At 37.7% G+C, this 57,671-nt stretch carries 53 protein-coding genes and 16 tRNA genes (2 of these 69 running past the window's edge); 28 read left to right on the top strand and 41 right to left on the bottom strand.

Annotated elements, in window-relative coordinates:
• A protein-coding gene (locus EL259_RS07595; RefSeq protein WP_126600442.1) for an excalibur calcium-binding domain-containing protein crosses the window boundary here: on the top strand, positions 1-269 show its 3' portion. Its footprint begins 28 nt before the window's first position; the window shows 269 of its 297 coding nt (coding positions 29-297); the start codon falls outside the window, past its left edge; the stop codon is at positions 267-269.
• A 62-nt stretch (positions 270-331) separates the two neighbouring features.
• Here EL259_RS07595 and EL259_RS07590 read toward each other — a convergent pair whose 3' ends face one another.
• The 28 genes from EL259_RS07590 to fabZ all read right to left on the bottom strand — a co-directional run bounded on the left by EL259_RS07590 (position 332) and on the right by fabZ (position 23,434).
• On the bottom strand, positions 332-1,990 hold the full coding sequence (locus tag EL259_RS07590) for a putative transporter (RefSeq protein ID WP_126600440.1): 1,659 nt from the start codon (positions 1,988-1,990) through the stop codon (positions 332-334).
• Between the two features lie 244 nt (positions 1,991-2,234).
• Complete coding sequence (locus EL259_RS07585; RefSeq protein ID WP_126600438.1) at positions 2,235-3,485, bottom strand: beta-ketoacyl-ACP synthase; 1,251 nt, start codon at positions 3,483-3,485, stop codon at positions 2,235-2,237.
• Positions 3,486-3,512: 27 nt separating this feature from the next.
• Positions 3,513-4,241, bottom strand: coding sequence for a 3-oxoacyl-ACP reductase FabG (gene fabG, locus EL259_RS07580; protein WP_126600436.1), 729 nt, complete (start codon positions 4,239-4,241; stop codon positions 3,513-3,515).
• Positions 4,234-4,698, bottom strand: a complete 465-nt coding sequence (locus EL259_RS07575) for an ApeP family dehydratase (RefSeq protein WP_126600435.1) — start codon at positions 4,696-4,698, stop codon at positions 4,234-4,236. The genes fabG and EL259_RS07575 overlap by 8 nt, the downstream gene beginning before the upstream one ends.
• Positions 4,698-5,909 (bottom strand): beta-ketoacyl-ACP synthase, encoded by a 1,212-nt coding sequence (locus tag EL259_RS07570; RefSeq protein ID WP_126600433.1) that lies wholly within the window; start codon positions 5,907-5,909, stop codon positions 4,698-4,700. The genes EL259_RS07575 and EL259_RS07570 overlap by 1 nt, the downstream gene beginning before the upstream one ends.
• 5 nt (positions 5,910-5,914) lie before the next feature.
• Entirely contained in the window at positions 5,915-6,409 is a 495-nt protein-coding gene (locus tag EL259_RS07565) for a hypothetical protein (protein WP_232019037.1), read from the bottom strand.
• A gap of 6 nt (positions 6,410-6,415) precedes the next feature.
• Positions 6,416-8,695 (bottom strand): MMPL family transporter, encoded by a 2,280-nt coding sequence (locus EL259_RS07560; protein WP_126600431.1) that lies wholly within the window; start codon positions 8,693-8,695, stop codon positions 6,416-6,418.
• A gap of 1 nt (position 8,696) precedes the next feature.
• Positions 8,697-9,296: a LolA family protein gene (locus tag EL259_RS07555; RefSeq protein ID WP_126600429.1), complete on the bottom strand. Its 600-nt coding sequence runs from the start codon at positions 9,294-9,296 to the stop codon at positions 8,697-8,699.
• Positions 9,289-9,738, bottom strand: a complete 450-nt coding sequence (locus tag EL259_RS07550) for an acyl-CoA thioesterase (protein WP_126600427.1) — start codon at positions 9,736-9,738, stop codon at positions 9,289-9,291. Before EL259_RS07550 ends, EL259_RS07555 begins: the two co-directional genes overlap by 8 nt.
• Positions 9,731-10,654, bottom strand: coding sequence for an LpxL/LpxP family acyltransferase (locus EL259_RS07545; protein WP_126600425.1), 924 nt, complete (start codon positions 10,652-10,654; stop codon positions 9,731-9,733). Before EL259_RS07545 ends, EL259_RS07550 begins: the two co-directional genes overlap by 8 nt.
• A complete protein-coding gene (locus EL259_RS07540) occupies positions 10,654-11,379 on the bottom strand; it encodes a glycosyltransferase family 2 protein (protein WP_126600423.1) in 726 nt (241 codons plus the stop codon). Before EL259_RS07540 ends, EL259_RS07545 begins: the two co-directional genes overlap by 1 nt.
• On the bottom strand, positions 11,376-12,671 hold the full coding sequence (locus tag EL259_RS07535; protein ID WP_232019036.1) for an AMP-binding protein: 1,296 nt from the start codon (positions 12,669-12,671) through the stop codon (positions 11,376-11,378). The genes EL259_RS07540 and EL259_RS07535 overlap by 4 nt, the downstream gene beginning before the upstream one ends.
• 1 nt (position 12,672) lies before the next feature.
• Complete coding sequence (locus EL259_RS07530) at positions 12,673-13,224, bottom strand: COG4648 family protein (RefSeq protein ID WP_126600419.1); 552 nt, start codon at positions 13,222-13,224, stop codon at positions 12,673-12,675.
• Positions 13,218-13,580, bottom strand: coding sequence for an ApeI family dehydratase (locus tag EL259_RS07525; protein WP_126600417.1), 363 nt, complete (start codon positions 13,578-13,580; stop codon positions 13,218-13,220). Before EL259_RS07525 ends, EL259_RS07530 begins: the two co-directional genes overlap by 7 nt.
• Entirely contained in the window at positions 13,567-13,830 is a 264-nt protein-coding gene (locus EL259_RS07520) for an acyl carrier protein (RefSeq protein ID WP_126600415.1), read from the bottom strand. The genes EL259_RS07525 and EL259_RS07520 overlap by 14 nt, the downstream gene beginning before the upstream one ends.
• Positions 13,831-13,833: 3 nt before the next feature.
• Positions 13,834-14,088 (bottom strand): phosphopantetheine-binding protein, encoded by a 255-nt coding sequence (locus EL259_RS07515; RefSeq protein WP_126600413.1) that lies wholly within the window; start codon positions 14,086-14,088, stop codon positions 13,834-13,836.
• 12 nt (positions 14,089-14,100) lie between these two features.
• Entirely contained in the window at positions 14,101-14,850 is a 750-nt protein-coding gene (locus tag EL259_RS07510) for a lysophospholipid acyltransferase family protein (protein WP_126600411.1), read from the bottom strand.
• Positions 14,835-15,581, bottom strand: coding sequence for a beta-ketoacyl synthase chain length factor (locus EL259_RS07505; RefSeq protein ID WP_126600409.1), 747 nt, complete (start codon positions 15,579-15,581; stop codon positions 14,835-14,837). The genes EL259_RS07510 and EL259_RS07505 overlap by 16 nt, the downstream gene beginning before the upstream one ends.
• A gap of 163 nt (positions 15,582-15,744) precedes the next feature.
• Positions 15,745-15,830 (bottom strand) — tRNA-Leu (locus EL259_RS07500).
• Between the two features lie 114 nt (positions 15,831-15,944).
• Positions 15,945-16,913, bottom strand: a complete 969-nt coding sequence (gene hemH, locus EL259_RS07495) for a ferrochelatase (protein ID WP_126600407.1) — start codon at positions 16,911-16,913, stop codon at positions 15,945-15,947.
• A complete protein-coding gene (locus EL259_RS07490) occupies positions 16,910-17,332 on the bottom strand; it encodes a hotdog fold thioesterase (protein WP_126600406.1) in 423 nt (140 codons plus the stop codon). The genes hemH and EL259_RS07490 overlap by 4 nt, the downstream gene beginning before the upstream one ends.
• Before the next feature lie 187 nt (positions 17,333-17,519).
• A complete protein-coding gene (locus tag EL259_RS07485) occupies positions 17,520-17,861 on the bottom strand; it encodes a P-II family nitrogen regulator (protein ID WP_126600404.1) in 342 nt (113 codons plus the stop codon).
• A 10-nt stretch (positions 17,862-17,871) separates the two neighbouring features.
• On the bottom strand, positions 17,872-18,453 hold the full coding sequence (gene mog / locus EL259_RS07480) for a molybdopterin adenylyltransferase (RefSeq protein WP_126600402.1): 582 nt from the start codon (positions 18,451-18,453) through the stop codon (positions 17,872-17,874).
• A gap of 9 nt (positions 18,454-18,462) precedes the next feature.
• On the bottom strand, positions 18,463-20,313 hold the full coding sequence (locus EL259_RS07475; RefSeq protein ID WP_126600399.1) for an SLC13 family permease: 1,851 nt from the start codon (positions 20,311-20,313) through the stop codon (positions 18,463-18,465).
• Positions 20,314-20,339: 26 nt separating this feature from the next.
• A complete protein-coding gene (gene rnhB, locus EL259_RS07470; protein ID WP_126600397.1) occupies positions 20,340-20,927 on the bottom strand; it encodes a ribonuclease HII in 588 nt (195 codons plus the stop codon).
• A gap of 3 nt (positions 20,928-20,930) precedes the next feature.
• A complete protein-coding gene (lpxB, locus tag EL259_RS07465; RefSeq protein ID WP_126600395.1) occupies positions 20,931-22,094 on the bottom strand; it encodes a lipid-A-disaccharide synthase in 1,164 nt (387 codons plus the stop codon).
• 74 nt (positions 22,095-22,168) lie between these two features.
• A complete protein-coding gene (lpxA, locus tag EL259_RS07460) occupies positions 22,169-22,963 on the bottom strand; it encodes an acyl-ACP--UDP-N-acetylglucosamine O-acyltransferase (RefSeq protein ID WP_126600393.1) in 795 nt (264 codons plus the stop codon).
• 9 nt (positions 22,964-22,972) lie between these two features.
• Positions 22,973-23,434: a 3-hydroxyacyl-ACP dehydratase FabZ gene (gene fabZ, locus EL259_RS07455; protein ID WP_126600391.1), complete on the bottom strand. Its 462-nt coding sequence runs from the start codon at positions 23,432-23,434 to the stop codon at positions 22,973-22,975.
• Positions 23,435-23,639: 205 nt separating this feature from the next.
• Between fabZ and EL259_RS07450 the strand changes: the two genes are divergently transcribed.
• The 9 genes from EL259_RS07450 (at position 23,640) to dcuC (ending at position 27,693) form a co-directional block, all read left to right on the top strand.
• Positions 23,640-25,109 carry a DASS family sodium-coupled anion symporter gene (locus tag EL259_RS07450; protein ID WP_126600389.1) on the top strand — a complete coding sequence of 490 codons (1,470 nt, stop codon included), beginning with the start codon at positions 23,640-23,642 and terminating at the stop codon, positions 25,107-25,109.
• Between the two features lie 256 nt (positions 25,110-25,365).
• Positions 25,366-25,442: transfer RNA gene (locus tag EL259_RS07445), tRNA-Met, on the top strand.
• A 4-nt stretch (positions 25,443-25,446) separates the two neighbouring features.
• A tRNA-Leu gene (locus EL259_RS07440) sits at positions 25,447-25,531 on the top strand.
• Positions 25,532-25,563: 32 nt separating this feature from the next.
• Positions 25,564-25,638, top strand: a tRNA-Gln gene (locus tag EL259_RS07435).
• Between the two features lie 29 nt (positions 25,639-25,667).
• Positions 25,668-25,742, top strand: a tRNA-Gln gene (locus tag EL259_RS07430).
• Positions 25,743-25,762: 20 nt separating this feature from the next.
• Positions 25,763-25,839: transfer RNA gene (locus EL259_RS07425), tRNA-Met, on the top strand.
• 3 nt (positions 25,840-25,842) lie between these two features.
• Positions 25,843-25,927, top strand: a tRNA-Leu gene (locus tag EL259_RS07420).
• A gap of 22 nt (positions 25,928-25,949) precedes the next feature.
• Positions 25,950-26,024 (top strand) — tRNA-Gln (locus tag EL259_RS07415).
• Positions 26,025-26,340: 316 nt separating this feature from the next.
• Positions 26,341-27,693, top strand: coding sequence for an anaerobic C4-dicarboxylate transporter DcuC (gene dcuC, locus EL259_RS07410; protein ID WP_126600387.1), 1,353 nt, complete (start codon positions 26,341-26,343; stop codon positions 27,691-27,693).
• 40 nt (positions 27,694-27,733) lie between these two features.
• Here dcuC and rnd read toward each other — a convergent pair whose 3' ends face one another.
• The 8 genes from rnd to EL259_RS07370 all read right to left on the bottom strand — a co-directional run bounded on the left by rnd (position 27,734) and on the right by EL259_RS07370 (position 39,842).
• On the bottom strand, positions 27,734-28,882 hold the full coding sequence (rnd, locus tag EL259_RS07405) for a ribonuclease D (RefSeq protein ID WP_126600385.1): 1,149 nt from the start codon (positions 28,880-28,882) through the stop codon (positions 27,734-27,736).
• Positions 28,883-28,976: 94 nt separating this feature from the next.
• Positions 28,977-30,716, bottom strand: a complete 1,740-nt coding sequence (gene fadD / locus EL259_RS07400; protein ID WP_126600383.1) for a long-chain-fatty-acid--CoA ligase FadD — start codon at positions 30,714-30,716, stop codon at positions 28,977-28,979.
• Positions 30,717-30,743: 27 nt separating this feature from the next.
• Entirely contained in the window at positions 30,744-31,484 is a 741-nt protein-coding gene (gene tsaB / locus EL259_RS07395; RefSeq protein WP_172594251.1) for a tRNA (adenosine(37)-N6)-threonylcarbamoyltransferase complex dimerization subunit type 1 TsaB, read from the bottom strand.
• Positions 31,485-31,490: 6 nt separating this feature from the next.
• Entirely contained in the window at positions 31,491-33,419 is a 1,929-nt protein-coding gene (locus EL259_RS07390; protein ID WP_408608228.1) for an ATP-dependent DNA helicase, read from the bottom strand.
• Positions 33,420-33,586: 167 nt separating this feature from the next.
• Positions 33,587-34,768, bottom strand: coding sequence for a 2-oxoglutarate dehydrogenase complex dihydrolipoyllysine-residue succinyltransferase (odhB, locus tag EL259_RS07385; protein WP_126600377.1), 1,182 nt, complete (start codon positions 34,766-34,768; stop codon positions 33,587-33,589).
• A gap of 70 nt (positions 34,769-34,838) precedes the next feature.
• A complete protein-coding gene (locus tag EL259_RS07380) occupies positions 34,839-37,613 on the bottom strand; it encodes a 2-oxoglutarate dehydrogenase E1 component (RefSeq protein ID WP_126600375.1) in 2,775 nt (924 codons plus the stop codon).
• Between the two features lie 135 nt (positions 37,614-37,748).
• A complete protein-coding gene (locus EL259_RS07375) occupies positions 37,749-38,378 on the bottom strand; it encodes an MBL fold metallo-hydrolase (RefSeq protein ID WP_126600373.1) in 630 nt (209 codons plus the stop codon).
• 72 nt (positions 38,379-38,450) lie between these two features.
• Positions 38,451-39,842 (bottom strand): MATE family efflux transporter, encoded by a 1,392-nt coding sequence (locus tag EL259_RS07370; RefSeq protein ID WP_126600371.1) that lies wholly within the window; start codon positions 39,840-39,842, stop codon positions 38,451-38,453.
• Between the two features lie 65 nt (positions 39,843-39,907).
• On the opposite strand from EL259_RS07370, the gene EL259_RS07365 reads away from it, so the two are divergent.
• Positions 39,908-40,522 (top strand): riboflavin synthase subunit alpha, encoded by a 615-nt coding sequence (locus EL259_RS07365; RefSeq protein WP_126600369.1) that lies wholly within the window; start codon positions 39,908-39,910, stop codon positions 40,520-40,522.
• A 64-nt stretch (positions 40,523-40,586) separates the two neighbouring features.
• Here EL259_RS07365 and prmA read toward each other — a convergent pair whose 3' ends face one another.
• The 3 genes from prmA to EL259_RS07350 all read right to left on the bottom strand — a co-directional run bounded on the left by prmA (position 40,587) and on the right by EL259_RS07350 (position 44,225).
• Entirely contained in the window at positions 40,587-41,465 is an 879-nt protein-coding gene (gene prmA / locus EL259_RS07360) for a 50S ribosomal protein L11 methyltransferase (RefSeq protein WP_126600367.1), read from the bottom strand.
• Between the two features lie 85 nt (positions 41,466-41,550).
• A complete protein-coding gene (gene recN / locus EL259_RS07355; protein WP_126600365.1) occupies positions 41,551-43,227 on the bottom strand; it encodes a DNA repair protein RecN in 1,677 nt (558 codons plus the stop codon).
• A gap of 77 nt (positions 43,228-43,304) precedes the next feature.
• The gene (locus tag EL259_RS07350) at positions 43,305-44,225 is read right to left on the bottom strand and encodes an NAD(+) kinase (RefSeq protein WP_126600362.1); all 921 of its coding nucleotides are present in this window, start codon (positions 44,223-44,225) and stop codon (positions 43,305-43,307) included.
• A 130-nt stretch (positions 44,226-44,355) separates the two neighbouring features.
• Between EL259_RS07350 and grpE the strand changes: the two genes are divergently transcribed.
• The 3 genes from grpE (at position 44,356) to EL259_RS07335 (ending at position 45,992) form a co-directional block, all read left to right on the top strand.
• Entirely contained in the window at positions 44,356-44,946 is a 591-nt protein-coding gene (gene grpE, locus EL259_RS07345) for a nucleotide exchange factor GrpE (protein ID WP_232019035.1), read from the top strand.
• Between the two features lie 118 nt (positions 44,947-45,064).
• On the top strand, positions 45,065-45,451 hold the full coding sequence (locus tag EL259_RS07340) for a methyltransferase family protein (protein WP_172594237.1): 387 nt from the start codon (positions 45,065-45,067) through the stop codon (positions 45,449-45,451).
• Between the two features lie 139 nt (positions 45,452-45,590).
• The gene (locus EL259_RS07335) at positions 45,591-45,992 is read left to right on the top strand and encodes an H-NS family histone-like protein (RefSeq protein WP_126600357.1); all 402 of its coding nucleotides are present in this window, start codon (positions 45,591-45,593) and stop codon (positions 45,990-45,992) included.
• A gap of 114 nt (positions 45,993-46,106) precedes the next feature.
• Here the strand turns inward: EL259_RS07335 and EL259_RS07330 are convergent.
• Positions 46,107-46,197 (bottom strand) — tRNA-Ser (locus tag EL259_RS07330).
• Between the two features lie 210 nt (positions 46,198-46,407).
• Here EL259_RS07330 and EL259_RS07325 point away from each other — a divergent pair.
• Both EL259_RS07325 and EL259_RS07320 read left to right on the top strand, forming a co-directional pair.
• Positions 46,408-47,085: a Bax inhibitor-1/YccA family protein gene (locus EL259_RS07325; protein ID WP_408608227.1), complete on the top strand. Its 678-nt coding sequence runs from the start codon at positions 46,408-46,410 to the stop codon at positions 47,083-47,085.
• A gap of 68 nt (positions 47,086-47,153) precedes the next feature.
• On the top strand, positions 47,154-47,483 hold the full coding sequence (locus EL259_RS07320; protein ID WP_126600356.1) for a TusE/DsrC/DsvC family sulfur relay protein: 330 nt from the start codon (positions 47,154-47,156) through the stop codon (positions 47,481-47,483).
• Positions 47,484-47,548: 65 nt separating this feature from the next.
• Here EL259_RS07320 and EL259_RS07315 read toward each other — a convergent pair whose 3' ends face one another.
• Complete coding sequence (locus EL259_RS07315; protein WP_126600354.1) at positions 47,549-47,821, bottom strand: acylphosphatase; 273 nt, start codon at positions 47,819-47,821, stop codon at positions 47,549-47,551.
• A 131-nt stretch (positions 47,822-47,952) separates the two neighbouring features.
• Here EL259_RS07315 and EL259_RS07310 point away from each other — a divergent pair, with 131 nt between their 5' ends.
• The 12 genes from EL259_RS07310 to EL259_RS07255 all read left to right on the top strand — a co-directional run.
• Positions 47,953-48,642 (top strand): curli polymerization inhibitor CsgI-related protein, encoded by a 690-nt coding sequence (locus EL259_RS07310; RefSeq protein ID WP_126600352.1) that lies wholly within the window; start codon positions 47,953-47,955, stop codon positions 48,640-48,642.
• A gap of 226 nt (positions 48,643-48,868) precedes the next feature.
• A tRNA-Gly gene (locus EL259_RS07305) sits at positions 48,869-48,944 on the top strand.
• A gap of 3 nt (positions 48,945-48,947) precedes the next feature.
• Positions 48,948-49,034 (top strand) — tRNA-Leu (locus EL259_RS07300).
• A 15-nt stretch (positions 49,035-49,049) separates the two neighbouring features.
• Positions 49,050-49,125 (top strand) — tRNA-Gly (locus EL259_RS07295).
• A 3-nt stretch (positions 49,126-49,128) separates the two neighbouring features.
• Positions 49,129-49,215: transfer RNA gene (locus EL259_RS07290), tRNA-Leu, on the top strand.
• Between the two features lie 11 nt (positions 49,216-49,226).
• Positions 49,227-49,302: transfer RNA gene (locus EL259_RS07285), tRNA-Gly, on the top strand.
• Positions 49,303-49,304: 2 nt separating this feature from the next.
• A tRNA-Cys gene (locus tag EL259_RS07280) sits at positions 49,305-49,378 on the top strand.
• Positions 49,379-49,381: 3 nt separating this feature from the next.
• Positions 49,382-49,468: transfer RNA gene (locus EL259_RS07275), tRNA-Leu, on the top strand.
• A gap of 383 nt (positions 49,469-49,851) precedes the next feature.
• Complete coding sequence (locus tag EL259_RS07270; RefSeq protein ID WP_232019034.1) at positions 49,852-53,106, top strand: helicase-related protein; 3,255 nt, start codon at positions 49,852-49,854, stop codon at positions 53,104-53,106.
• Between the two features lie 16 nt (positions 53,107-53,122).
• Positions 53,123-53,788, top strand: coding sequence for a DUF4391 domain-containing protein (locus EL259_RS07265; protein ID WP_126600350.1), 666 nt, complete (start codon positions 53,123-53,125; stop codon positions 53,786-53,788).
• Between the two features lie 38 nt (positions 53,789-53,826).
• On the top strand, positions 53,827-55,848 hold the full coding sequence (locus EL259_RS07260) for a site-specific DNA-methyltransferase (RefSeq protein ID WP_408608226.1): 2,022 nt from the start codon (positions 53,827-53,829) through the stop codon (positions 55,846-55,848).
• 9 nt (positions 55,849-55,857) lie between these two features.
• Positions 55,858-57,671, top strand: partial view of a type III restriction-modification system endonuclease gene (locus EL259_RS07255; RefSeq protein WP_232019033.1) — the 5' portion only. 1,435 nt of this gene lie beyond the right edge of the window; only the first 1,814 of its 3,249 coding nucleotides appear in the window; the start codon lies at positions 55,858-55,860; its stop codon lies off the right edge, out of view.

Here is a 57,671-nt window from a genome sequence, read left to right as displayed (position 1 = left end):
TCCTCACGGTGTCCAATAGTGCGTTTAGTTTTTCATGCGATGTTAGAAAAACATGTTCGCGCATGAGTTCTTGCGAAGAAGCTTATTACCACTTACAAATTTGCCACAATACTCGCCTAGATCGTGATAAAGATGGCATTCCTTGTGAAAAAATTTGCGGAAACGGAAAACGTTTCGCATCTAAACACCACTCTACCTATCATTCACCTAAAACTCACTGGCAAAAAAATACTAATCAATCACAAAGTGTTGCAAATGGGTTTGAATAGCCCTCGAATGTTGCAATAAAAAACGCCAACAATATTTGGCGTTTTTCGTTTTATCTACTTTTCTATAAAAATGACCACAGCAAAATTGCCAGTAATTGCGGTGAAATAATGCGTAGGAACATAACGAGGGGATAGACGGTTGCATAAGAAAGTGCGGCGGCACCACTATCCTCTTTAATTGCATTTGCGAAGGCAAGGGCAGGTGGATCGGTCATCGACCCTGCGAGTAATCCACAAATGGATAAATAATTCATGCGTAAATACCAACGAGCCAAAATACCAACAGAAAGCAATGGGATGGCGGTAATCATTAAACCATAAACCATCCATTCTAGTCCTGAACCATTAACTAACGTATCAACAAAATTTCCGCCAGATTTAAGTCCTACCACCGCAAGAAACAGCACAATCCCAATTTCTCGCAAAGCCAAGTTGGCACTAGGTGGCATAAACCAGTATAGCTTTCCAAAGCTACCAATTCTTGACAAAATTAAGGCGACAATTAATGGTCCCCCAGCTAAGCCTAGTTTCAATGCAACGGGAAATCCTGGAATGTGGAATGGAATCGATCCAAGTAACACCCCTAAGCCAATACCGATAAACACAGGAAGCATTTGGACTTGCTGTAATTTTTGGTGGGCATTCCCCAATAAGGCAGCCACTTTATTGATAGCTTCATCTTGCCCAACAATATGGAGTACATCACCAAATTGTAAAACACTGTTTGAACTTGGCACTAGCTCAACCCCAGCACGGTTTAGACGAGAAATCACGACACCGTATTTTTCATGAAGATTAAGACTGCGAATTTTTTTACCTAATACTTTTTCATTTGTCACCACAATGCGTTCCGCGCGTAAATATCCTGTAAATTGTTTTTGAGGCACGTCCACGACTTCCCCAATAATCAATTGCATTTTCTTTAAATCAGCACCTTCTCCAACTAAATGTAAAACATCGCCAAGTTGAATTTGCGTATCCGCTTTTGGAATCATAATGTCATCGCCACGTTTTAAGCGGGAGCATACGACTTCATCGCCAGACAAATCTGGAATGTCGCCAAGATTAATGCCATTTAAATTATGGTTGGTTACCAACAGATTGATGACATCAAGCGTAGATTTATCCTGCCCACTGCTCTTTTTAAAACGACTTGCCTCATCATCAACTTTAATACGGAAGAAAAGACGAATCAGCCACATTGAAAGCAAAATGCCACAAATCCCGAAAGGATAAGCCATTGCGTAAGCCATCCCCATGGTACCTGTTACCCCAGGAAGACCTAATTCGCTTAAAATCTGTTGTCCTGCACCTAAAGACGGTGTATTCGTCACGGCACCAGAATAAATACCAAGGATGATTTCTAGAGGAATATTAAGGAGTTTATTAAAGAAGATCACAATGATAGCACCAATTAAAACAATAAGTGCAGCAAGTAAATTAAGTTTTAACCCTGATTCACGTAATGATGAAAAGAAACCAGGTCCGACTTGGATACCAATCGTATATACGAAAAGAATTAGCCCGAATTCTTGGATAAAATGCATAGTATGGACATCCAAATGAATTTGATATTGATTAGTGAAATGCGCAACAATAATTCCGCCAAACAATACGCCACCAATGCCTAACCCCACCCCTTTTATTTTCCAACTTCCGAGCCATAACCCAACAATTGCGGCTAAAGCAAGTAAGCTGACCGTAATCCCAACCTCACTCATAATAACCTCACTTTTTTAATTAGTATTTTGAGTATAGCAAAGTGAAGCATAATCATGCTAAAAATGCCGATAGATCCAGCTTGATTTGTTACAAGTTATGGAGAAATATAAATAAGGTGTAACAAAGAACGAGTGAAGTTTTTAACAAATTTAAATAGGAAAAATACCCACTTATTAAAAATAAAAATCACGCCCCAAAAATCATAATTTTTTTTTGATTTTTGAGGCGTGATTTCAGAAAAGTTTATTGATTTTGCCAACGTTTAAAGATTAAAGATGTATTCACTCCGCCAAAGGCAAAATTATTATTCATCACGTAATCGGTATAAAATTCTCGTCCTGTATGCTGAATATAATCTAATTCACCACAACGGGGATCGATATTTTGTAAATTCAGGGTTGGCACGAACCATTGATCACGCATCATTTCAATAGCGAACCATGACTCTAACGCACCACATGCGCCAAGCGTATGCCCGAGATAACTTTTTTGTGAACTAAATGGGACTTTACCAAAAAGTGCAGCGGTCGCTAACGTTTCTGCGATATCTCCCTGTTCGGTTGCTGTGCCGTGTCCATCAACATAACCAATCTGCTGAGGTTCTAGATGCGCATCATTTAACGCAAGTTGCATACATTGTTGCATGGTTTCTTTTTGTGGGCGAGTGATATGTGCGCCATCACTATTTGAACCGAACCCCACAATTTCAGCAATAATATTTGCCCCACGGGCTTTCGCATACTCCAATTCTTCTAAAACGAAAATACACGCACCTTCTCCGATGACTAACCCATCACGATCTTTATCATAAGGTCGTGGCGTATTTTCAGGATGCTCATTATCTCGGCTGGCGGCGTAAAGTGAGTCGAATACATGCACTTCAGAAAAACAAAACTCCTCGCCACCACCAGCAAGCATGGTTGGAATTAAACCATATTTAATTGATTCATACGCATAGCCAATCGCTTGCGAGGCAGAAGAACAAGCACTGGAGGTAGGAATAATACGCCCTGTTAAGCCAAAGAAAATACCAATATTCGCTGCGGTGGTATGCGGCATCATGCGCACATAAGTATTGGCACCAAAATCTTTACTTTCTCCGCTTAAAATGAGTTTTCCCATATCACTCACATCTTTAGGGCTGCCCACAGAAGATCCCGATGCCACGCCCATTATCCCAGTTTGTAAAATAGGATTGATCACCCCGTTTTCATCTAACCAGCCTGCTTGAGAAAGCGCTCTTTCCGCTGCATCGGTACAAAGCATTGCCACCTTACCCATGCTACGTTTTTGTTTCCGTGTCCAATGTTGTGGCGGTTCATAATCCGTAATAGGCGCACCTAAGTAAGATTCTAATTCAGGAAAACGTTCCGCAATATCGAAATACTGAACGGCATTTTTTTGTTGTTTGAAGTTTGCTTTAATCGTCTGCCAATCACGCCCGAATGCGGTAATACCACCGATCCCTGTAACCACGACTCGTTTTGTTTGCATATTATTTTAATCCTTCTCATTATTGATTTAGCAAAGTCCACCATTTACGGCGATAACTTGGCGAGTAATGTATCCTGCCTTTTCATCCATTAAAAAATTGACCGTATGGGCAATGTCGTCAACTTGCCCCATTCTGCCTGCAGGAATCATTTTTAAAATTTGTTCTACGGGTACGTTTTCATCGAGCATTTCGGTTTCAATTAAACCAGGCGCAACGCAATTTACAGTGATATGACGTTTAGCTAACTCTACACTCAATGCTTTTGCTGCTCCAATAAGTCCTGCTTTAGACGCACTATAATTTACCTGCCCACGGTTCCCAATCAAACCAGAAACGGATGTAATACAAACGATACGCCCTGGTTTACGGCAGCGGATCATTGGCATCATGATAGGGTGTAACACGTTATAAAATCCATCTAAATTAGTGCGTAATACCATATCCCAATCTTCACCAGTTAACCCAGGAAATGCATTATCACGTGTTAATCCTGCATTTAACACCACACCGTAATAAGCGCCATATTGTTCCACATCTTGCGTTAAAATTTCTGCAACTTGCTCTCTTTGGCTAACATCAAATTGCAAAATTCTCACTTGTCGCCCTAAATTTTGAATTTCCAACGCGACTTTTTCCGCTTCCTCACGGCGCGCACGGCAATGTAACACAATGTCATAACCTGCCTGTGCTAAATTTAAAGCAATCGCTTTTCCAATACCTCGACTTGACCCTGTCACTAAAACGGTTTTATTCATTTTCTTTCCCTTCTTCTTTTTTAGGGCTATACACGCTCAATGCAGCACTAGCGAGCATCGCCCCGTTACCTTTATCTTTAATACAACAATCAAATACGCTAAAACCCGATTGATCTTGAATGGATAATTTTGTTTCTACGATTAACTGCGTCCCAATCGCTATCGTTTGGCTAAATAAATTTAAGCAACGTGTCCCTAATAAAAACCCTAATCCTATTGGCTCTCCTCGAGAGGTATGCATACACCCCGCCCACGCACCAACTGCTTGTGCCATAATTTCAATTGAGGAAAATGTATCAAATTGCCCATGACGTAATAGCAAATTATCTGCCTTAATCATCGTTTCCGCAGTTAATCCTTTTTCGTCCCAATCAATAATCTTATCTAGGAAAACCATCGCTCCCGTATGAGGTAATAAAGGTTCAATGTCTATAATCGGGCATGTTAAATCGTGCATTATTCTTTTTCTCCTAGAATTAAAACTGCATTATTTCCACCAAATGCAAACGAACTACTTGCAACAATGCGTTTACCTTGTTGCCAATGGCTATTCTCATCCGTTATCTTAATGTGAGGAAGATTTTCATCATGGTGTTTATCCCAAAATTGTGGGGGTAATCGCCCATTCGGATTATAATGACGATGAATCATTCCCCAACTGAGTGCTGCCTCTACCGCACCTGCTGCACCTAACGTATGTCCTGTATAAGGTTTTGTACTCGTTACGGGCGTTTCAGTGCCAAAAACTTCCGCGATGGCAATACTTTCCATCGCATCATTATGTTGCGTCCCCGTACCATGTGCATTAATCCAGCCAATCGCTTCTGATGAGCATTGCGCTTGGTTTAAAGCCTGTAAAAAAGCATTTTTTGCCCCCGTACCTGTTGGATCAGGTGAAGACATATGATACGCATCACTACTCGCCCCACCACCTAAATATTCAACACAATCAGTTAGCGGCTCTCGTGTCATGACAAAGACTCCCACCCCTTCTCCAATATTGATCCCAGCACGAGATTGAGAAAATGCTTGCGTTTGTCCTTCATTTAAGACAGAAAGCGAGCCAAAACCGCTTACCGTCAGTGGCGATAAGCAATCCACACCACCACAAATCACTGCATCACAAAAATTCGCTCTTAATAAACGTGCAGCGGACATAATGGCACGTGCACCCGAGGTGCAGGCAGTTGAAATTCCATAAGCCACATTTTTTAATTGATATTGTTCCGCAATAAAATCAGCAGGTGCATTGAAAGACTGTTGCTCATAGTTAAATTCCATTTTGGAGGGCTGATTCAAAAATAACGACTGTAAAAATGGAATATTTTCATCCACGCCCGTAGTAGAGGTTCCCATCACTACGGCAATACGTGCCGTTCCAAATTGTTGAATCACTAGCTGAATTTGATCTTCAATCTGCGCTAAAGCGTGCCAAAGTAACTGATTGTTACGGCTTCGATGTTTTTCATCTAATCCTTCTGGAAATGCACGCAATGGGCAATCAACGCCCGCAAGGTATTGGGCTTTTCCAGAAATATTTCGGCTAGTATATAGTTTATTTTGACATTGGATCGCTGGCGCCGAGCCTTGCAGTAGTTGTGCCACATGTTGTTCTATGCCTTCGCCAAGTGCGGTCAAAATAGCGGGTTTATTAAGATAAATTTTCATACGACCTATTCCTCTAATTCAGTTATTTGCCACTGACTACTATCGGCTAGCTGAATTTTCCAACCGTTTGCTATTTTTTGAGTTTGCCACCACGCCCCTGTTTTCGGGAAAAATTTTGTACTTTGTGGCATTTTTTCAATTCGTTTAAATAAGAAAATCATTTGTTGTGGCTGTAACGCAGTTGCGACCGCCGAAAATAATTGTACCGCTTGCGGATTTGGCATAATAAAACCATCATTGTGCCACCCTTGTGCATTAAGCTGAACCCGTGCAAGCGGTGCGCCGAGTGCATTCACTTCCACCCAGCGCCATTTGTCTGGCATCATTTGAATCGAAAGAATATTTTCGCTCATAATTTGTTGCTGTGAATTTAATTTCACCACTTTAAATAGGCGCACTTGTTGGCGAATTTCTGGGAAATGCACGACTTGTGGCGCACTTGTACACCCCGCCAACCATAACGAAATCATACCCAATAAAAAATACGCTATTTTTTTCATTCTCGCCTACTTATGCACCAAAAACGTTAAAATGACACTCACAATCGTCCCGATACTGACGCTAAAACCAAAATCTGCGACCGCAGGCGTTGAACTTAACCCTAATAATACAAATGAAATCAAGGTTGTGGTCGCTGCAAGTTGAATCGTAAAATAACGCCCCGTGGTTTTGTCTGGCACACTAAAGACATACGCAGCATAATCAATGCCAATTGCGGAAACTAGCAACAACCCAAAGAGCGAAAATAGGCTAATCGGAATGGCTAACCACCCTAATAATCCAATCGTAATTATGATTGCAGCGAAAGGGATACTCAAAATTTTTGCCGTATCACGCACGCCAAAAAATTTAAATAAAAGCAATGCAGCGAGCAAAAAGGATAATAATTTTAAGCCTAAGGCCTGATCGCGAGTTTGTTGGAAAGTTTGATTAAGCGCCTGCCGCTTATCTTGCCAAGTCACGCCCACAATCTTTTGGGCAAAATGTTGCATAAGTGCGGAATTTGTCGCCCCTGAAACGGGAATAATGCTCACATAGATTTTGGGTAACACTTCGCCTAAATATAAGCGTTGTTTCGCTTGCGCTAATGGTAATTTTAGCGCATTTTCTAAATCTAAAATTGGTGTTTGCGATAAGCTTTGCGCTTGCTTTTGTAAATACTCCGCTGGAATCCCGATTTCAACAAGGGGCGCATAAACGGAAGGCGGTAACTGTTGGAATTTATGAATAAACTCACGTTGTTGTTCTGCCGTATTCAACCATTCGCCTAACGATTGAAAATGACCAATTGCCCCACTTTTTTGCTGTGTTTGTAACCATGCAGAAACTTGCTGATCTTTTCGCAATAACGTTTGCGGATTATCGGCCTGCACGAGAAAATATTGTTGGCTGAGATCAATTTTAGTGATATCACGGATCGCCATACTTTGTTGCAATAAGGCTTTCGGTAAATTCACCCACTGGCGGATATCATCATGCCATTGGTTGCGAAAAATCCCCACCACCACAAAAATAATAAACGCATATCCCCCCATCGTCTTAACTTTTTTCGGGACTTTAAAATGCACACGCCCCGAAAATCGGAAAATTTTTTGTAATTTGTAACCTTTAAACAAAATAGGCATAAAAAGCCAAGTTGCTAACATTACACAAATTAATGCGGTTGCCGAAAACAAGGCGGTCTGTTGCAAAATGGGTAAATGCGTAAATACCAACAAGCCATAGCCGATTAACGTGACCAATAAACTAATAAAAAAGGTTTTTTGTAATTGCTTCATTACAATAGGCGATGCAGTTTGTGCTTTTCCACATGCCGACACTAACCAGTGCAATGGAAAATCGATCAGTACGCCGACTAGACTTGTTCCTATCACAATAGTTAAGACATGGATTTGCCCAAAGTACAAAATAACACTTGTCATTCCGCAAATAAGCCCTATTCCAATAGGAATAAATAAATAAAAAACTCGCCACGTTCTGAATACAAAAAGTAACAATGCTAAGGTTAAGCTAATCCCTAAAATACTCATCACCGTCATTTCTTTTTGCGCTTGTTGTTTTGCATAGCTTGAAAACAACGCACTACCTGTCATTAAAATTTGATTGCCTGTCGCAGCTACTTGCGATTTTAGTTGCTGGATCTGGGCTAAAAATTGAGAATTATCTTGCAGAAAATCCGCATTTTTTAAGCGTAACGGTAATAATACCCAGTAAGTTTGTTGGTACTTGGTCCATAGCATTCCGCTTTGACTATCCCACTGTATCGGTGAATCGCCCTGAAGTTGGGGTAAAACAAAGCGCCCAAAACCAAAACTGTCTTGTGCAAAACTTAATAAATTTTGTTGATTAAAAGGATTAACGATTTGTTGTGCTAATTTCTGAAAGTAGGACTGCGGTTCGCTCAAAATAGTGCGTTGTACGCTTTGCGGTAACGTAGCAATTTTAAGCTGATTAATTTCTGCTTTTAAGGTATCAAGATTAGGCTGTTGCTTTAAATTTATCGGTGCGAATAAATGCGTGTTTCCAAGAAACTCTGCAGCTTGCTGCGCAACATTTTCTGCCTGTTGCTTATTTTTATTCCCGATCAACACAATCATTTGTTCTGCGAATTGTCGCTCTTGAATCGCATCTACTTGTCGTTGTAATGCAGTGAGATGTTGCTCTTTCGGCAATAAGGTTTGCAAATCGGTTTCAACAGCCGTCCCTTTTTGCAATGCGATACCTAAAAGTGCTGTCATTGCCAGCACTAATAGTAAGAATCCAGTACGCACAATCCGCATCGACATTTTATTGAAAAGCCTTCTTGATCGTTAGAGGCAACGGTTGGTTAACCTTGAGTTGCGTAAAGTCAATTTGCGTTTTATCGCCTTGCGTTTCTTGCAAAACAATTTGACGCACTGCTTTATCGCCTTTCAGTGTAATTTGCGTAAAAATTTGTTTAAGCAAAAGCGTATCTGGGATAAGGCTTAATTGCCAATGATTAGCTTGACCAGAAAGTGTGATTTTAAATTCTTTTTCTAAAGCTGACATATTGCCCGATAATAAACCTAGGAACAAGGCAATTTGTTGGTTCTGTGTCGGATTTTGGCTCGCTTGCCATTGGTTATTTGCCCACTGCGCGATGCCCGTTGGGGTTACGCGTAACGTCGTTGCAAACGGTTTTTGCATTTGCCAAAGTAAACCTTTTTGCAAAGCAAACGCAAAAGTCCCCGTACTTTTAATCGGAACTGGTAGCGCTTGTAAAAAACGGGTTTGAGTAAAATCGCCCTGTACCGTTTCTGCTTTTTGTAATTGTTGCATAAGTTGTTGCTGAGTTAAGGCGAATACACTTTGCGAAAAGAGAACACCACTCATCAACGTTAATAATAAAATAATCTTATTACGCATGACTTTCCTTAAATCCTTTTGCCGTTCTGATCGCCATTTGGAATGTCTGAGGAGTCGGAATTAACATTTTCTCAGTTGCGATCTCCACAGCGGCTTGGGTTGTGCTACCCTCGGTTAATTTCGCTTGTGTTACCTTATCGCGAATAATGTAATCCAGTCTAAAACAAGTTTCAAATTCAATAACTTGTACTTCAATTTCAATCTTCTGACGAAAACGGGCGGGACGCACATATTTTAAATTTAATTGCACGATCGGCCAGACGAAACCTTGCTCTCGCATGATCTCATAATGGTAATTAATGGTTTCTAAAAATGCGCAACGTGCCATTTCTAAATACTTCACATAATAGCCGTGCCAAACCACATTCATTGAATCCACATCAAAAAATGGAATTTCATATTCACTGATATGACTTAAAAATACATGTTTTTTCTTACGCATGATTGTTTTGCCAAAATGGATAAAAATTAAACCAATTTAATGGATAAGCATAACATTCCTTCGCTAATAAATTGGCGTAGTGCTGGGCGGCAAGTTGAATATTTTGTTCCCGTTGCGGACCTCGCCCAGTAATCGGATCGCAAATTTTTTGAAATTTTATCCGATAATGATCATGTTCTTTAATACAAAAAATACTGTTTACTGGCGCTTTCAATAAACTTGATAAAAGCCAAACGCCTTGCGGTAAACTGGCTTTTTCTCCAAGAAAATCAACCAAACAGGTTTTATCACCTTTTAGTGGCACCCTATCAGCAGCGATCGCAATATATTCCCCTTGTTCAATTTTACTCGCAAGTTTTAGCATAATATTCATGTCTAATTGATCTACAGGAATTAAAGATAAGGTTTCAGCCCCCATCTCTTTCAAAACTTGGTTAAACTTTTCGGCATTCTTATGATGGACTAACACATTTAATTTTAATTGTTTGACCTGCATTTCAGCCAATGCACGGCAAACTTCTACGTTCCCAAAATGAGCAATCGCTAAAATTTGCCCGCGTTCAGTTTTACCAAATTGTTGTTGCAAATTCTCTGGATCGTCTAATACTATATTTTGTGCATTAATTTTATTTTGCCAAACGGCAAAGCGATCGGTAATGCTTTCGCCAAAGGCAAGAAATTGACGAAATACAGAAAAACGACCCAATTTGATATCAGGAAAAGTTTTCTTTAGATTCTGCTGATAATGGTAAATACTTTGGCGTGCTTGTTTACCCGTTAAATAAAAATAACTCACAACGAAAAAAGTGATCCCACGCATAATCCATAATGGAAAATAGCGCACTAAGAAAGCCGTTAATTTTAAGAAAAATAGGCTCCCACGCTCCTGTTCTTTCGCCCAGTGTTTTTGTGCCATTATACGGACTTTCCTTGTAATTTTCGCCAACACATCTGTAAAAATAAGCGGGCATGCATTTTACTAATAAGCCAATTATCCTCTAAGCCACGAAAATGAGAGATACCGTTCGGATTGTACCTCACTGGAGTTTCAATCCATTGCATCGGAATTTGATACCAATGTGCTTTGACTAAAATTTCCGTATCAAAATCCATACGCTCACCTATGCTTTCGTGACGAATCAAATCTACGCAACTTTTCAAAGGATAAAGCCTAAAACCACACATTCCGTCTTTAATATCGAATGATAAGGTATTAATCATATTCCAAAAATCAGTAATTTTTCGACCATATAAGCGTGCTTTAGGTGCCGTTTCATCATAAATAGGTTTACCACAAATGAAGCTTTCTGGATATTGTTGCGAACAAGCTAAAAATTTAGGCAAATCTTCCAAATGATGTTGTCCATCCGCATCCACTTGAATAGCGTGTGTATAACCCAATTTTTTAGCTTCAATAAACGCTTCCTTAACTGCTCCGCCTTTGCCACGATTTTCAGACAAATAAAAAATATGAACGTTCTCATCGGCAAACTGAGCAAGTCTTTGTCGTTCTGCTAATGCAGAACCGTCATCCATAATTAATATCGGCAAATCATAGAGCTTGAGTGCAGAGATGACTCCCCCTATAAGTTTTGAATGATTATAATGCGGAATAATGACAATCGTTTTTGGTGCAATCATTGCGTTGTTTCATCCTGTTGGCTAAAAATGGCATCGAAATCCTTTTTAAGGATTTTCGATTGGCTATTACGTGGCAATTTTTCGCAGAATCGCCAAAATCGTGGGATCGCAAATTTCTCCTCACGCTGGTTTAAATAATTTTGTAACACCACTACCACCGCTTTTTTACCTTGCTGTTGTAATAAGGCTTGTCCTTCCGCAGACAATGCTACCCATGCTGCAGGGCGCGCTTTAACGGGATGTTGAGCGACATAACAATCGCTCACTAATGAATGGGCAAATAAATGATTTTCAATTTTCGCAAGTGAAACACGTTTATCGCCTAATTTAACAATACGATCAATACGCCCCATTAATGCAAAGCCGTCCTCATAAAACTCAACAGCATCCGCGGTTTGTTGGCGCCCCGTCATCCAATCCCCTTCTACCCATAAAGCATCTTGGTTAAGCCCTAATTTTATGGAAGGTAATGGTTGCCAATGTTGTTTAGGTAACCGCATAGCAATCGCGCCCGTTTCCGTACTGCCATAAATTTCAATAATCGGACAAGTAAGATGTGAACTCAGATAAGTCGCCGTCGTTTCTGGAAGAACACCCGCAGCCGAAATGATCCCTTTGATCGTTGTGAGTGCGGGAGAATGCTCAGGAATCTGCCAATGCGTTAATAATGCAGGGCTACTAATCCATAATGTACGCTGATATTTTTCACTTTCTGCTAATAAAAATTCTGGATAAGGTAACTGGCTACGCCCAATTTGCCAACCCATCACCAGCGGATACATTATGCGAAAGCTTAATCCGTAACAATGTTGTGGTGAAACACTACCTAAAACCATTAAATTGTCTTCAGCTCGCAGAGGTAAACTTTGTTGTAAAGCGAATCCTTCGGCCCACATTTGCGCCACATTTTTCGTAATAATTTTTGCATTTCCACTACTGCCAGATGTTTTTAGCCATACTTCACTTTGGCTTTGGTAAGGGAAATCTAAAGAGGGATGCTCGATTTTATGAGAAATACCAAAGGTCGTGAAATCTTTATCGGTGAATAAATACGCACTATTTTCATCTAACCATTGTTTATTTTCAGCTAATAAATTAGGAGGCAGTAAGACAGTTACGTTAGCACGAAAACAAGCAAGTAACGCACAAGCGAGCAATGCAGCATCGTTAAAATAAAAACCGCATTTTTGGATATTGCGATTTTTAAGTTCCATCGCAATTTGATCAATCCGATATAAAAAGTCCTGCTTTGTCCATGCAGGATCTTGCGTAATTAATTGAGAAGAAGACATTTTAGCGTTCATCGTTATCTATCATTCGCTGGCGGATCAGCCATTCGCCAACAAATAGTATCCCCATTATTAGATAGGCAATTCCACCACTGTAAATTGCCCACCACCTATAAGCATGTATCCAAATTAATACCGTTAAAAAAAGAATATTAAATAGAAAGAAAATACACCATACCTGGGTCACGCAGCGTGTATAACGAACCGCAACTTCAGGAAGATGAGGTGTTTTTAAACGAGCTAACCGCTCAATAAAGGATTGCGATGTCCAAAGAGTTGTGCCAAAAAGTATTAACATAAACCCATTAATGATGACAGGGTACCAATACATGGTATGTAAATTTTTGGCAAATCCAATACAAAGTAAAAATACCGCAAAGCCAATATATCCTACTTTGAACTTTTTCTCTGGGCTTCTTAGCCCCTTAATTCCCCATAAAAAAGCGAAAATATACGGGAAATACAGTAAGATAGATTGTTGGCTATCCACCCACCATGCGATGGGATACGCAATCGTAAAAAGCGTAAGCGTAACGCTAATCAGCACATTTAGCATAATACGTTGACTTTAATCGTACCAGAAGCGCAATTTTCATCTACCGTTTTTAATTCAAAAAGTACCTGTTGCTTTTCTGGTAACCATTTTAATTTTAAAATAAAACGATCGTTTGGGCGTAAAAACTTCTGATATTTTAATTTTTGAATTTTTTCAATCTCAACGGACTCACAGCCAATAAGGCGAGGGATAAAATCCACCGCCCACTGTAACTCTACGACGCCTGGCACGAGAGGAAACTCAGCAAAGTGATCTTTCAAATAAACTAAGTCTTCAGGTACGACACCTTCCAATAAACCTTCATTTTGTTGAAAATGTTCGCTCTGCCATAAAGGGAATTTTTTATTGTGCTGCATCTTGAATTTTCATAATTGCCGCAATGACATCCTGTACTTTACGTACATTACGGAAATCATCTGCTGAAAGTTTATATCCTGTTTCACGTTTAATATGATCAAGTAAATCAATAGCATCAATACTATCGATATCTAAATCATCATACAGATCAGTATCCAATTGAATTTCTTTTGGATCTATTTCAAATAAGGTTTCAAGTGTACTAAATAAAAGTTCTTTAATTTGATCTTGTGTGAGTTTTGGTGTCATGCATTATTCCTTATCACGAATAAATTTTGCTAATGTTGCAACACTTTGAAAATGTTGACGTAAATTTTGTTGTTCACTTTCCAACTGTAAATTAAAGGCTTTTTGAACAGCTAAACCGAGTTCTAATGCATCAATGCTATCTAACCCTAAACCTTCATCGCCAAAAAGAGGGGCATCGGTATCAATTTCCTCAATTTGCATATCCTCTAAATTCAAACTATCAATAATCAATTGTTTAATTTGATTTTCAAGCTCCATACTATTTCCTTATTAAGAATTAAAATACTGTTCTAAAAAAGCCGTTAAACGACGTGATGCAATAGGTAATGGTTTTTCTGCTAACCAAGTTTGCGGATCAATGTCATCACCCACGGTTAATTTATATTTTATCCGTGTGCTTGGCATTTTATACCATGGTTGATTCTTCTTGAAATTCAACGGTGACATTTCAATTTTTATAGGCGTAATTACCTTAGCACTACGTAACCCTATAGAAACTGCGCCACGGTTAAGTTTTACAATACCATCCCACCCTGTTCTCGTTCCTTCGGCAAACAAAAGTAAAGGCTGTGTTTTTAACACATCATCACATTCATGCAATAGTTCTTCTGACTGAGTATTTGGTAAAAATCCGCAAGATAATATCTGCGTTCTCATTGAAGGATTATTTAAAAGATCCTGCTTTACCACCACATTAAATTTCGCATTTTGACTAAAAATTAGGACTACATCTAGCAGCGAAGGATGATTTGCAATAACAAGTTGTCCTGCACGTCCCAATTTTTCAAATCCAATATATTCCACCTCTAGTACGCCTGCGAAAGTGAGATATTTTACAAAAAACCGCCAACATTTATTGACAATTAATCGTGCTTTTTGTTGCTCTACTAAACTATGATGTGGATAATTTTTTGCATATTTATACAAAACAATTTTTGATAAAAAACCTACTACGCCAAAAATTACAAATCCAAATGTCGTACCTAAAAAACGGCGTAAAAAATCTAATTTCGCTGCCACTCCCAGCATCCTCCGTTGCTTGCTTCACTCCGCCAATCCATACAACCTTTTGCCATTTTATTTACCCACAATATTGCATTATCTAGTTGGGTTTGATCTGCTGGCAAAATTGGGGAAGTGTGCCGTGTTAATTTAAATTTATCTCCTGCTTCAATTAATAGGCATAATGCATAATCAAACGGTAAGCGTTTAATCGCCACAGGAAATCTGTTTTCTAAAAATGATTCACAAACAGCGACTAAAACTTGTGAATGCCCCTCTGAAAGTAATAAATACGCTTCCAATAATGCTAATTCAAAACTGTCTTTTTGCGCTGAAATAGCCGTCATCTCCTGTGTGACTTTTCGTGCTTCTGACCATTGTCCAATCATCGCATTATGTACTGATAAACTAAATGAAGTCGGCGAAACTTCACCACTTTTCAAAAGCGTTTCCCAAAGTTCAAAACTGCGATTAATTTCACTGTTTAATGAAGCATACACTACTGGAACATTGGGATTATCACTAACTAAATCCCACGCGGCTTGAAAAAATAAACGACTTGTAGGATTTAAGCGACGACGTTTTAATGGTGGAAGAAAAGTTAACGCAGGCATAAAACTATCTCGTTTATCAACCATAGACAAAAATGCCGTTTCGTCTAATTGCCAATCACTTTGTGATAAATTTTTGGAGGTGACAATTTGATAATCTTTTACTGAAAAACAAAATGTTAAACTATTTTTACCCATATATTCGTCATTTTTATTATTTTTAAGATAATGGCGCACGATTATAGGTAAATCGCAAAACACACGCAAGCCTTACACGATGAAAGGAAAGTACAACTTAGTACTACGCTTAATACAAAGTTTTATCTATTCTATTGATTTTAAAGGGAATTTTTTACTTGAATGGTGCCTAGGGTCGGACTCGAACCGACACGGTTATTCACCGGCGGATTTTGAATCCGCTGCGTCTACCAATTTCGCCACCCAGGCATAGGAGGTGTTTGATGTGGGCTATTATACGAAGTTATTTATGCCTTGCAACAAAAAAATAATACTTAACATCTGTTTGCTATAAAATTCAGCAAGTTATCTTAAAAGCGAGGACTATGCCTCGCATTTTTTTAGAATGATATTACCTAATGCGGTAATATGTGCAGGTTGGGTATTAAGTGCAGGAATGTATTGAAAATCTTCTCCGCCATGATGTAGAAAATATTGGCGATTTTCTTGCGCAATTTCTTCAACTGTTTCTAAGCAATCTGCCGAAAACCCTGGACATACTACCGCAATTTTACGAATCCCCTCTTTAGGTGCTGTTTTCATAAATTCATCGGTATAAGGCGAAAGCCATTCCTCACGCCCGAAACGAGATTGAAACGTCATGCCCCATTGTTTCGACTCTAACCCTAACGTTTCGATCACTTTTTGAGTAGTTAACTCACATTGTTGACGATAATTATCCCCTTCTTGTTCATAACGCAAAGGAATACCGTGATAAGAAAATAAAAGGAAAGTATCCTCTTTTAAATAGCGACGAATAGTTTGAGCAAGTGCCTGAATATAATCAGGATTATCTGCATAATTATGAATAAATTCAAATGGCGGTAAATCACGACGATTTTGCCAAATATTAACGAAAGCATCAAAAACCGCAGCCGTAGTTGTGCTACTATATTGTGGAAAAAGCGGTAAAACGATAAGTTTTTCTATTTTCTTCCGCATTAAATTATCCACTGCTGTCGTTAAATTAGGTTGACCATAAGTCATGGCTAATTCAACTTCGGCATCAATGCCTTTTTCGCGTAAATATCGTTGCACTAACTTTTGTTGTTGACGAGAAACAGCAATCAACAAAGAACCTTGTGCAGTCCATGAATGTTGATAAAGTTCTGCAACACGTTTAGCCCGATGTGGCAAAATAATGGCTTTTAAAAGTGGCCACCATTTCCATGCGGGGAGATCCACCACTCGTTTATCTCGCAAAAACTGCCACAAATAATCAGATACCGCTTTAGGCGTTGCCTCTGCAGGCGAGCCTAAATTCACTAAGATGACACCAATTTTTTTACTCATGACTCAATCACCGATAAAGTTAAACGTGAGCGACAGCAAAGTTTATTTTCAGAATTTAGTATATCTATCTGCCAAACGTGTAATTTATTGCCCAATTTAAGAGGTGTAGCGACTGCTCGTGCTATATCCCCTTTTTTCATTGGGCGAAGGTGACTTGCATTAATTTCAGCCCCTACGGTTACATACGGTTCTTCAACACAATAAAATCCTGCGGCAGAGCCAACGGTTTCTGCTAACGCACAAGAGATACCACCATGCAACCAGCCCATTGGTTGCGTTGTTTTTTCTGTAATAGGCATTTTTGCCTCTAACCAATCATCCCCATAGTTCGTAAAACGAATACCTAAGTGAGAAACTGCACAATCTGCACAACTTTGGTTTAATTCATCTAAGTTAATTTCTTTTTTCCAAATTCCCATACAGTGCCTCAAAATTTAATCCAAATGGATCCTTATAAATATGGTTGCTTTAACTGCGTGGCTATTTTGCCATTTAGATAAATAATATCCTTGATTTTGCACAAGTTAAATAAGATTAATTTTCATTAAAAATAATGACGCCCCAATTTTCATAAATTTTTTTGAAATTTAGGGCGTATATAACATTTTAGACGAGTGCGTCTTCGTTCTCTTCTAAAGTACGAATGCGTACTGCTCTTAAAACATCATAAACAAAAATCTTACCATCACCTATTTTGCCTGTTTGTGCGACTTCAACAATGGTGTCAATACAATCTTCTACCATCTCATCAGATACTACAATCTCAATTTTGACTTTAGGTAAAAAATCAATTGCGTACTCTGCTCCACGATATAATTCAGTATGCCCTTTCTGGCGCCCGAAACCTCGTACATCCGTTACAGTCATCCCATTAATACCTAGTTCAGATAAACTTTCACGAACATCATCTAATTTAAATGGTTTAATAATGGCCTCGATTTTTTTCATACCTTTTTCCCTAGTCACGACGTGCTGATTTCGGACGGAAGCTTTTTATCACTTCAGGTTTGGTATCAATATAAATACCATTAATTAATTGTAAGCAGTATGGCACAGCAGCGAAGATCCCTTTTACAATCACGTTCCCTTCACTGTCTTTCACCCCTTCTAGTGTTTCCGCAATGGCTTTTGGTTGTCCTGGTAAATTTAAAATAAGGCTTTCTTTACGGATAACCCCAACTTGGCGAGAAAGAATCGCAGTTGGCACAAAGTGCAAACTGACTTGACGCATTTGTTCGCCAAATCCTGGCATTTCACGATCCGCTACGGCAAGCGTCGCATCAGGTGTAACATCACGTTTGGCCGGTCCTGTTCCCCCTGTGGTTAAAACAAGGTGACAATGTTGTTCATCAACCAATTCTTTTAAAGTCTGTTCGATAAGCGGTTGTTCATCTGGAATTAATCGTGTTTCTACAAGAAATGGTTCTGTTAAGGCATTTTCTAACCAAGTTTGTAATGATGGAATCCCTTGATCTTGATAAACCCCACTAGATGCACGATCTGAAATAGAAACTAACCCAATTTTTAACATTGTCATAATATCTCCTAATCAAAATGGAAATAAAACAGGCACAAGCAGTACCGTAACTAGCATTACAAGTACGGTAAAAGGCACACCTATTTTCATAAAATCACTAAATTTATAATTACCTAACCCCATTACCATCGTATTTACAGGCGATGAAATAGGCGTCATAAATGCGCTTGATGCGGCAATGGCTACCACCATCACAAAAGGAACAGGAGAAACATGTAAATGAATTGCCATTTCTACGGCTATAGGGGAAATTAAAATCGCCGTTGCCGTATTTGAAATAAAAAGCCCCACCAATGCACAGGTGACAAATAATATCACTAAAAGCGCATGCATATGCCAATCGCTGGCAAAAATAAGTAATTTATCAACAATAAAAGCGATACCTCCTGTTTTTTGCAAAGCAATCGCAAAAGGCATCATGCCAATAATAAGAATTAAACTCGACCATTGTAAAGATTGATAGGCTGATTTTGCATCAATACAACCAAATTTTGCGAGCATTAAACAACAAATTAAAGCGGCTATCACGTTGGGTACGATACCAAAAACCATTAAACAGACCATAACCGCAATGGAGAATAAAGCATAAGGTGCCTGGCTTAGAGCAGGTGCAGCTTGTTCAATTTCTTCTGGAAAATCAAGCATAAAGAAATTTTTAGTATTTTGACGCATTTTTTCAATCAATTTCCATGCACCAACAACTAGTAGAATATCCTCTGTTTGTAAAGGTTCTTGCATGAGTTCAGTTTCAATTATGGCGCCATTTCGCTTAATTCCAATGATATTCACACCATAACGTGAGCGTAAGTGCAATTCGCTGATAGGCTGTCCTAAATAAGGCGTATCGGGTACGGGCGTAATTTCAACCATGCCCAACAAGCGACTTTGTTGATTAAAATGAACGGCAGATAGTTCTGCTGGTACAAGATCATGGGTTTGACAAAAAGACGTAAAATCTAGATCGGGGTGGCTAATATCGACAAGTAAAATATCTTTTGTATGAATTTCCATTTTACCAATCCCTTCAACATGTAAGGTAGAACGTAATCTTTTCCAACGTTCTATTGCAATAACATTAATCCCGAACAAGGATCGTAGTCCTAATTCTTCTATCGGATGACCTATAAAATCTGAATTTTCTCGCACCACAACCCGTCGCATTTGGTCCGTAATATGGTATTCCGCAATTAGATCATGAATAGAAAAATGTGAATTACCTTCTTCTTGAGATAACTCATCACCAAGATAACGTCTTGCGAAAAGCATATAAAAAATACCAAGCAGTAAAATGACAATTCCGATGGGAGTAAAGGAAAAAAAGGAAAGACGTTGATGAGTAAGGCGTAGTAGCTCCGCATTTACAATAAGATTTGGCGGCGTGGCAATGAGAGTCAGCATGCCACTAATTAAAGCGGCCATGCTAAGTGGCATCATTAATCTACGTGGGGAAATGTGCATTTTTCGACAAATTAGTAAGACAACGGGGATAAATATTGCGACAACCCCCGTAGAACTCATAAATGCCCCAAGCCCAGCCACGGCAAGCATAAGCAAAATTAGTACTCGTGTTTCACTATTTTTAGCACGCCGTAATAACCATTCACTGACAGAATAAGCGACTCCTGTCCGAATAAGCCCCTCACCTACCACGAATAATAATGCGATAAGAATAATATTGGCATCACTAAAGCCAGCAAAAACCTCAGGTAAAGTTAAAATACCAGAAACACTGAAAGCCAACATGACCAACAATGCGACAACATCCATGCGAATTTTATTTTGCAAAAATAAAAAAATGGCAATAACAAGGAATATTAACGTTAAAATGAGTGAATAATTCCAACCTTGTAACATGGCGAGCATAGATTGCCTCCCAGTGTTTTATCAAGTTATTCTACGTATTTTTTGACAGGTCCAAAACTCTTTCTATGCTCTGGTAAAATGCCATATTCTGCAAGCTTTTCAAAGTGTAATTTTGTCGGATAGCCTTTGTGTTTAGCAAAACCGTATTCTGGATGTTTTTCATCTAATGCGTACATCTCTGCATCACGTGCCACTTTGGCTAAAATAGAAGCCGCACTAATTTCTGAAACTCGATCATCTCCTTTTACAACTGCTTGCGCAGGCATTGGTAATTCAGGAACACGGTTACCATCGACAAACACAAATTCAGGTGTGATTTTTAGTCCTTGTACGGCACGTTGCATGGCTAACATCGTAGCATGCAGAATATTAAGTTCATCAATTTCTTCTGGCGTAGCATAACCAATACTCCACGCTAACGCTTTTTGTTTGATTTCTTCCGCTAACGCATCACGTTTTTTTTCACTTAATTTTTTACTGTCTTTAAGTCCTTCTATCGGATTGGTCGGATCTAAAATAACGGCTGCTGTTACCACATTCCCAACAAGCGGACCACGTCCGACTTCATCGACACCTGCAATATATTGCACATTTGGGTAAATAATTTCTTCCACGTTTTATTCTCTTTCTAGTAATTGTTTTACCGCCATTGCGGCTTGTTTATCCGCATCGCAACGGATGTAATCGTGTAACTCAGTAAACTGAGTCACCAGCTTCTCACGCTTTTCAATCGCTTCTGTCGCATCACTTAAATAAACTGATAATGCATTCGCAAGTTTTTGAGATTCACAATCGTGTTGGATTAATTCTGGCACAATCGGTGCATTTGCCAATAAATTAGGTAAGGAAATATATGGTGTTTTAACCAATTTTTTTGCCAACCAATAGGTTAATGGTTTCATTTTGTACCCCACCACCATTGGTGATTTACATAGCATTGCCTCCAACGAGGCTGTTCCCGATGCTAATAGGGTTGCTCTGGCAACTTGCATCGCCTCACGAGCATGACCATCTAACAAAATCATTGGAAGATCAGGTGCAATCTCCGCCTTAATTTTTTCAAATTGCGCACGGCGTTTTGCATTTGCTAATGGCACTAAAAACTGTAGATTCGGGTATTGTTTTTTTAATAATAATGCCGTTTTTAAGAAAGGTTCGCTTAAAAAGCCTACTTCTGAACCACGACTCCCTGGTAAAATAGTGAGATAAGTCTGATTTGGATCGATATTTAATGTTTTTGCTGCCGCCACTACATCTGGTTTTAATGGAATTTGATCCGCCATACTATGCCCAATAAACTGACACGGCACATTAAACTTATCGTAGAATGCTTTTTCAAATGGTAAAAATGCCAAAACAAGATCGGTTGCTCGTCCAATTTTATGCACACGTTTTTGACGCCACGCCCACACGCTTGGGCTCACATAATGGATCGTTTTAATCCCACTCTGTTTTAATTTTTCTTCAACGTACAAATTGAATTCAGGTGCATCAATACCAACAAAAATATCTGGTTTTTCGGCAATTAAGCGTTCTGTTACTTGTTTGCGAATTTTCAATAGGCGTGGTAAATGACTTAAAATTTCCGCCAATCCCATTACAGCAATTTCTTCCATGTTTACCCACGTTTCCGCACCTTGTGCCTGCATTTTATCGCCGCAAATGCCGACGAATTTTGCGTTTGGATATTCTTCTTTTAAGGCTTTAATCAGAGCGCCACCAAGCATATCGCCAGAAATTTCTCCCGCAACAAGTCCAATGGTTGGATTATCTTTTTGCATACTTTCCTCATAATAAAAAACACCGCATACTAAGACGCGGTGTCATAAAATATTCCGAAAATCGGGGCGTAATATTAACGAATGATTCCGCGCGTAGAGCGTTTAAAGAAGTCTAGGAAGAAACTGATTGCGCTATCTTGTTTTGCGTATTGTTCAATTTCAGGCATAACTTCTTCAATTGTCTTACCACTACGATAAATCAATTTATACACATTGCGAATATCACGTAGAGTTTGTTTATCAAAACCACGACGTTTTAATCCTTCGATATTTACCCCAAATGGACGTGCATGATTTCCTTGAGCAACCACATATGGTGGCACATCTTGGCTAACCATTGAACCGCCACCAAGCATTACGTGCGCACCAATAATAACAAACTGGTGAATTGCAGACATACCGCCCACAATGACAAAGTCATCTAATTCTACATGCCCTGCTAATGTCGCGTTATTCGCTAAAATACAACGGTTTTTAATTTGGCAATCATGTGCGATATGTGAATTGATCATGAATAAATTATCATCACCAACTCGTGTAATCCCGCCGCCTTGTACGGTTCCACGATGGATAGTCACGCTTTCACGAATGCGGTTACGATCGCCAATGATCGTTTTTGTATCTTCGCCTTTATATTTTAGATCTTGGTTAACTTCGCCAATTGACGCAAATTGGAAAATTTCGTTATCTTCGCCAATAGTGGTGTGCCCATTGACAACGATATGCGAATGAAGAATCGTCCCTTTTCCAATTTCAACATTTTTACCAATTACACAGAAAGGACCAATTTTGACATTTTCGCCAATTTTAGCGCCTTCTTCTACAATACTTGTAGGATGAATTTGCGCTGTTGGATGAATTAATTCCATACACCTACCTTATGCTTTTTTACGACGTGCACACATTAAGTCTGCTTCACAAGCTAATTCACCATTTACACTTGCACATGCGTGGAAAACAGAAATACCACGACGTTCTTTGGTGTAAGTGATATCTAAAACAAGTTGATCACCCGGCACTACAGGACGTTTAAAGCGTGCATTGTCAATTCCTGCGTAGTAATAAAGCTCGTTATCTAATTTACCATTTGTTAAACACGCCAAAATGCCTGATGCCTGTGCAAGAGATTCTAGAATAAGCACACCAGGGAAAATCGGTTCATTAGGGAAATGCCCTGTAAAGCATGGTTCATTCACACTAATGTTTTTAATTGCACGTAAAGATTTACCTTCTTCGTACGCTACAACACGATCAACGAGTAAGAACGGATAACGGTGCGGTAAATACTTCATTAATTCATTTGCTTCAATAACGTGGTTTTCTTGTGTGGTAATTGTCACGATAACCTCTTTAAAAATTTTCTATTGTTTGAGTTGTTAAAAATGCGAGCAATTATAAAAGATTTTTCATGCAATACAAAATCGAATGAAAAACACGCTAAAATTTCTTTCAGTTTGATCTTAATCACTATTTAAACCATGTAATTTTTATACACTTTACCTAGCCTTTCCACATAACAATATAATATTTATTTTTGGAGGTCGTATGTTATATAAAAAAGAATGGCTAAAAGCTCTCATTCCCATCATTATAGGGTTCATCGTATTTTTCATTCCCCAGCCAGAAAGTTTATCCATTAATGCTTGGATTTTTACCAGTATTTTTGCAGCCCTTATCATGGCATTGATTTTAGAACCTGCCCCACCTGCATTTCTTGGCATTATTGGTGTTGTCATCGCTGTATTATTTAAGGTCGGACCTGTTGGTTCTGGAGCCATAAATAACGCAACATCAGCAGCTCAAGCGATCAAATGGGGATTAAGCGGTTTTTCCAATACCGTTGTTTGGCTTATTTTTGTTGCATTCATGATTGGTCTTGGCTATAAAACCAGTGGTTTTGGACATCGCTTAGCTCTTTTCCTCGTAAAAAAAATGGGGCGAACTACACTTGGGCTAGGTTATGCTATTTCCATTACGGATGTGATCCTTGCACCTTTCATTCCTTCAAATGCCGCACGTAGCGGTGGGATCTTATATCCAATGGTAACCAGCATTCCACCTATGTTTGGTAGTTACCCTGACAAAGACGCTAAAAAAATTGGCGCTTATCTTGCTTGGACAGCCTATGCCGCCACTTGCGTTTCCTCTTCCATTTTCTTAACTGGTCAAGCACCAAACCCACTTGCTGTAGAATTAGCCGTAAAAGCAGGGATTCCAATGGTTGGTTGGGGAGGTTGGTTTGTCGCATTTCTTCCTGTTGCTATCATTTTATTCCTCCTCACTCCTCTACTCACTTATTGGATATACCCACCAGAAATAAAAGATTGTAAGAAAATCAGTGCTTGGATTGATGAGGAATACAGTAAATTAGGTCCAATGAATAAAAAAGAAATTGCAATGATGCTAATTAGTATTCTTGCATTAATTCTTTGGATTGGAAGTAAATTCTTTGGTATTCATCCAACAACAACAGCATTAACTATTCTCGTTCTTATGTTGATGTTTAGAGTTATTACTTGGGATGAAATGTTAGGAAATCGCCCTGCTTGGAATGTTCTCCTATGGTTTGCAACCCTCATTACTATGGCATCAGGGCTTAAAAACGTAGGTTTCCTCGCATGGTTAGCGAGCGAAGCAGGAAGTTATTTCCAAGGTTTATCACCAACTTGGGCGGTATTAGGATTATTAATCCTATTTTGCGTACTACGTTATTTCTTTGCCTCTGGGACCGCTTATACAACAGCGATGGTTGCGCTATTTGCGACATTATTGCAACACATCCCGGGCGTAAATCCTTCAGAAGCAATGTTAATATTATTACTTCCAATGGGATTAATGGGGGTTCTTGCACCTTATGCAACTGGACATAGTCCCGTATGGTTTGCCTCACATTACGTAAAAAGTAGTGACTTCTGGCGACTTGGTGCAATTTTTGGCTTAATATTTTTAGTCATTTTTATCCTCATTGACATTCCATATATTCATTATATATATCCATATCTAAGCCATTTTTAGATAAAATACGCATGAAGGTAGATATTTTTTTGATATCTACCTTTTCTTTATCTCTTTATTTTTAAATAAAAAAATAAATTAATCATTTCATGTTATCGTTTTTCCAACTAAAAGCGTTTATGTTTACATCAAGTTGCCTACTATATCCCCAAACAATAAAAAATTTCCATTTTTTTCAAAAAAATAGTTGACGAGAGGGGCTCATATCAGCATAATGCACCCCGCAACGCTGATGAGGCAACGCAATAAAGTAAATGGCTATGTAGCTCAGCTGGTTAGAGCACAACACTCATAATGTTGGGGTCACAAGTTCGAATCTCGTCATAGCCACCATTTTGCGGAACTGGCGAAATTGGTAGACGCACCAGATTTAGGTTCTGGCGCCGAGAGGTGTGTGGGTTCAAGTCCCTCGTTCCGCACCATCATCACTTTGCAAAGACAATTTTATAGTAATTGGGGTATCGCCAAGCGGTAAGGCACTGGGTTTTGATCTCAGCATTCCAAGGTTCGAATCCTTGTACCCCAGCCACTATAAAATGACAACACAATATCTTCGGATGGGGTATCGCCAAGCGGTAAGGCACTGGGTTTTGATCTCAGCATTCCAAGGTTCGAATCCTTGTACCCCAGCCATATTGTTTAAAATATAAAATGGCTATGTAGCTCAGCTGGTTAGAGCACAACACTCATAATGTTGGGGTCACAAGTTCGAATCTCGTCATAGCCACCATTTGCGGAACTGGCGAAATTGGTAGACGCACCAGATTTAGGTTCTGGCGCCGAGAGGTGTGTGGGTTCAAGTCCCTCGTTCCGCACCATTTTAAACAACACTTTCCTGATTGGGGTATCGCCAAGCGGTAAGGCACTGGGTTTTGATCTCAGCATTCCAAGGTTCGAATCCTTGTACCCCAGCCATATCTCCTTATTTCCATTGAATTATAGTTAACTTTTAATCTATTAATTTTATCTTATAAAAATTTTATTTATACTTATTCCCTATTTACCCCTAATTTATTTTATCCTTTTTAGCTTTCGTTATATATATTTTAGTCATATTGAATGCCAAATATACTTATATTTTACATATAATAAGCAATAGTCTATTTAAAACACAATAGCATAAATTTTTTTAATTTGTTAAATTATTAATTTTAAAGTATATTTAAAGAAAATTTCAATTTATGATACAACTAATAACCCTATTTTTTGTATCACTTTTTATGAGGTAATTATGGAGATCCTTATTGGTTTAATCACAATTATTGCTGTCGGCTATTACATAATGAAAGGCTACTCTGCCACTGGTATTTTATTAACTGCGGGCATGTTTCTATTACTAGCCAGTGTTATTTTAGGTCATCAAGTCATTCCTGCAGATAAATCTACTGGTTCAGCTTATTTAGATGTCGTTGAATATGTAAAAGATTTACTCCTAAAACGTGGTGGCGGTTTAGGTATGCTAATTATGATTTTATGTGGCTTTGCAGCTTACATGAGTCATATTGGTGCAAATGACATGGTAGTAAAACTCGCAGCGCATCCACTCCAATATATAAAATCTCCATATTTCTTAATGATCATTGCTTATTTCCTCACTTGTTTGATGTCTTTTGCGGTAACATCCGCTACAGGACTTGGTGTTTTACTCATGGCAACGATTTATCCAATCATGGTAAACATGGGGATTTCTCGTGGTGCAGCAGCGGCTATCTGTGCTTCACCTGCTGCCATTATCCTTTCACCAACATCAGGCGATGTCGTGTTAGCGGCAGAAATTGTTAAAGTTCCTCTCACCAAATTTGCGTTTAGCTACACACTTCCTGTTTCAATCATCGCCATTATCAGCATTGCTATTTCTCATTTCTTCTGGCAAAAATATCTCGATAAACGTGAAGGTTTTGTTCCTGAGCCAATTGAAATGGAAGTAAAAGAAATCAAAACTAAAGTCCCTACTTTCTATGCAATTCTTCCATTTACCCCAATTATTGGTGTGCTAGTCTTTAATGGTCAAATTGCACCAAAACTAGATATTATTACTATCATTATCCTGTGCTTAGTCCTTACAGCAATTCTTGACTTCATTCGCACCTTTGATGCGCAAAAAATGTATGCTGACTTAACGATTACCTATAAAGGTATGGCAGATGCTTTCTCTAGTGTGGTTATTTTATTAGTGGCTGCTGGCACTTTTGCTCAAGGTTTAAGTACTATCGGTTTTATCAGCTCACTTATTCATTCAGTACAAGCGCTAGGGAGTGGTAGTGCTGTTATGATGATTATGCTTGCTTTAATCACTGCACTTGCGGCAATCGTGACAGGTTCTGGTAACGCACCGTTTTATGCGTTCATTGAGCTTATTCCACGCTTAGCAACACATATGGGGATTAATCCTGCTTATCTAACTATTCCAATGCTACAGGCCTCAAATATTGGACGTAGCTTATCACCAGTATCTGGTGTTATCGTGGCCGTATCTGGTATGGCAGAAATTTCACCTTTTGCATTGGTAAAACGTGTTTCTGTCCCAATGGTTGTAGGCTTACTTTCTATTCTTATTTCAACTCAACTTTTGGTTGCAGCATAAATTGCATTATCAATAAAAAATCCCTCAATGAGGGATTTTTTTATTTCGATTCTAAATATTTTACTAATTGCTCACCGAAAGGTTTACGCCATCCTTGGAGTAAAGTTGGTAATTTAGTTTCATCTTTTTCAAGTAAGTAATACCATTTAAGGAAATTATCGACACGTTTTTTATTTGCAATTAATTCCACGGGGACATTTTCGGAAAAATTTTTATTTAAAAAATCACGTAATTCTTTACTTAATTGCTTATAGCCCTCAATTTCATAAAGATTTTTTTCTAAAATTGGATAATTTTCTTGTGGCTCTTTTTCGCATTTTTCTAAAATTCTTAAAATTTTTTTCCCGTGAATTCTCACTTCATGCGAATGCAACCCTATTTCCAATAAATCAAAAGTACTCTTCGCACCATTTTTTGCGACTTTCCATAAATTTTCTGCCTTCACAACAAAATTTAATGCAAGATCACGCTTTTTAGCCTCTTCATAACGCCATGCGGCAAGATGCTGAATACGACACAATTCAATCCCCGCTAATTTTTGAATTTGAGGAATTTTGAGATACATTTTTTCACTGCTTATCGTTTTTTGTGATTTTACTAATAAACTTTGGCAGTCATCCCACGCCGCATCAAACCATGGAGAAGCTTTTAAGCGAGTATTAATCGCTTCAAATAACGGTAGAAGATAAGCAACATCACCTGCTGCATAGGTTAATTGTACATTTGATAATGGACGTGCGAGCCAATCCGTACGTGATGCCCCTTTATCCATATCAAAATCAAAATACTCTTTTAAAAGCGTAGCAAGCCCTACTGAAACACCTGCTCCTAAAAATTGCGCCATAATCTGCGTATCTAACATCGGTTCAGGTAACTGATTAAATTGATGCTTAAAGACTTCTAAATCTTCAGAACACGCATGCAAGACTTTAATTACATTACGATTTGCCAATAATGCACAAAATGGTGAGAAATCAGTAATTGCAAGTGGATCAATTAAACTTAGCTGTTCCCCATCATAAAGTTGAATTAAACCCAGTTGCGGATAAAATGTTCGTGTCCGTACGAATTCAGTATCTAAGGTAACAACCGCTTTTTGCTGTGCTTTTTCGCAACAAGTAGTAAGTTTTTCATTCGTATCTACCATCACAAAAGATGGCATATCATGTAATTTATTATTTTCCATCATTCTTACTTCCCATAACTTACACTATGAAAATAAAAAACCACCGAAGTGGCTTTTTATTAAAATTATTTCTGAATATCTTAAATAAACAAATAGATTATTCAGCTTTCTTTTCTGCCAATTTAGCTAGCTCACGCTCACGCACAACTCGGCGTAAAATCTTACCGACATTACTTTTCGGTAATTCATCACAAAATTCAACGAATTTAGGCACTTTATAGCCCGTTAAATGTTTACGGCAATGGTTACGCAATTCATCTACATCAAGGCTATCATCTTTTTTGACAACGCAAACTTTAATTTGCTCACCCGATACAGCATGAGGAACACCGATTGCTGCCACTTCGTTTACTTTCGGATGCAGCATAACAACATCTTCGATTTCATTTGGATACACATTAAAACCAGAAACGATGATAAGATCTTTTTTACGATCCACGATGCGTAAAGTGTGATCTTTATCCATTACCACGATATCACCTGATGCCACCCAGCCATCTTGTAACACTTTGGCGGTTTCTTCAGGGCGTTGCCAGTAACCTTGCATAACTTGATCACCTTTAATCCAAAGCTCCCCTGCTTCGCCCATTTTTGCTTCGGTACCATCTTCTTTAATAATTTTGATATCGGTATTTGGCATTGGTACACCTATAGAACCAGTATGTTCTGAATTTGTATTCACGCAAGCCGCAATCAACGGCGAACATTCAGTCATGCCATACCCTTCCGTAATATGTACGCCTGTTGTTTCATACCAACGTTTTGCTACCGCACGTTGCACCGCCATACCGCCACCAACGGTAAAGTTTAATTGAGAAAAATCAACTTCTTTGAAGCCTTCATTATTTAATAATGCATTAAATAAAGTATTAACCCCTGTAATTGCTACAACAGGATATTTTTTCAATTCTTTAACGAATGCATTAATATCACGCGGATTGGTAATCAATAATCCTGTAATCCCCATTTCAATGAAGAGTAAGCAGTTTACCGTTAATGCAAAAACGTGATACATCGGTAATGCGATAGCTGCGATACGTTCTTTATTACTTTTACCGATCGCAAAATCCCCTAACCATTTCGCTTGCTGTACATTCGCTACTAAATTACCATGGGAAAGCATTGCACCTTTTGCAACACCTGTTGTACCACCCGTATATTGTAAAAAAGCTAAGTCTTGGCGATCAATTTGTGGACGCAAGTATTGACGATGTTTACCCACTGCTAATACTTCACGGAAAGATACGGCATGCGGTAATTTATATTTTGGCACTAATTTTTTAACGTATTTCACCACAAAGTTTACGAGTGTACGTTTACCAAAAGAAAGTTGATCGCCCATGCGGGTTAAAATAACGTGTTTTACATCCGTATTAAATACGATTTCTTCTACTGTTTTCGCAAAGTTAGATACCACTACAATGGCTTTTGCTCCACTATCTTGAAGTTGATGTTCTAATTCACGTGGTGTGTAAAGTGGATTTACGTTGACTACTACCATACCAGCACGTAAAACCCCAAATAATGCGATCGGATATTGCAAAATATTTGGCATCATTAATGCGACACGATCACCTTTTTGTAATTTCAATTCATTTTGCAAATAAGCAGCAAAGGCTCGACTACGTTCCTCAAGCTTACGGAAAGTTAGAGCTTGCCCCATATTAATATAAGCTGCACGATCAGGATGTTCGCGCACAGCTTTATCAAACATTTCAAGCAAATTATCATAAAGACGCGTATCAATTTCTTTTGGGGCATCTTTAGGATAATTCTTCAGCCACGGACGATTGCGTTCTTCGATTTTTTTATTCAAAAATTGTGCAAATTTTTTCATTGTTATCTCATTGTAATACAAATAATATTAATCACGACCTGGTAATTTTTTCCAAGTAACTTGATTACGTAAATAAATTGGCTCGATAGATACAGCATCTTGCCATTGTTGTTGTAAAAATTTTGGTAATGCAAGGGAGAGCATGAAACGTGCAGAAGGAAGAATAATCTCGCTATTCATCCCTAGCCCAACTTGTGCGAATTCAGCATATGCGTCCCAGCCTGTCCCCACACGTTGCCACTCGTTTGCTTTGGCTAATGTGGTATTGTCATTTAATTGCTGGATAACTCGCTCAGGGCTTGCCACTTCTTCAGCAAGCAAAACGTCCCATTGTGAGAATACGCCCTCATGATTCGCAAGTTGAATCGCTTTATGCGTTAATTGAGAAAAATAAACTTCATTCATTCTTGCATCAATCGCTGTCATGACTTGTGTTGCTTGATTTTGTTCAAATGCTTGTTGCGCCATTGCTTCCAAGTCTGAAATACCAATTACAGGCAAATCCGCGCCTAAGGCCAGTCCTTGAACAATCCCAGTTCCAACACGTACCCCAGTAAAGCTACCTGGTCCACGACCAAATACTAAGGCATCCACTTGATTAAGGCGTAATCCAGATTGTGCAAGAATTTCATCAATCATTGGTAAAATGCGTTGGGTATGTGTACGGCTTGCCACCTCATCTAAACTAGTAATTTGACCGTTATGAAGTAAAGCCACAGAGCAAGCTTCCGTAGACGTATCTAATGCAAGTAAAGTTGTCATAGTTATCTCTAATTATTTTTTATTTTGTAACGAAGTTAAGAATTGTACCACGTTGCGTAGGCTACGGGTACGTTTTGCGTTAGGTAAACTTTGTAAAAAAATGGGTGCATAGCGTTGCATCACCAGACGGCTATCGCAAATAATCACTACGCCTTTATCGTTGACATCACGAATCAAGCGCCCTACGCCTTGTTTTAAGGTAATCACCGCCTCAGGAATTTGAATTTGATTAAATGGATTTCCGCCTTGTAAACGGCAATCTTCTAAGCGTGCCTGTAATAAAGGCTCATCAGGTGCGGTAAACGGTAATTTATCAATAATGACCAAGGATAGCGCTTCACCGCGCACATCGATTCCTTCCCAAAAACTTGTTGTGGCTACTAGTACCGATTTTTCCTCGTTCACGAATTTATCTAATAGCTGCATTTTGGTAGTTTCGCCTTGTAATAATATGTTTAAATCACTGTGTTCACGGAAATATTCAGCAAATCCACGCATCATAAAATAAGAAGTACAAAGGACAAAACAACGACCTTTATTTGCCTCAATCACGGGCAATAATCTTTTCGCCAATTCAGTTAATGTATTCGCTGTATTAGCTTGTGGTAAATAACGTGGCACACACAATATGGCTTGATTTGGATAATCAAACGGACTTTCTAGCCGCAATTGTTCACCAGAACGAATCCCCATACGATGACAAAAATAATCAAATTTCCCTGCTACTTCGAGCGTCGCGGACGTAAAAATCCACGCAGCCTCTTGCTTTTCCATTTGACGAGAAAAACGCCCAGCTACCGACAGTGGCGTAATATTCAAACTAAAATGACGTCCAAAGGTTTCAAACCAATAGCAGTAACCTGTTACTTCAGTTGCACACAGACGATCTAAAAGTTCACTAAATGCTTTCACTCGATCAAAAATATTGCTAAGTGATTGCGCACGTTTGCGTGCGGGTTCAATCACTTCCAAAGCAAAGGTCAATTTTTCTTGTAGCACGCTAATTGCTTGCTGTACTGCCTCTTGGGCGATCACATCTCGCCAATTTCCACGTAAACTTTCATTAGTCAAAGTAAGGCGAAAATCTTGCACCGCTTTATGAATACTGTCAGACACTGCCTCAAGCTGTTTCATATCTTTTAATTCGGTACGATAAATTAAAACCAAATCACGGCAAAATTCAAAAAGCTGACGGCTTGTTAAGGTTTCACCAAAATATTGAGCGGCAATATCGGGGACTTGGTGTGCTTCATCAAAAATGACAATTTCTGCCGCTGGAATAATTTCACCAAAACCATTTTCTTTCACCGCCATATCGGCAAAAAATAAATGGTGATTTACCACCACAACATCTGCTTGAGCTGCTTTTTTACGTGCTTTCATCACATAACATTCTTCGTATTTCGGGCAATCCGTCCCCAAACAACTTTCAGTCGAACTCACTAATTGTGAAAAAATGGGGCTATCTTCCGCAATACTGGTACACTCTGCAAAATCGCCTGTTTGTGTCCGTGCATTCCAGTGACGAATTTTTTTAAGATCAGCGAGCACTTCTTTATTCCCTAATACGCCTTGTGCAATCGCATAATCAAGTCGTTCCAAACAAAGATAATTGGCGCGCCCTTTTAATAAAGCAGTGGTTCCTGAGAAATGTAAAGCATCAGTAATGGTAGGCAAATCGCGATTAAATAGTTGATCTTGAAGGTTTTTAGAACCTGTCGAAATAATGGTCTTCTTTTTAGCAAGCAATGCAGGTACGAGATATGCAAAGGTTTTTCCTGTTCCAGTCGGTGCCTCTACAACAAGTTGTTGATGATTTTCAATCGCATTATCAACGGCAAGTGCCATTTGTACTTGTTCATCACGTGGTTGGAAACCTTCTATGGCGCGCCCTAAGCCACCATCTTTTGAAAAAACCTGTTTAACTCTACCGTTGCTCACTGCTATTCCTGATCTGTTATGAAAAGTCGCTATTCTAGCAGAAAGTCATGCGTTCGACATTTTTTATCAGAAAAAAGCATAAATTTTTACGAAAATGCGGGCGTGATTTTGCAAAAAATAAAAAAGGATTTAGCCGAAACTAAACCCTTTTCCTAAGAAAATATGATTTATACCGCAAGTAAAATACGAGTCGGATCTTCGAGTAACTCTTTGATCGTTACGAGGAATCCCACGCTTTCTTTTCCATCAATTAAACGGTGATCGTAAGAAAGGGCGAGGTACATCATCGGACGAATCACCACTTCCCCATTTAGTGCAATTGGGCGATCTTTGATTGCATGCATCCCTAAAATTGCACTTTGTGGCGGATTGATAATTGGTGTTGACATTAATGAACCAAATACGCCACCATTTGTAATAGTGAAGTTACCGCCTGTCAGATCTTCAACAGTCAATTTACCTTCCTGCCCTTTAATTGCATAGGCTTTAATTTCTTTTTCAATCTCTGCCATGGATTTTTTATCGCAATCACGAATGACAGGCGTCACAAGCCCACGTGGGGTAGATACGGCAATACTGATATCAAAGTAATTGTGGTAAACCACATCATCACCATCGATACTTGCATTAATCGCAGGGTAACGTTTTAACGCCTCAACCACGGCTTTTACATAAAATGACATAAAGCCTAGACGCACGCCGTGTTGTTTTTCAAATTTTTCGCCATATTTTTTACGCAAAGTTTGAATCGGTAACATATCGACTTCATTAAAAGTGGTGAGCATTGCGGTATTGCTTTTTACTTCTAAAAGGCGCTCTGCAATGCGCTTGCGTAAACGTGTCATAGGTACACGAGTTTCGCTGCGATCGGCATTAAACACCATTTCTTCAACAACGCTAACTTCTTCAACCGTTTGTGGAGCTTGATGTGCGATATGCTGTTCAATATCTTCACGGGTTAAACGCCCATTTACCCCTGATCCTTCAATATCATTACGGGATAAATCGTGTTCTGCAAGTAAACGGCGTACCGCAGGTCCCATGTCATTATTACTTTCGGTTTCAATACGCGTTGTGATAGTTTCGACTTCTTGCGGTTGTGCAGTTGCACTCGCATTAATGACTCCAAGTAATTGTTTACTTACCACTGTCGCCCCAACTGGCTCAACGATTTGTTCTAATACCCCACTTTCAATGGCAGGGACTTCTAGCACAACTTTATCCGTTTCAATTTCCACTAAAACTTCATCACGTTGTACCATATCGCCAGCTTTTTTATGCCAAGCGACAACCGTTGCATCTGCAACAGACTCTGGGAGAACTGGCGTTAAAATTTCAAAAGTCTGCATATTTTTTCCTTTTTTACTAAGTACGCCCCGATTTTCATAAAATTTTATGAAAATTAAGGCGTGGGCAATGTTATGAATTTAAAGCGGTTTCAACAAGTTTACGTTGTTGCATTTGGTGCAAGGCAGCATCACCTGTTGCCGTCGCAGCAGCAGCAGGTCGTCCCGCATAGCGCAAAGATATATTATTCGGTAATGTTGCGATTAATTGGGATTGAATAAACCACCACGCACCTTGATTTTGGGGTTCTTCTTGGCACCAAATCGCTTCGTGGCACTGCGGATATTGTTTAATGATATCTGCAATCGCTTTTTGCGGATATGGGTAAAGTTGTTCGATACGGATAATCGCAATATGGTTTAACCCTTGTTGGCGACGTTGTTCTAATAAATCATAATAAACTTTACCTGTACAGAAAATAATGCGTGTGATGTCATTTGCAATCAACGGATCGACCTCGCCAATCACGGTTTGGTAACCGCCATGTAAGAAGTCTTTTTGTTCGGAGACCGCCAATGGATGACGTAATAATGATTTTGGTGTCATTACGATTAATGGGCGGCGCACGTTACGCAAAATTTGGCGACGTAAGAGATGATAAATCTGCGCTGGCGTAGTCGGTACGCACACTTGCATATTATCTTCCGCACATAGCTGTAAGTAACGTTCTAAGCGTGCTGATGAATGTTCTGGACCTTGCCCTTCATAGCCGTGTGGTAGCAACATGGTTAAACCACACATTCTGCCCCATTTCTGTTCACCTGAGCTGATAAATTGATCCACCACCATTTGCGCACCATTTGCAAAATCACCAAATTGGGCTTCCCAAAGCGTTAATGTTTGAGGTGCGGTACTTGCATAGCCATATTCAAACGCCAGCACGCCTTCTTCTGAAAGCATAGAATCCCACACTTCAAAATGCCCTTGTGGTTGTCCTAGATGTTGTAATGGATAATAGACTTCTGCATTTTGTTGACTATGCAACGCAGCGTGGCGATGTGAAAATGTCGCACGCCCTGCATCTTCTCCAGAAAGACGGACGTTATGCCCTTCTGTTAAAATGGTCGCATACGCCATGGTTTCACCCATTCCCCAATCGAATGGCTTTTTCCCTTCTGCCATCAAGCGACGATCCGCATAGACTTTTTTAACACGGTTATGTAAAACGTGATCTTCAGGATAATCACTTACCGCTAACGCAAGTGCTTTAAATTGTTTTGCCGTAACGTGATCTTTTGGATTATCCCATTTTGTTGTGAGTAACGCTTTTGACCAATATTTCCCGTTTTCGCTCGGCTCAGCCCATTCACTAACCATGGTCGCATTATTTTCTAAGCCTTGACGATAATCTTCTTTCATCGCATTTACTTGTTCAGCACTTAGGGTCCTATTTTCTTGTAAGAAAGTGGCATATTGTTGTGCAACGGTTGGGTGTCGTTTAATTTTTTGGTACATCAAAGGTTGCGTCATAGCAGGCTCATCGGCTTCATTATGTCCATGACGACGGTAAGATACTAAATCAATAAAAATATCTTTGTGGAAAGTCTGACGATAAGCCACTGCTAAATGAGCTGCACGCACCACTGCCTCGGCATCGTCGCCATTTACATGTAGAACTGGCGCACCAATCATTTTCGCTACATCGGTACAGTAGTACATGGAGCGAGTATCTTGTGGATTTGAGGTCGTAAAACCGATTTGGTTATTGATGACAATCCGAATGGTGCCACCAATGGTATAACCACGAGTTTTTGACATATTCAAGGTTTCTTGCACAATGCCTTGCCCAGCCAACGCCGAATCACCATGCACAGTAACCGCCATCACTTTGGTTCGTTCGGTATCATGAATGCGATCTTGACGAGCACGCACAGCCCCTTGAATAACGGGACTTACGATTTCTAAATGGGACGGGTTATAGGCTAAATTTAAATGAATTCGTGCGGTATCTGTCACAAAATCACTTGAAAAACCTTGGTGATATTTCACATCGCCTGATCCTGTATATTGCATTTTCCCAGCAAATTCATCAAAAAGGGCTTGCGGTTTTTTACCAAAAACATTCACCAGCATATTTAAACGTCCTCGGTGTGCCATGCCGAAAACAATTTCTTCTACATTATTGTGAGCGCTGGTGCGAATAATTTCTTTCACTAACAGAATAAAGGCATCACTACCTTCAAGGGAAAAACGTTTTGCTCCCGTAAATTTTGCCCCTAAATAACGCTCTAAGCCCTCGGCGGCAATTAATTCTTGTAAAAATTGTTGCTGTTGTTGTGCAGTGAAAATAGGTCGATCTTGCTCTAATTGGGCTTGTAACCATTTCTGTTCGTGACGATCCGCATAATCAAATTCCGCACTTAATGTTTGGCAATAACTTTGATGAAGTTTCTCTGCCAATGCTTGCAATGTCATTTGTGTTTGCTGATTGACAGTATGCGGTAAATTAAATGTTTGGCTAAGATCCTGAGAATGGAAACCATAATGTTGCCAATGCAGATCTTCCGCTTCTCGGATTTCACTTAATGGATTGGTATTCGCAAATTGATGACCTTGCGAACGATAGGCATCAATGAAACGCATTAAATCGGTTGCATGTTGTTCGGTATGCGATGTTGCTCGCAAAACATGAGATTGTTGTACTTGCTTTTTAAAAGCCTCACGAATTTTAGAATGAGCCTGCTCAGGATAAGTCGTTTTTGCGAAACGAGAAAAAATCTCGCGCCAACTGGGTTCTACTTGTGCTGGATTATCTAAATAAATTTCATATAAATCTTCAATATAAGCCTGATTACTTCCTGCAAGTGCGCTGCTTGCCAACCATTCTTGTAATGTTTCTTGTTTCATTTATTTCTCCAGTATTTCTCCAGTCATCAAGTAAATAATATTTGTTTATTATAGCCTGATTTTTCAAAAAGTTGCTGATTTTCATCCAGCTTAACACAATAAAAAAGCAAGAACATAACTGTCCTTGCTTTCAAGCTAATTTTTTAAATATGGGTTATATTGGCGCTCTTCTCCAACAGTGGTTGGCTGCCCATGCCCTGCCACAATAATCATCTTATCACCTAATGGGAATAATTTATTTTTTATTGAGGCAATAAGATCCGCATGGTTTCCACGTGGAAAGTCAGTTCGCCCAATGCTTTGTTGGAAAAGTACATCACCCGTAAAGGCAACATTGTGCGCTTTATTGATAAAGCCAACATGCCCTGGGGTATGTCCTGGCAAATGTAAAACCTCTAGATCAATATCGCCGATTTTTAGCACTTCGCCATCTTCCAACCAACGATCTGGCTCAAAAGCATCGACTTCTTTTAAACCAAATTGAAGAGCTTGTTGATGAAGTCCATCTAACCAGAACTTATCCTCTTTTTGCGGACCAAGGATTTCTACACCAAAGTGTTTTTTTAATTCTTCCGCCGCCCCGACGTGATCAAGATGTCCATGTGTCAGTAAAATAGCTTTAACGTTTAGCCCTAATTCTTCGACACGTTTAATGATTTTTTGCGCATCGCCACCTGGATCGATTATCGCGGCATTTTTTTCATCATCCCAAATTAGACTACAATTTTGCTGAAATGCCGTTACGGGTAATAATTCAACTTGCATGGTATCTCCTTTTATTTTACCACGCCCCATTTTTCATAAATTTTTATGATTTATGGGGCGTGATTTTGCATTTTAATGATGTTCAACTCGTGCCAATAGTTGATCTTTTGGCAATGCTTGGAGCTTACGTAAACGCCTTACTAATAAGAAAGCGGCGATACTTAAACTCACCAAGAAAGCAATCCAAAATCCTTCTGCTCCCAGTGCTGGGACAATCCAGTTAGTGCGCGATAAAGTGTATCCCAATGGAATACCAATCACCCAGTAGCAGAATAACGTAATATACAAAATAGGTTTGGTATCTTTATAGCCTCGTAAAATCCCCCCAGTAATTACTTGGAAAGAATCGGAAAATTGATAAAGTGCTGTTAAGATTAACAAACTTCCTGCCATTAAGATAACTTTTTCGTTGGAAACGAAAATTGCGGCAATATGAAAACGGAAAATAAAGGTAAAAATCGCTAAGAAAAGTGCTAATCCTTGTCCCATTGCTAAAGATAAATAACTAATTTCTTTAGCCAATTTCACTTTTCCTTCACCTAAACGTTGCCCTACCACAATCGTCGTCGCCATCCCTAAAGATAATGGGAAAATAAAGAGTGTAGAACTGTAATTTAAGGCAATTTGGTGACTTGCCACGACATCTGTTCCCAATGGCGCAAGTAAAAGCGAACTGATCGCAAAAAGCATCACTTCACTACATACGGCTAAGGCAATCGGTAAGCCTAATTTTAAAATTTGTCCTAAAACGTGAAAATCGGGTTTTTCAAAAAGATGCTCAAAGACTTTTAAATCACGTTGGCTTGGTGCTTTATAACAATAAAGCATCATTAAAAGCCCCATACACCAGTTTACAATCGCTGTCGCAAAACCACACCCAACGGCACCGTATGCAGGTAACCCTAATTTTCCATAAATAAAAATATAGTTGAGCGGAATATTCAACATCAATCCGCAAAATGCGATCACCATTGCAGGTTTAGTTTTCGCAATTCCGTCATTTAAGCCACGGAAATTAATCAATAATAAAAATCCAGGCACACCCCAAAGCATGATATTCAAATAGCCCTCGGTAGTATGCGCAAGTTTCGGCGGTAAGTTCATAAATTGGATAACATAGTGACTATAATAAATCAGTAATCCAAGGACAATACTAAGACCAATAACAAGCCAAATTCCTTGGCGAATTTGGTGAGCAATTTTATCTCGTTGTCCAGAACCATTAAGATAAGAAACGATTGGCGGTAATGCCAAAAGTAAACCATTCCCAAATAAAACTAAAGGTGCCCAAATCGAAGCACCAACTGCGATTGCCGCCATGTCTGTTGCACTCACACGTCCTGACATAATGGTATCCACAAGCCCCATGGAGCTTTGCGCTAATTGTGCCAAGAAAATCGGAAAAGCAAGACCTGAAAGCCGTTTCGCTTGTAAATAATATTTTTCAAAATAACGCTGTTTCATAAAAAATCCGAAAATTGTTATAATCTAAAAGTTTTCCAATATATTCATTAATAAGAGAGTAAAAAATGTTTACAGGTATTGTTCAAGGAATTGCCCCTATTGTGGCAATTGATGAAAAGGTAAATTTTAGAACACATACTATAAAAATGCCACCTTCCTTGCTAAAGGATTTACAATTAGGGGCATCTGTTGCCAATAATGGTGTTTGTCTAACTGTTACTAAAATCGATGGCGATTTAGTGAGTTTTGACTTAATGCAAGAAACGTTAAAACTGACTAATCTAAGCCAAGTAAATGTTGGCGATTCAGTTAATATTGAACGTGCAATGCAAATGGGTACCGAAATCGGTGGTCATATCCTTTCTGGACACGTCTATTGCATGGCAAAAGTTATCAATATTATTCCAAGTGAAAATAACGTCCAAATTTGGTTTGAAATGCCAAATAACGGTGCAATCAAATATATTCTTCACAAAGGTTTCATTGCGATTGATGGTATTAGTTTAACTATCGGTGAAGTAAAAGGTAATACATTCTGCGTAAACCTTATCCCTGAAACCCTACAACGCACAATGATCAGTAAACGCCCTATCGGTAGCCTTGTAAACATTGAGATCGATCCACAAACCCAAGCGATTGTCGATACAGTTGAACGATATTTAAAAAATCGTCAAATTTAATTAAAAATAAAAAGCCTCTTACATCAAAAATATATAAGAGGCTTATATTTTCTAATATTCTAGCCTATTTTAGTTTACCTGTAATGCGGCACCATTCATCATTTTCCGCAACAGGATCGAGGTCAAATTTTTCTGCATATGTATCACAAACACCCTGTGCTTGTGTTGTTAAAATCCCTGATAATCCGAGATCACCCGCTGGTAATACGAGTTCACTAATTGTCGGATAAAGTTCTTTTAACGGACCCGCTAAAATATTTGCAACAACAACTTCTGCTTTAAGATCTTTCGGCGCATCTTTTGCTAAAAAGAGCTGTAAACGATCTGCTACGCCATTTTGTTCCGCATTATTAGTACTTGCGGTAATTGCCTGTGGATCAATATCAACCCCAATTGCATTTTTTGCGCCTAATTTTAATGCAGCAATAGCGAGAATACCTGAACCGCATCCGAAATCAATAACAGTTTTGCCTTCTAAATCAAGACCTTCTAACCATTCTAAGCACAATGCTGTTGTTGGGTGCGTACCTGTACCAAACGCAAGACCAGGATCGAGCATCACATTTACTGCATTTTCATCTGGAACTTCACGCCAGCTTGGACAAATCCATAAGCGTTTACCGAATTGCATTGGGTGGAAGTTATCCATCCATTCACGTTCCCAGTCTTTATCTTCAATTTGTTCTACTTTATAAACATCGTCTGCTAAGTAACCCAATGCTTTTAAGCCTTTTACAACTTCTTGCATATCAGTTTCTGCATCAAATAAAGCGATCACATCCGTGTTGCCCCATAAACGCGTTTCGCCCGGTTGAGGCTCAAAAATCGGAGTATCTTGACTATCGACAAAAGTCACTGACACTGCACCAAGATCTTCTACTGCTTGGCTTAATGCTTCTGCTTGTTGATCCGTACTATTCATACGGAGCTGTAACCACGCCATTATTATTCCTTAATTATCTAAATTACACTGATAAAGCTTGGTATAGTAAAGGACACGCCTTAAAAATTCAACGCTTATAAAAGATTTATGAAACAAGTGCTAACATTTCTTCGGCATTTGCTAACGCAGTTTCTGTAATTTCACTACCACCGAGCAATTTGGCTAATGCATGCACTCGAGTTGCTGGCGTTAATTTTTTCATCATGGTTTCTGTTTTATCATTCACCACATGTTTTTCTACAGCAAAATGATGATGCCCACAACATGCTACTTGCGGTAAATGAGTAACACAAATCACTTGGGTATGCGCCCCTAAGTTACGTAATAATTGCCCTACCACACTCGCAGTCGCACCACTAATGCCCACATCAATCTCATCGAAAATGAGGGTTGGAATCGCATTTTTATGCGAGGTTAGCACTTGTAATGTCAATGCAATACGTGAAAGTTCTCCGCCTGATGCGGTTTTATTTAAAGCTTGAGCCTGTTGACCAAGATTACTACGTAAATTGAATGCGATACTGTCTGCGCCTTTTGCGGTTAATTTATTTTCATCAAAATTCAGTTCAATAGAAAAGATCGCATTTTCCATGGCTAACTTTTGGATATTTTCCGTGACTTGTTGTGATAAAACTGTCGCTTTTTCCATGCGCGATTGATGTAAACGCTCTGCGGTTTCTAATGCGTGGCGGTATGCTTTATTTTCCTCTTCAATCAAGGTTTGTTCACTTTCAGAAAAATCAACTAACTCTGTTAATTCTTGTTTTAATTGTTGATGTAGTTGATAAAGCGCTTCTGGTTTAACATTATGCTTACGTGCCAAATTAATGCATTGGCTTAGGCGATCCTCCACGTCTTGTAATAAAGCGGGATCTTGTTCAATATTGCTGCTTAAAATCTGCAATTCAGAAGAAGCTTCTTGAATTTGTATTAATGCCTCTTGTAATAACGTATTAACTTCTGCATATTGAGCGTCTAGTTCTACTAATTCTCCAATGTGCTGTGTCGCACGATATAATAAAGATTCAATATTAACTTCTTCATTTTCACTTAATAACTGTGAGGCAGACTGCGATAACATACTTAATGTTTCACTATTGGATAAACGAGTATGTTCTTTTTCTAATTCTTCATATTCATTCTCTTTCAGTGCAAATTCATCTAACTCAGCTACTTGATATTCAAGTAATTGTTTTTTCGCTGCATTTTCTTGGCATTTTTGATGAAAAGTCGCTACTTGCTGTTGTAAATTTTTCCAATTTGAATAATCTGCCTGCATTTGATTTAAAACTGACGTATGCTCACAATAACAATCTAATAATTGCATTTGATACTCGGGTTTCAATAATTGTTGGGCAGCATGTTGACCATTAATTTGCACTAAAAATTGCCCGAGTAATTTTAATTGTTGTGCGGAAACAGGTGTACTATTGATAAAGGATTTAGAACGACCATCTGGGCTAATGACACGACGCAAAATACAGTTTTCAGGATTATCTGTATCTTGTAACTCTTGTTCAATCAACCATGTATAAGCTGGGTTTTCAGGAGAAATATGAAATACGGCACAAATATCTGCACGGTTTTCATTGTCACGCAACATTGTGCTATCGGTACGCTGCCCAAGACAAACACCTAATGCATCCAAAGCAATAGATTTACCTGCCCCTGTTTCACCAGTAATAACTGACATACCAGTTGCAAATTCAATATCAACATGATGGACAATTGCAAAATGATTAATTGTTAATTGAGTTAGCATAAAAAATCCCCTTTACTGTATATGCGCTCAGTTTAAAACTGTTTTTATATACAGTAAAGTGATTTTTTAATCTTCGGCTAATTTTTATTTCTTAACCAACCTAATTTAGAACTTAATACATTGTAATAATTATAATTATTCAAATGTAGTAAACGTAATTTATGTGGGCTTTTTTGAATATGTACAACATCTGTTGGTCGGATATTTAGTGTAATTTGACTATCACACCCCACTTCAAGACCAGAATGCTGGTGATCGGCAAAACGAATAGAAACCTTGCTATCGCCATCAATGACTAAAGGACGAGAAGATAATGTATGAGGGAACATAGGTACTAATGCTAAAGCATTAAGATCAGGTGTCATAATCGGACCACCTGCTGATAAAGAGTAAGCTGTTGATCCTGTCGGCGTGGCAATTATTAAACCATCAGAGCGCTGAGAAAAAGCGAACTTATCATTAATATATACATGGAAATCTAACATATGTGCAATCTTGGCCGGATGAACCACTGCCTCGTTCACCGCACACGCTGCCTGGTAAACGCCATCATCTCCTTCTATTTTTACTTCAAGTAAAAAGCGTTCCTCAACAAAAAATTCACCACGTTCTAAACAAGCTTCAAGCTGGGTATAAGTTTGGTTAGGGTCTATATCAGTTAAAAATCCTAAATTTCCTCGGTTAATCCCGATAAGTGGAATATTATATTTTGCAAAATCTCGAGCTTTACCTAGCATATTACCGTCGCCACCAATCACAATAACTAACTGTGCTTGTTCGCCTATTTGTTGCAAATTTGCAATATATTTCGGTGCTAAATGAAGCTGGTTACCAATTTCAGGCTCAACTAGCACCTTATATCCACGATCATTTAACCAATTAAACACATTCTTATGCATACGCAAGGTATTATCCCCACGAGGTCTTCCAACTAACCCGATGGTATGGAAAGTTTTATGTAATGATTGATGTGTCAATGTGTGTCTAGTCGTTGTCATATTCTAGATATTAAGAAAAGTTCTATACTTGAATTTACAAAATTTAACGCTATATTACACATATTATTCTGGCTTGACTAGCCAATGACACAGATCATTTATTTTAACAATCACAAAAATGGAGAAGGCCATGTCTACAAAAAACAACCCAGTTCATGAAGAAGTGACCGCTACCGAAGACGTAGAAAAAGACTTACCAGAACAAGAAACTCAAGAACAAGAAATGACTGAATCAGATCCACTTGCTGATGCGATTGAACGTGTACAAGAACTAGAAGAACAATTAGCAGAAGCAGCCAAAAAAGAACAAGATATCTTACTACGTAGCCGCGCAGAAATTGATAATATTCGCCGTCGTGCTACTCAAGATGTTGAAAAAGCTCATAAATTTGCACTTGAAAAATTTGCAAAAGATCTTCTTGAATCTATCGATAATTTAGAACGTGCTCTAGCTGTTCCAACAGATGAAATGGCAGAAAATGTTCGTGCAATTATTGATGGTGTTGAATTAACCTTAAAAGGTTTATTAAAAACCGTTGAAAATTATGGCATTAAAGCTGTAGGTGAAGTAGGCGAATCTTTTAATCCTGAACTTCACCATGCTATTAAACAAGAGCAAGTAGAAGGCATGGATTCAAACAAAATTACTAATGTCCTACAAAAAGGTTATACTTTAAACGGACGTGTCATTCGCCCAGCAATGGTAATGATTTCAGCGTAATAGAATGTTTTATTTAAATAATGGTTAAATTGTATTTAACCATTATTTTTTTATTCTGAGGATTTTAATCATGTTTTTGCGTATTCCTCCCCTTTTATTTATCTTTAGCCTAATCTTTATGTACTTAACTCCAGTATATTATCCATTCAAATTATCACCATTAGTTAGCCTATTTTTTCTTACCCTTGGTATTATCATTGCTATAAGTAGTTTATCGTTATTTATCAAAAACAAAGCAAATATTAGTCCTCTTGATTTAAATAATACAACATACTTAATTGATACTGGTATTTATCGTTATACCCGTAATCCTATGTATCTTAGCTTATTGCTTATCCTTATTGCTTACTTCTTCTACTTAGAAAATTTATTATCATTTTGGGGAATACTATTTTACTATTTTATGACCACTCACTTTCAAATAAAAAAAGAAGAAAAACACTTATTAAAACAATTTGGTAACCAGTATCAAGCTTATATGCATAAAGTGGGACGTTGGATATAAATAATTTATTTTACACTTTCCATGAAATAATATATTAGCTCGATTTAACAATAATTTTCTGCTTTCCCTTTACAATCAAAAAAAAGGGCTTTAACATAGCCGTGCGGTATGATTTTATATTAAAGAAGAAGGTAGAAATATGGAAAACTTAATAAAAGTATTAAATAATAAAAGAAGTTTACGACGCGTAATTAATGAAATGAGTTTAGACGACGCCGAAAGCTGTTTATTAAAACTTCAAGAAATTATTGAAGAACGTCGAGCTGAAAATGAAAAAATTGCACAACAACTCGCTGAAAAAGAACGTGCAGTTTCTGAATTACGTGAAAAAATGGCAACACTAGGTATTTCTATTGAAGATCTTGGTGGTAATGCAACAACTCGTTCTAGTAAAAAAGGAACCAAAGTTCCTGCGAAATATGAATGGATGGATGCAGAAGGTACAATCCATCAATGGACAGGTCGTGGTAACATGCCTTTATCTTTAAAAGCAGAAATCAATGACCATAATAAAACATTAGAAGATTTCTTAATTAAATAATTTACTAGAAATTAAATAAACAAAAAGCCGTCATAAAATGTGACGGCTTTATTTTTGAAAAAAGGAAATCTAAAAAATAAAAATGCCAGCGAAATAATTCACTGGCAATAAAACTGGCGGAGGAAGTGAGATTCGAACTCACGGAGGGCTACAAACCCTCGCCGGTTTTCAAGACCGGTGCCTTCAACCACTCGACCATTCCTCCGTTCTGAACGCGAGCAAATATAATATAAAAAAATAAACTCGTAAACAAATAAATGCATTTTTTATTTCAATCGCCATTTATTTAATCGATATGATCGCATTTTACGCATTAATGTTATTTTTCCTTCTCTCTTTGCATTGACATTTATCAACATAGCTATTACTTTACCCTAAATTCTATTCTATTTTTTCTTAACATTAGGAGCTTTTCATGCGTATGCGTATTGATACAGATCGTCTTAACGAAAATGGCTACTCTGCTTCTGCATTAAGCACGAACAGAGTGCTAAGAAACACTTACTTCTTACTCGGACTAACCCTCGCTTTTTCTGCCCTAACCGCCTATATTTCAATGGCACTAGGACTTCCGCCTCTTAGTCCATTAATTGTTATTATCGGTTTTTACGCATTACTCTTTTTGAATAATGCACTGTCTAACAGTGGTTGGGGAATTTTATCCACCTTCGCATTAACAGGATTCATGGGATACACTCTCGGACCTATCATCAATATGTACCTCGGTGCAGGTCTTGGCAGTGCCGTTGCCTATGCTTTTGCTGGAACAGCAGTCGTCTTTTTTGCAAGTTCCGCTTATGTGTTAACTACGAAACGTGATATGTCATTCTTAGGCGGCACAATGATGGCACTCTTTGTTGTGCTTATTATTGGCATGATTGCAAGTTTCTTCTTCCATACTCCAGCTTTCATTATCGGTATTAGCTCACTCTTTGTGATCTTCTCTACCCTTGCAATCCTTTATGAAACTAGTGAGATCGTAAATGGTGGAGAAACAAATTATATCCGAGCAACCGTAAATCTTTATGTTTCAATTTATAACTTATTCATCAGCTTACTTAATATCCTCGGTATTATGAACCGTGATGACTAAACTTGTTAAATAAAGAAAAGCACCTTAAAATTAGGTGCTTTTTTTATAAAAATAATAAAAGGAAACCTATGCTTACTGTTAATGACAAACAGATTGAAACAGATAAAGAAGGGTATCTTCTGAATCATCAAGAATGGTCAACCGATGTCGCGATTGCTATCGCAAAACAAGAAAATCTTGAATTAACAGAATTACATTGGGAAGTCATTCTCTTTGTTCGTGAATTCTATGAAGAATACAAAACCTCTCCTGCAATTCGCATGCTCGTAAAAGCGATATCCCAAAAATTTGGACCAGAAAAAGGAAACAGCCGCTACTTACAAAGACTTTTCCCAAATGGCGTTGCTAAGCAAGCAACAAAACTTGCAGGACTGCCAAAGCCTGCTAAATGCCTTTAAAAAAGATAAAATCACGCCACATTTTTCTTAAAAAATTATTTAATAAATTACTTGTGGTGTGATTTTTACCGTAGAATTGAAAAATTTAAGAAAACTACTTTTTCTATAACATCTTCTACTTCTATATCTTCTACTCGAGCATACGGATTCATTTTAGGTAATTTATCAATAAACTTTTGTACAATTGCAGACTCCCCTTTCACTATAATTTCCACTCCTCCATTAGATAAGTTTTGCACCGTACCTACCAATTCTAGCTGATCGGCTAATCGTTTCGTATAAAAACGAAATCCCACACCTTGCACACATCCTGTGACAAGAATTCTAACGACTTTCATATAGCCTCCAACATCAAGATATATTTGACTAAAAAATATATTTTTTTGTTTATATTTATAACATTTTAGCTTAGCATACCAACAATTTATATTACGAAAACTCGAGTCATTTACTTATACAAGGAGAAATCATGAAATTATCTACCGTTGCCCTCGCAAGTATTGCACTTTTTTCATCTGCGACAAGCTTTGCAGGGATGCTAAGTGTATCGCCGAATATTGAAGTATTAGCACTAGACGGACATAAAGTAAAAAATCCCACTTTTAGTGAACTAAAAAACTTAGAAATTAGCAATAATCACGTTCATCAAGCCGTTATAAGTGTAAGTGACATTATTAATCAAGGGAATAATCAAGTTTTATATGAATCAGATCCTATTATTGTTACCTTTGATAGCCACGATCAAAATGTCATGTTAAATGTACCAAGATTACGCAATCAATTTGAAGTAAATGAATTTAAAAATAATCCTCATATCAATGTGACAACTCAAAGTGGTCAAAAAATTCCATCCAAACAAGCTTTTCTTCCACAAGAAGGTTTTCTACCTGGATTAAACTTAATTGACAATATTGCTAAATATAATGCATCTAATGGTGTTGCATCTGTTTCTTCTTTTGCAATGATCAAAAAAACTGTGCCAAGTGACGTTGTCACAAATGAATCTATGTCGCTTGCTGGCGATACATATCAAATAAAAAAAGAAAAAGTTGTCGTTAAAGGACAAAATATTGCAGAACAACAATTACAATTTTGGTTCCAACAGGCGGATAAAGCAACAAAAGCACGCTTCTTAAAATGGGCTAAAGCACAAAAATAGTATTATTTTCTATATAAAAAAGAGGAAATTTATCAATAAGTTAAATAAATTTCCTCGCCTTTACCTATAAAATATGCAAACAATGTACCATATTTAAACGTATTGATCCAAATTTAAGCACTTGAATTATTTTTTATTTTTTCCCTTTGACATGGGAATAAAAATACATATAATACGCCTCGTTGATTCGCAACAACGAATCAAAACGAAATAAAGTTTAAGTTTTGCGGGAATAGCTCAGTTGGTAGAGCACGACCTTGCCAAGGTCGGGGTCGCGAGTTCGAGCCTCGTTTCCCGCTCCACTTGCCCGGGTGGTGAAATCGGTAGACACAAGGGATTTAAAATCCCTCGGCTTTCGAGCCGTGGCGGTTCAAGTCCGCCTCCGGGCACCAATACTTTATTACTATGCGGGAATAGCTCAGTTGGTAGAGCACGACCTTGCCAAGGTCGGGGTCGCGAGTTCGAGCCTCGTTTCCCGCTCCACTCGCCCGAGTGGTGAAATCGGTAGACACAAGGGATTTAAAATCCCTCGGCTTTCGAGCCGTGGCGGTTCAAGTCCGCCCTCGGGCACCATTTATTACTATGCGGGAATAGCTCAGTTGGTAGAGCACGACCTTGCCAAGGTCGGGGTCGCGAGTTCGAGCCTCGTTTCCCGCTCCAATGGCGTGTTAGCAAAGCGGTTATGCACTGGATTGCAAATCCATGTAGCTCGGTTCGACTCCGGGACACGCCTCCACTTGCCCGGGTGGTGAAATCGGTAGACACAAGGGATTTAAAATCCCTCGGCTTTCGAGCCGTGGCGGTTCAAGTCCGCCTCCGGGCACCACTTCTAACCTTTCAAAATCAAAAGGTTACAAAAAGAATATAGCGCCTTAAGGTGCTTTTTTATTACCTAAAATTTATCTCTATTCAAATTTCTGTTAGAATGTCCTAGAACAATTATATACTGTACTCTCTTATTTGGGACATATTAAGCAAACGCTTAATGATTAGCGTTTTTCTATGCCATGAAACCACAAATAAGAGCTATTGCACTAAATAACTATCGTGATTAGGAGATTTCTATAGGTTCAATCCTCCAAGACATGACGTACTGGAATATTAAAATAATTCAACCTCTGTCCTAAATGATCAATTTAGTATAAAAAATAATACCACACTAATTTTAGTTTATAGTATTTTTAATTAGAGTAAAAAATTATAGCAGATATGATCCAACTTATTGATAATATTAATAAATTACTTGGAGAAGATATAAAGCAAAACTTGAATGAGCATTCAAAGCTCAAAATTGCTGCTTCATATTTTTCTATTTATGCTTTTGCCGCCTTAAAAGAAGAGTTAGAAAAGCTAGATTCCGTCCAATTTATTTTTACATCCCCTACCTTTATAAATAATCAAATTGCTGACAATTTAAAAAAAGAAAAACGAGAATTTATCATCCCTCAACATGAACGTGAAAATGGTATATATGGTACAGAGTTTGAAATTCATTTAAAAAATAAGCTAATTCAAAAGGCAATCGCTAAAGAATGTGCAGCTTGGATCCGCCGTAAAGCCTCGTTTCAATCGAATATAGATGAATCCGTAATGCAAGAAATGATATGCATACAAAACTCTGATTCAATTACTGCATATAGCCCTATTCAAGGGTTTACTCCTGTCGGTTTAGGATATAAAAAAGGTAATGCGTTATCAAATCTAGTAAACTGCTTAAATTCACCACTATCAAATCAGTATATGCAATTATTTGATCAAATATGGGCGGATACAAGTAAAGTTAAGGATATCACTAGCGAGATAATTAGCCATATAGAGTCAGTGTATCAAGAAAATGCACCTGAAAAAATCTACTTTCTATTTTTATACAATATTTTTAAAGAATTTTTAGAAAATATTGGCGAAGATGTAATGCCTAATAATTTAACTGGTTATCAAGATACCTTAGTATGGCAAAAGTTATACAGTTTCCAAAAAGATGCTGCTGTCGGTATTATAAATAAGCTAGAAACTTATAATGGTTGTATTTTAGCCGATAGCGTTGGGCTAGGTAAAACATTTACGGCTCTTGCAGTCATTAAATACTATGAGTTAAGAAATAAAAGTGTATTGGTATTATGTCCTAAAAAACTTGGTGAAAACTGGACAAATTACAATACAAATCTTGTCACCAATATCTTTGCAAGTGATAGATTTAATTATGATGTCTTATATCATACTGATTTATCACGTGATTCAGGACATACCTTAGGTATTGACTTAGCAAAAATTAATTGGGGTAACTATGATTTAGTTGTTATTGATGAATCGCATAATTTCCGCAATAATGATGCTTTTAAAGATAAACAGACTCGTTATGAACGCCTTATGGAAAAAGTAATGCGTCAGGGAGTAAAAACAAAAGTATTAATGCTTTCAGCAACCCCCGTCAATAATCGTTTTAATGATTTAAAAAATCAATTGGCTCTAGCCTATGAAGGTAACACTGCTGAGATTAATGAAAAGCTCGATACTAATAAAGATATTGATACAATTTTCAAGTCTGCTCAGACTCAATTTAATACGTGGGCCAAACTTCCTCTAGCACAACGTACCACTCAAAAAATATTAAATTTATTAGACTTTGATTTTTTCAAGTTATTAGATAGCGTAACTATTGCTCGCTCCCGCAAACATATCCAAAAATTTTACAATACTACAGATATTGGCTCCTTCCCTGAACGGTTAAAACCTATTTCATTTCGCTGTGGTATTAGTGAAGATAACATTATCACTCTGAATGATATTTATGCGAGTTTATCTGCATTAAATTTATCCGTATATGCCCCATTTAGTTTTATTTTTCCAAGTAAAATACAAAAATATGAGGATCTTTTTGATACAAAAACAAAAGATGGTGGGCGTTTAAAACAAAAAGATCGTGAGAAGAGTTTACAATCACTGATGACTGTAAATTTATTAAAACGATTAGAAAGTTCTATCCATTCATTTAGGTTAACTCTCCAGACCCTCTACAACCGTATTCAAGATATGCTTAATCAAATTGAGCGGTTTGAAAACAATGACACTGATACAAACATTGACATTAATTTAGAATATAATGAGGATGACAATGATCCAAACGAATGGATTGGAGAAAAACTAAAAATTAATCTCAATGATGTTGATATTGTACTATGGAAACAAGAGCTATCTGCTGACAATGAAATTATATCTAATTTATTAGCTCGCATAAAGCCGATTACACCACAAAAAGACCATAAGTTACAGCATATAAAAAAACATATCATTGATAAAATCAATAATCCTATCAATAGTAATAATAAAAAAATCATTATTTTTACAGCATTCGCTGATACGGCTGATTATCTATTCAACAACCTTGCTGATGAATTATTAGTAGAATTAGGTATTCACACAGCCAAAATTACGGGCACCAATAATACTGCGACTATAAAATCTCGTCCTAATAGTCGACAATATTACGATATGCAAGGATTGCTAACCTTATTTTCTCCACGATCAAAATCTAAAAATCAAATTTTTCCAGATGAGCAGAGAGAGGTTGATTTACTGATTGCAACTGACTGTATTTCAGAAGGTCAAAACCTACAAGATTGTGACTACTTAATCAATTACGATATCCATTGGAACCCCGTGCGTATTATCCAACGCTTTGGGCGTATTGATCGTATCGGTTCGCAAAACAAATATATCCAACTAGTTAATTATTGGCCTAATATTTCGCTTGATAGCTATATCAATTTACGCGAACGTGTAGAAAACCGCATGGTACTTGTAGATATATCAAGTACTGGTGATGAAAATGTATTGAGTGCTAAATCAAATGATATTGCATATCGGCACGAACAGTTACGACGATTACAAAATGAAGTACTTGATATAGAAGATGCAAATACAGGTGTATCCATAACAGATTTAGGATTAAATGATTTTCGTATGGATTTGCTTAATTATATAGAGCATCATCCAGAAATTAAATCTTTACCAAAAGGATTACACGCTGTCGTACCAGCAAATAATGATATAGGCCTTATTCCTGGTGCAATTTTTGTACTTAAATCTCGTGAAACACTTCATCAGAAAAATATTGTTAATCAACTGCATCCATATTATCTGACTTATGTAACTGAAGATGGTAAAATTGTGTTGGATTACACACAAACAAAACATCTATTAGAGATAGTAAAAAAAGCTTGCTATAAAAAAGATAAACCTATTCCATCGGCATATGAGCGCTTTAATGCTCGTACATGTGATGGTCGAGACATGCAACATTATTCTCAACTCTTAGATACCGTAATCCGTTCTATTAAAGCTGTAAAAGAAGATAAGGATATTGATAGTTTATTTACAGGTGTAACTACAACTGCCTTAAATAACCAAATATCAACTTTAAATGATTTTGAATTAATTGGTTTTATCGTTATAGAACATCCTTAATTGAGTGAAAGATTGTATGAAATTGTATCAATATCCAAATAAAGCAAAAGTAGATAAAGTCATTCCTAAAAATAAATTTTATCAGCAAGGACAAGCAACTAACAAAATTACGCAAGGTTTTGTGAACTGTATTGATAAAGTTATTTGGGCATATAAACTCTCGAGTGACACTATCCACATTGACTGTAATGATGATTTACAAGAAATACAAATATTTCATATTGAAAGCCGACAAAAAGATATAGATATTAGTTTATTAGAGTTCATTGATAAACTTATCTTAACCCCGATCATTTTTGAAATATATTTTGGAGGGAAAGTAAAAATTATAGCAACTTACAAACGTTTAAATAATGTAGATAAGAGTAAAGTTGTACTTGATAAATACTATCAATCAGAATGGTTAGATGATGAAGTAAGACAAGATTTACCAATTTTTCTGAACATTAGTGATTTATATAACCATTTTATTGAACAATTATTACCTCACCACAATACTATCCAGAATAAGGAGTATCCACTTTCTATTACAGAAAAATTAGTCAAAGCCAAACAACGTGAAGCTATTCATAAACAAATAGATAAAATACGTAAGCAAATATTAAGTGAAAAACAATTTAACAAAAAAGTTATACTTAATATGGAATTACATAAATTGCAAACTGACTTAAATAATTTATAACCTAAAGTATCCAATAATTTTAATAAGAGAACACAATAATGACAGCGAAAAATCAAAACAACAAATATGAAGACTATTTGGATATGCACACTAAAAGTAGCGTAGAAACTAATATAGAAAAAATTGCACAACTCTTTCCCCACTGCATCACTGAGGCCGAAGATAAAAATGGCAATCTGCAAAAATGCATCGACTTTACTCTACTCCAACAAGAACTAAAAAACGTTATAGTCGAACCAAACCAAGAACGCTATCGCCTTGACTGGGTCGGCAAGAAAAAGGCCATTCTTGAAGCCAACGCCCCGATAGCCAAAACACTGCGCCCAGCCCGTGAAGAAAGCGTAAATTTTGATACCACCGAAAACCTTTTTATCGAAGGTGATAACCTTGATGCCTTGAAGCTATTACAAGAAAGCTATCTTGGCAAAGTAAAAATAATTTATATCGATCCGCCATATAACACCGGTAAAGATTTTATTTATAAAGATAATTTTTCCGAAAATAGTGGCGACTTTTTACAACGTTCTGAACAAATCGACGAAGATGGCAACCGCCTTATAAGCAACACTGAAACGAACGGTCGCTTTCACTCTGATTGGCTCACAATGATATTTAGTCGCTTAAAATTAGCGCGAAATTTGTTATCCGACGATGGAGTTATTTTTATCAGTATTGATGATAAGGAGGTATATAACTTACGTAAACTATGTAACGAAATTTTTGGAGAAAGTAACTTTATAGCGGAGCTTATAAGAAATACAAATAGCTCAAAAAACCAAAGTAATTTTGTTTCTGTCTCTCACGAATATTGTTTAATTTATGCAAAAAATGAGAGTTTTCTGACTGCTAAATATCAAAATAATAAATGGCAAGTCAAGAAAAATAATATTGATGAATATCTTTCAAAAGTTAAAACTTTACAGAATAAAGGTTTAACAAATGATGAAATTACAGCAGAATTAAAAGAATTAACAAAATATCCACGATTTATAGATTTTACAAATTATTGGTACTTTGATGAAAGAGGACTTTATAGAAAGGGAGATTTAGGCGGTGTAAAAAATGGCAATATGCTTAAAATTGTAAATCCTTTAACCAATAAGGAAGATCCTATTCCACCTGGTGGGTTTAGATATACCCAAGAAAAAATGCAAGATTTAATTATGGATAACCGTGTTCATTTTCACACGGATGGGAGTTTGCCAACAATCAAAAGATATTTAGATGAAAATTCTAATCAACGACCAAAATCTATAATGAGCGATGACCAACGACCTGATTATACTTACTTGCAAAATATGTTTGGCTGTACCGTATTTGATAATCCAAAGCAAATGGATTTTATGAAACGGATTATTGGGATTTTTGAAAAAGAAACTCTTATATTAGATTTTTTCGCAGGCTCTAGCACCACTGCAGATGCGGTTATGCAACTGAATGCTGAAGATGCTGGTAACCGTAAATTTATTATGGTGCAGTTGCCAGAACGAATAGATGATACGGAGAAAAAGAAAAAAGATAATAAAGAGGCAATAGAGTTTTGTGATAAACACAATATGCCAAGGAATATCGCTGAGATTTCTAAAGAACGTATCCGCCGCGCAGGAGCAAAAATTAAAGCCGACAATGCAGGCAAAGATGGTATTGATACACTTGATGTAGGCTTTCGAGTATTAAAAGTTGATAGCACGAATATGCGCGATGTCTATTACCGCCCTGATGACTATAGCCAAGATATGCTTACCCAAATGCGATCCAATATCAAAGATGATCGCAGTGGCGAAGACTTATTATTCCAAGTCATGCTGGACTGGGGCGTACCGTTGACTCTACCAATAGAATGTAAAACGATACAAGGAGCTAAAGTGTATATTGTTGGAATTAATAGTTTAGTTGCAAGTTTTGATACGATTACGACCCAAATGCTTGACGAAATCGCAGAGTTAAAACCATTAAAATTTGTTTCTTGCGAACGTGCCATCGCTTACGATCAAGATAAAACCAATATTAAAGAACGCTTAAAACAGCTATCACCTGAAACTGAAGTTAAATTTATTTAATGGGAGCATATGATAATGAAAATCCATTTTAAGACTCTCGATTATCAAACAGATAGCGTTGACGCCGTAGCTGATTGCTTTATTGGGCAACCTAAAAGTAATGGCGTGCAATACACCATTGATAAAGGTAGAACTAGACCTGTTGCACAGCCTAGTTTCTTATCTAACGATGGAAGTGTAATACATAGCGGGAGTACGAATTATAATGGTCAAAGTATCGATGACGATGACGGCTTTGGTTTTAAAAATGCCCAGTTGTTTGATATAAACGATATTTTACACAATATTCAAAAGGTACAAGCTCGCCAAGGATTACCAAGTTCTAGTGCATTAATTACTGATGACAATGGGAAAAATAAAAATTTAACAGGAAGTTTATTGAATTTAAACATTGAGATGGAAACTGGAACAGGGAAAACATACTGTTATATCCGAACAATGTTTGAATTAAACAAACGCTATGGTTGGTCAAAATTTATTGTTGTGGTGCCAAGTATTGCTATCCGTGAGGGTGTATATAAAAGTTTTACGATGATGGCAGATCATTTCCAACAAGAATATGGCAAAAAAGCACGCTTTTTCATCTATGACTCTAAACAATTGCATCATTTAGAAAGCTTTAGTTCTGATAGTGGTGTTAATGTAATGATTATCAATGTGCAAGCATTTAATTCCATTAAAGAAGGTAATACTGCTGCACGTAAAATTTATGCAGAACTTGATGAATTTCAATCGCGTCGCCCTATTGATGTTATCAGCCGAAATAACCCTATTCTGATTCTCGATGAGCCACAAAAAATGCAAGGAGACAGTACTTTAAAAGCATTATCAAACTTTAACCCATTATTTATTTTGCGTTATTCCGCCACGCATAAACGCGATTATAATTTGATTTATCGCCTTGATGCCCTCGATGCTTATAATCAAAAACTTGTTAAACGCATTACCGTAAAGGGTATAGAAACCAAAGGGTTATCGGGAACACATAGCTATTTATATTTGCAAGATATTGTAGTATCAAAATCAGCACCAGTTGCTCGTTTAGAATTAGAAATCAAACAAAAAAATGGTTTTAAACGAGAAATTAGAAAAGTTGAGAAAGGAGACGATTTATATGCTATTTCTAATGATGCTGAGCAATATAAAGATAGATATATTATCTCAGAAATAGACGCCCGTGATGGATCTGTTCATTTTGTTAATGGTAAAACTATCTATGTTGGTCAAGCACAAGGTCAATTGGATGAAAAGGCATTACGTACCATTCAGATAAGGGAAACAATTAAAGCCCATATTGCTAAAGAAAAAGACTTATTCAAGAAAGGAATTAAGGTGTTGAGTCTATTCTTTATTGATGAAGTAGCAAAATATCGTCAATACGATGAAAATGGTAGTGCTGTCGATGGAGAATATGCAAAGATATTTATTGAGCAATATAAACAGATACTTGATGAAGAATCAGATTTAAATATTGAAGATGATGACTATAAAAATTATCTGAAAAGTATTGATGTTAATCGAACCCACGAAGGCTATTTTTCTATTGATAAAAAAACAAAAAGAATGGTTGAACCAGCAAAATTTGTTAAAGATGAAGATAAAATGAACGTCGCTGATGATATTGATGCCTATGATTTAATCTTAAAAGATAAAGAAAGTTTACTTGCCTTCCCAGATAAAAATGATAGTGACGAAGATAAACACAAAAAGAATGTCCGTTTTATTTTTTCTCACTCCGCATTACGTGAAGGTTGGGATAATCCAAATATTTTTGTTATTTGTACTCTCAAACATTCCGATAATGTTATTTCCCGTCGTCAAGA

The sequence above is a fragment of the Actinobacillus delphinicola genome, from assembly GCF_900638385.1.
Lineage (GTDB): Bacteria > Pseudomonadota > Gammaproteobacteria > Enterobacterales > Pasteurellaceae > Actinobacillus_C > Actinobacillus_C delphinicola.
Note: the sequence above shows the minus strand (reverse complement) of the source record. Positions and strands in the feature narration are given on the sequence as shown.

What these genes read in the sequence shown, in the direction of transcription:
- EL259_RS07575 (WP_126600435.1), bottom strand. Translation starts at nt 4,698, where the DNA reads ATGCACGATTTAACATGCCCGATTATAGACATTGAACCTTTATTACCT.
- grpE (WP_232019035.1), top strand. Translation starts at nt 44,356, where the DNA reads ATGTCTACAAAAAACAACCCAGTTCATGAAGAAGTGACCGCTACCGAA.
- odhB (WP_126600377.1), bottom strand. Translation starts at nt 34,768, where the DNA reads ATGCAGACTTTTGAAATTTTAACGCCAGTTCTCCCAGAGTCTGTTGCA.
- EL259_RS07525 (WP_126600417.1), bottom strand. Translation starts at nt 13,580, where the DNA reads ATGCAGCACAATAAAAAATTCCCTTTATGGCAGAGCGAACATTTTCAA.
- EL259_RS07370 (WP_126600371.1), bottom strand. Translation starts at nt 39,842, where the DNA reads ATGAAACAGCGTTATTTTGAAAAATATTATTTACAAGCGAAACGGCTT.
- EL259_RS07535 (WP_232019036.1), bottom strand. Translation starts at nt 12,671, where the DNA reads ATGTCTTCTTCTCAATTAATTACGCAAGATCCTGCATGGACAAAGCAG.
- EL259_RS07260 (WP_408608226.1), top strand. Translation starts at nt 53,827, where the DNA reads ATGACAGCGAAAAATCAAAACAACAAATATGAAGACTATTTGGATATG.
- lpxB (WP_126600395.1), bottom strand. Translation starts at nt 22,094, where the DNA reads ATGCAAAAAGATAATCCAACCATTGGACTTGTTGCGGGAGAAATTTCT.
- recN (WP_126600365.1), bottom strand. Translation starts at nt 43,227, where the DNA reads ATGCTAACTCAATTAACAATTAATCATTTTGCAATTGTCCATCATGTT.
- EL259_RS07475 (WP_126600399.1), bottom strand. Translation starts at nt 20,313, where the DNA reads ATGCTCGCCATGTTACAAGGTTGGAATTATTCACTCATTTTAACGTTA.
- EL259_RS07520 (WP_126600415.1), bottom strand. Translation starts at nt 13,830, where the DNA reads ATGACACCAAAACTCACACAAGATCAAATTAAAGAACTTTTATTTAGT.
- dcuC (WP_126600387.1), top strand. Translation starts at nt 26,341, where the DNA reads ATGGAGATCCTTATTGGTTTAATCACAATTATTGCTGTCGGCTATTAC.
- EL259_RS07315 (WP_126600354.1), bottom strand. Translation starts at nt 47,821, where the DNA reads ATGAAAGTCGTTAGAATTCTTGTCACAGGATGTGTGCAAGGTGTGGGA.
- EL259_RS07375 (WP_126600373.1), bottom strand. Translation starts at nt 38,378, where the DNA reads ATGCAAGTTGAATTATTACCCGTAACGGCATTTCAGCAAAATTGTAGT.
- prmA (WP_126600367.1), bottom strand. Translation starts at nt 41,465, where the DNA reads ATGGCGTGGTTACAGCTCCGTATGAATAGTACGGATCAACAAGCAGAA.
- EL259_RS07265 (WP_126600350.1), top strand. Translation starts at nt 53,123, where the DNA reads ATGAAATTGTATCAATATCCAAATAAAGCAAAAGTAGATAAAGTCATT.
- fabG (WP_126600436.1), bottom strand. Translation starts at nt 4,241, where the DNA reads ATGAATAAAACCGTTTTAGTGACAGGGTCAAGTCGAGGTATTGGAAAA.
- EL259_RS07530 (WP_126600419.1), bottom strand. Translation starts at nt 13,224, where the DNA reads ATGCTAAATGTGCTGATTAGCGTTACGCTTACGCTTTTTACGATTGCG.
- hemH (WP_126600407.1), bottom strand. Translation starts at nt 16,913, where the DNA reads ATGAGTAAAAAAATTGGTGTCATCTTAGTGAATTTAGGCTCGCCTGCA.
- EL259_RS07325 (WP_408608227.1), top strand. Translation starts at nt 46,408, where the DNA reads ATGCGTATGCGTATTGATACAGATCGTCTTAACGAAAATGGCTACTCT.
- EL259_RS07320 (WP_126600356.1), top strand. Translation starts at nt 47,154, where the DNA reads ATGCTTACTGTTAATGACAAACAGATTGAAACAGATAAAGAAGGGTAT.
- EL259_RS07560 (WP_126600431.1), bottom strand. Translation starts at nt 8,695, where the DNA reads ATGTCGATGCGGATTGTGCGTACTGGATTCTTACTATTAGTGCTGGCA.
- EL259_RS07590 (WP_126600440.1), bottom strand. Translation starts at nt 1,990, where the DNA reads ATGAGTGAGGTTGGGATTACGGTCAGCTTACTTGCTTTAGCCGCAATT.
- EL259_RS07555 (WP_126600429.1), bottom strand. Translation starts at nt 9,296, where the DNA reads ATGCGTAATAAGATTATTTTATTATTAACGTTGATGAGTGGTGTTCTC.
- EL259_RS07310 (WP_126600352.1), top strand. Translation starts at nt 47,953, where the DNA reads ATGAAATTATCTACCGTTGCCCTCGCAAGTATTGCACTTTTTTCATCT.
- EL259_RS07335 (WP_126600357.1), top strand. Translation starts at nt 45,591, where the DNA reads ATGGAAAACTTAATAAAAGTATTAAATAATAAAAGAAGTTTACGACGC.
- lpxA (WP_126600393.1), bottom strand. Translation starts at nt 22,963, where the DNA reads ATGGAATTAATTCATCCAACAGCGCAAATTCATCCTACAAGTATTGTA.
- rnd (WP_126600385.1), bottom strand. Translation starts at nt 28,882, where the DNA reads ATGATGGAAAATAATAAATTACATGATATGCCATCTTTTGTGATGGTA.
- EL259_RS07340 (WP_172594237.1), top strand. Translation starts at nt 45,065, where the DNA reads ATGTACTTAACTCCAGTATATTATCCATTCAAATTATCACCATTAGTT.
- EL259_RS07505 (WP_126600409.1), bottom strand. Translation starts at nt 15,581, where the DNA reads ATGGGTAAAAATAGTTTAACATTTTGTTTTTCAGTAAAAGATTATCAA.
- EL259_RS07450 (WP_126600389.1), top strand. Translation starts at nt 23,640, where the DNA reads ATGTTATATAAAAAAGAATGGCTAAAAGCTCTCATTCCCATCATTATA.
- EL259_RS07380 (WP_126600375.1), bottom strand. Translation starts at nt 37,613, where the DNA reads ATGAAACAAGAAACATTACAAGAATGGTTGGCAAGCAGCGCACTTGCA.
- EL259_RS07485 (WP_126600404.1), bottom strand. Translation starts at nt 17,861, where the DNA reads ATGAAAAAAATCGAGGCCATTATTAAACCATTTAAATTAGATGATGTT.
- EL259_RS07540 (WP_126600423.1), bottom strand. Translation starts at nt 11,379, where the DNA reads ATGATTGCACCAAAAACGATTGTCATTATTCCGCATTATAATCATTCA.
- EL259_RS07585 (WP_126600438.1), bottom strand. Translation starts at nt 3,485, where the DNA reads ATGCAAACAAAACGAGTCGTGGTTACAGGGATCGGTGGTATTACCGCA.
- fadD (WP_126600383.1), bottom strand. Translation starts at nt 30,716, where the DNA reads ATGAAAAAATTTGCACAATTTTTGAATAAAAAAATCGAAGAACGCAAT.
- EL259_RS07270 (WP_232019034.1), top strand. Translation starts at nt 49,852, where the DNA reads ATGATCCAACTTATTGATAATATTAATAAATTACTTGGAGAAGATATA.
- EL259_RS07550 (WP_126600427.1), bottom strand. Translation starts at nt 9,738, where the DNA reads ATGCGTAAGAAAAAACATGTATTTTTAAGTCATATCAGTGAATATGAA.
- EL259_RS07570 (WP_126600433.1), bottom strand. Translation starts at nt 5,909, where the DNA reads ATGAAAATTTATCTTAATAAACCCGCTATTTTGACCGCACTTGGCGAA.
- EL259_RS07545 (WP_126600425.1), bottom strand. Translation starts at nt 10,654, where the DNA reads ATGGCACAAAAACACTGGGCGAAAGAACAGGAGCGTGGGAGCCTATTT.
- EL259_RS07515 (WP_126600413.1), bottom strand. Translation starts at nt 14,088, where the DNA reads ATGGAGCTTGAAAATCAAATTAAACAATTGATTATTGATAGTTTGAAT.
- EL259_RS07350 (WP_126600362.1), bottom strand. Translation starts at nt 44,225, where the DNA reads ATGACAACGACTAGACACACATTGACACATCAATCATTACATAAAACT.
- EL259_RS07565 (WP_232019037.1), bottom strand. Translation starts at nt 6,409, where the DNA reads ATGAAAAAAATAGCGTATTTTTTATTGGGTATGATTTCGTTATGGTTG.
- EL259_RS07365 (WP_126600369.1), top strand. Translation starts at nt 39,908, where the DNA reads ATGTTTACAGGTATTGTTCAAGGAATTGCCCCTATTGTGGCAATTGAT.
- EL259_RS07490 (WP_126600406.1), bottom strand. Translation starts at nt 17,332, where the DNA reads ATGGGAATTTGGAAAAAAGAAATTAACTTAGATGAATTAAACCAAAGT.